This window comes from Corynebacterium sp. p3-SID1761 (genome assembly GCF_055862885.1).
Map to the genome: position 1 here is coordinate 57672 of NZ_JBSQBJ010000005.1, position 57671 is coordinate 115342.

At 59.3% G+C, this 57671-nt stretch carries 47 protein-coding genes and 1 tRNA gene (2 of these 48 cut by a window edge); 13 read left to right on the forward strand and 35 right to left on the reverse strand.

What is annotated here, in order from left to right; translation table 11 throughout:
• Positions 1 to 565, forward strand: partial view of an ATP-binding protein gene (locus tag ACWXWJ_RS04400; protein ID WP_473963672.1) — the 3' portion only. The gene continues 590 nt to the left of window position 1, outside the view; the window shows 565 of its 1155 coding nt (coding positions 591-1155); its start codon lies beyond the left edge, outside the window; it ends in the stop codon at positions 563 to 565.
• Between the two features lie 115 nt (positions 566 to 680).
• On the opposite strand, the gene ACWXWJ_RS04405 is transcribed toward ACWXWJ_RS04400, so the two are convergent.
• The 5 genes from ACWXWJ_RS04405 to ACWXWJ_RS04425 form a co-directional block, all read right to left on the reverse strand.
• On the reverse strand, positions 681 to 1634 hold the full coding sequence (locus tag ACWXWJ_RS04405; RefSeq protein WP_448307513.1) for an electron transfer flavoprotein subunit alpha/FixB family protein: 954 nt from the start codon (positions 1632 to 1634) through the stop codon (positions 681 to 683).
• Between the two features lie 21 nt (positions 1635 to 1655).
• A complete protein-coding gene (locus ACWXWJ_RS04410; protein ID WP_293789825.1) occupies positions 1656 to 2444 on the reverse strand; it encodes an electron transfer flavoprotein subunit beta/FixA family protein in 789 nt (262 codons plus the stop codon).
• A 92-nt stretch (positions 2445 to 2536) separates the two neighbouring features.
• Complete coding sequence (locus tag ACWXWJ_RS04415) at positions 2537 to 3709, reverse strand: THUMP-like domain-containing protein (RefSeq protein WP_473963673.1); 1173 nt, start codon at positions 3707 to 3709, stop codon at positions 2537 to 2539.
• Between the two features lie 13 nt (positions 3710 to 3722).
• On the reverse strand, positions 3723 to 4634 hold the full coding sequence (locus tag ACWXWJ_RS04420; protein ID WP_448307511.1) for an NUDIX hydrolase: 912 nt from the start codon (positions 4632 to 4634) through the stop codon (positions 3723 to 3725).
• Between the two features lie 10 nt (positions 4635 to 4644).
• Entirely contained in the window at positions 4645 to 5568 is a 924-nt protein-coding gene (locus ACWXWJ_RS04425; protein WP_473963674.1) for an ABC transporter ATP-binding protein, read from the reverse strand.
• 51 nt (positions 5569 to 5619) lie between these two features.
• Here ACWXWJ_RS04425 and ACWXWJ_RS04430 point away from each other — a divergent pair, with 51 nt between their 5' ends.
• Entirely contained in the window at positions 5620 to 7644 is a 2025-nt protein-coding gene (locus ACWXWJ_RS04430; protein WP_473963675.1) for an alpha-1,4-glucan--maltose-1-phosphate maltosyltransferase, read from the forward strand.
• A gap of 11 nt (positions 7645 to 7655) precedes the next feature.
• A complete protein-coding gene (gene glgB, locus ACWXWJ_RS04435; RefSeq protein ID WP_473963676.1) occupies positions 7656 to 9791 on the forward strand; it encodes a 1,4-alpha-glucan branching protein GlgB in 2136 nt (711 codons plus the stop codon).
• 49 nt (positions 9792 to 9840) lie between these two features.
• On the opposite strand, the gene ACWXWJ_RS04440 is transcribed toward glgB, so the two are convergent.
• The 17 genes from ACWXWJ_RS04440 to rho form a co-directional block, all read right to left on the reverse strand.
• Positions 9841 to 10860, reverse strand: coding sequence for a tetratricopeptide repeat protein (locus ACWXWJ_RS04440; RefSeq protein WP_473963677.1), 1020 nt, complete (start codon positions 10858 to 10860; stop codon positions 9841 to 9843).
• Positions 10861 to 10904: 44 nt separating this feature from the next.
• Positions 10905 to 11630: an endonuclease NucS gene (nucS, locus tag ACWXWJ_RS04445; protein ID WP_473963678.1), complete on the reverse strand. Its 726-nt coding sequence runs from the start codon at positions 11628 to 11630 to the stop codon at positions 10905 to 10907.
• Between the two features lie 59 nt (positions 11631 to 11689).
• On the reverse strand, positions 11690 to 12109 hold the full coding sequence (locus tag ACWXWJ_RS04450) for a DUF2550 domain-containing protein (RefSeq protein ID WP_293789804.1): 420 nt from the start codon (positions 12107 to 12109) through the stop codon (positions 11690 to 11692).
• Between the two features lie 101 nt (positions 12110 to 12210).
• Positions 12211 to 12585, reverse strand: coding sequence for a F0F1 ATP synthase subunit epsilon (locus ACWXWJ_RS04455; RefSeq protein ID WP_293789802.1), 375 nt, complete (start codon positions 12583 to 12585; stop codon positions 12211 to 12213).
• A 12-nt stretch (positions 12586 to 12597) separates the two neighbouring features.
• Complete coding sequence (gene atpD, locus ACWXWJ_RS04460; RefSeq protein ID WP_293789799.1) at positions 12598 to 14043, reverse strand: F0F1 ATP synthase subunit beta; 1446 nt, start codon at positions 14041 to 14043, stop codon at positions 12598 to 12600.
• A 2-nt stretch (positions 14044 to 14045) separates the two neighbouring features.
• Complete coding sequence (locus tag ACWXWJ_RS04465; protein ID WP_293789796.1) at positions 14046 to 15026, reverse strand: F0F1 ATP synthase subunit gamma; 981 nt, start codon at positions 15024 to 15026, stop codon at positions 14046 to 14048.
• A gap of 66 nt (positions 15027 to 15092) precedes the next feature.
• Entirely contained in the window at positions 15093 to 16730 is a 1638-nt protein-coding gene (atpA, locus tag ACWXWJ_RS04470; protein ID WP_434819986.1) for a F0F1 ATP synthase subunit alpha, read from the reverse strand.
• A gap of 92 nt (positions 16731 to 16822) precedes the next feature.
• Complete coding sequence (locus tag ACWXWJ_RS04475) at positions 16823 to 17641, reverse strand: F0F1 ATP synthase subunit delta (protein ID WP_293789793.1); 819 nt, start codon at positions 17639 to 17641, stop codon at positions 16823 to 16825.
• A gap of 5 nt (positions 17642 to 17646) precedes the next feature.
• Entirely contained in the window at positions 17647 to 18207 is a 561-nt protein-coding gene (locus ACWXWJ_RS04480) for a F0F1 ATP synthase subunit B (RefSeq protein WP_005292982.1), read from the reverse strand.
• A gap of 69 nt (positions 18208 to 18276) precedes the next feature.
• Entirely contained in the window at positions 18277 to 18519 is a 243-nt protein-coding gene (locus ACWXWJ_RS04485) for an ATP synthase F0 subunit C (RefSeq protein WP_005292984.1), read from the reverse strand.
• Between the two features lie 93 nt (positions 18520 to 18612).
• Positions 18613 to 19413, reverse strand: a complete 801-nt coding sequence (gene atpB / locus ACWXWJ_RS04490) for a F0F1 ATP synthase subunit A (RefSeq protein ID WP_293789779.1) — start codon at positions 19411 to 19413, stop codon at positions 18613 to 18615.
• 359 nt (positions 19414 to 19772) lie between these two features.
• Positions 19773 to 20279: a hypothetical protein gene (locus tag ACWXWJ_RS04495; protein ID WP_293789777.1), complete on the reverse strand. Its 507-nt coding sequence runs from the start codon at positions 20277 to 20279 to the stop codon at positions 19773 to 19775.
• Between the two features lie 5 nt (positions 20280 to 20284).
• Positions 20285 to 21457, reverse strand: coding sequence for an MraY family glycosyltransferase (locus tag ACWXWJ_RS04500; protein ID WP_473963679.1), 1173 nt, complete (start codon positions 21455 to 21457; stop codon positions 20285 to 20287).
• On the reverse strand, positions 21457 to 22116 hold the full coding sequence (locus ACWXWJ_RS04505) for an L-threonylcarbamoyladenylate synthase (RefSeq protein WP_293789771.1): 660 nt from the start codon (positions 22114 to 22116) through the stop codon (positions 21457 to 21459). The genes ACWXWJ_RS04500 and ACWXWJ_RS04505 overlap by 1 nt, the downstream gene beginning before the upstream one ends.
• Positions 22117 to 22171: 55 nt before the next feature.
• Complete coding sequence (locus ACWXWJ_RS04510; RefSeq protein ID WP_473963680.1) at positions 22172 to 23071, reverse strand: N5-glutamine methyltransferase family protein; 900 nt, start codon at positions 23069 to 23071, stop codon at positions 22172 to 22174.
• Positions 23072 to 23096: 25 nt separating this feature from the next.
• Positions 23097 to 24173 (reverse strand): peptide chain release factor 1, encoded by a 1077-nt coding sequence (gene prfA, locus ACWXWJ_RS04515; RefSeq protein ID WP_293789765.1) that lies wholly within the window; start codon positions 24171 to 24173, stop codon positions 23097 to 23099.
• Positions 24174 to 24176: 3 nt separating this feature from the next.
• Positions 24177 to 25895, reverse strand: a complete 1719-nt coding sequence (gene rho / locus ACWXWJ_RS04520; RefSeq protein WP_473963681.1) for a transcription termination factor Rho — start codon at positions 25893 to 25895, stop codon at positions 24177 to 24179.
• A 288-nt stretch (positions 25896 to 26183) separates the two neighbouring features.
• Between rho and ACWXWJ_RS04525 the strand changes: the two genes are divergently transcribed.
• On the forward strand, positions 26184 to 27854 hold the full coding sequence (locus tag ACWXWJ_RS04525; protein WP_293789760.1) for a long-chain fatty-acid--CoA ligase: 1671 nt from the start codon (positions 26184 to 26186) through the stop codon (positions 27852 to 27854).
• Between the two features lie 66 nt (positions 27855 to 27920).
• On the forward strand, positions 27921 to 28604 hold the full coding sequence (locus tag ACWXWJ_RS04530; protein WP_293789757.1) for a DedA family protein: 684 nt from the start codon (positions 27921 to 27923) through the stop codon (positions 28602 to 28604).
• Here ACWXWJ_RS04530 and thrB read toward each other — a convergent pair.
• The 5 genes from thrB to argS form a co-directional block, all read right to left on the reverse strand.
• Positions 28601 to 29527, reverse strand: coding sequence for a homoserine kinase (gene thrB / locus ACWXWJ_RS04535; RefSeq protein WP_293789754.1), 927 nt, complete (start codon positions 29525 to 29527; stop codon positions 28601 to 28603). The two genes, ACWXWJ_RS04530 and thrB, sit on opposite strands and share 4 nt — an antisense overlap.
• Positions 29527 to 30600 (reverse strand): threonine synthase, encoded by a 1074-nt coding sequence (gene thrC, locus ACWXWJ_RS04540; RefSeq protein WP_473963682.1) that lies wholly within the window; start codon positions 30598 to 30600, stop codon positions 29527 to 29529. The genes thrB and thrC overlap by 1 nt, the downstream gene beginning before the upstream one ends.
• A gap of 151 nt (positions 30601 to 30751) precedes the next feature.
• Complete coding sequence (locus ACWXWJ_RS04545) at positions 30752 to 32077, reverse strand: homoserine dehydrogenase (RefSeq protein WP_448307499.1); 1326 nt, start codon at positions 32075 to 32077, stop codon at positions 30752 to 30754.
• Between the two features lie 123 nt (positions 32078 to 32200).
• The gene (gene lysA, locus ACWXWJ_RS04550) at positions 32201 to 33616 is read right to left on the reverse strand and encodes a diaminopimelate decarboxylase (RefSeq protein ID WP_473963693.1); all 1416 of its coding nucleotides are present in this window, start codon (positions 33614 to 33616) and stop codon (positions 32201 to 32203) included.
• A 131-nt stretch (positions 33617 to 33747) separates the two neighbouring features.
• Entirely contained in the window at positions 33748 to 35418 is a 1671-nt protein-coding gene (gene argS, locus ACWXWJ_RS04555; RefSeq protein ID WP_448307498.1) for an arginine--tRNA ligase, read from the reverse strand.
• A 128-nt stretch (positions 35419 to 35546) separates the two neighbouring features.
• Here argS and ACWXWJ_RS04560 point away from each other — a divergent pair.
• Positions 35547 to 35619, forward strand: a tRNA-Arg gene (locus ACWXWJ_RS04560).
• A 197-nt stretch (positions 35620 to 35816) separates the two neighbouring features.
• Positions 35817 to 36305 (forward strand): hypothetical protein, encoded by a 489-nt coding sequence (locus ACWXWJ_RS04565; RefSeq protein ID WP_448307497.1) that lies wholly within the window; start codon positions 35817 to 35819, stop codon positions 36303 to 36305.
• Between the two features lie 5 nt (positions 36306 to 36310).
• Here the strand turns inward: ACWXWJ_RS04565 and ACWXWJ_RS04570 are convergent, their stop codons facing one another.
• From ACWXWJ_RS04570 to ACWXWJ_RS04585, 4 genes are read right to left on the reverse strand one after another with little or no spacing between them, the layout of a single operon-like run.
• The gene (locus ACWXWJ_RS04570) at positions 36311 to 39088 is read right to left on the reverse strand and encodes an ATP-binding protein (RefSeq protein ID WP_473963683.1); all 2778 of its coding nucleotides are present in this window, start codon (positions 39086 to 39088) and stop codon (positions 36311 to 36313) included.
• Positions 39089 to 39110: 22 nt separating this feature from the next.
• Positions 39111 to 40379 carry a metallophosphoesterase family protein gene (locus ACWXWJ_RS04575; RefSeq protein WP_473963684.1) on the reverse strand — a complete coding sequence of 423 codons (1269 nt, stop codon included), beginning with the start codon at positions 40377 to 40379 and terminating at the stop codon, positions 39111 to 39113.
• Positions 40380 to 40414: 35 nt separating this feature from the next.
• Positions 40415 to 41371 carry an SWIM zinc finger family protein gene (locus ACWXWJ_RS04580; RefSeq protein ID WP_473963685.1) on the reverse strand — a complete coding sequence of 319 codons (957 nt, stop codon included), beginning with the start codon at positions 41369 to 41371 and terminating at the stop codon, positions 40415 to 40417.
• A 52-nt stretch (positions 41372 to 41423) separates the two neighbouring features.
• On the reverse strand, positions 41424 to 44540 hold the full coding sequence (locus ACWXWJ_RS04585; RefSeq protein WP_473963686.1) for a DEAD/DEAH box helicase: 3117 nt from the start codon (positions 44538 to 44540) through the stop codon (positions 41424 to 41426).
• 173 nt (positions 44541 to 44713) lie between these two features.
• Between ACWXWJ_RS04585 and putP the strand changes: the two genes are divergently transcribed.
• The 3 genes from putP (at position 44714) to ACWXWJ_RS04600 (ending at position 47603) form a co-directional block, all read left to right on the forward strand.
• On the forward strand, positions 44714 to 46294 hold the full coding sequence (gene putP, locus ACWXWJ_RS04590; RefSeq protein ID WP_293789734.1) for a sodium/proline symporter PutP: 1581 nt from the start codon (positions 44714 to 44716) through the stop codon (positions 46292 to 46294).
• Positions 46295 to 46452: 158 nt separating this feature from the next.
• Positions 46453 to 47025: an HNH endonuclease family protein gene (locus ACWXWJ_RS04595; RefSeq protein ID WP_473963687.1), complete on the forward strand. Its 573-nt coding sequence runs from the start codon at positions 46453 to 46455 to the stop codon at positions 47023 to 47025.
• A 92-nt stretch (positions 47026 to 47117) separates the two neighbouring features.
• Positions 47118 to 47603: a hypothetical protein gene (locus ACWXWJ_RS04600; RefSeq protein ID WP_473963688.1), complete on the forward strand. Its 486-nt coding sequence runs from the start codon at positions 47118 to 47120 to the stop codon at positions 47601 to 47603.
• Positions 47604 to 47890: 287 nt separating this feature from the next.
• Here the strand turns inward: ACWXWJ_RS04600 and ACWXWJ_RS04605 are convergent, their stop codons facing one another.
• Positions 47891 to 50044, reverse strand: a complete 2154-nt coding sequence (locus ACWXWJ_RS04605; RefSeq protein WP_473963689.1) for a DEAD/DEAH box helicase — start codon at positions 50042 to 50044, stop codon at positions 47891 to 47893.
• A gap of 110 nt (positions 50045 to 50154) precedes the next feature.
• The gene (locus tag ACWXWJ_RS04610) at positions 50155 to 51669 is read right to left on the reverse strand and encodes an FAD-dependent oxidoreductase (RefSeq protein WP_473963690.1); all 1515 of its coding nucleotides are present in this window, start codon (positions 51667 to 51669) and stop codon (positions 50155 to 50157) included.
• A gap of 142 nt (positions 51670 to 51811) precedes the next feature.
• On the opposite strand from ACWXWJ_RS04610, the gene ACWXWJ_RS04615 reads away from it, so the two are divergent.
• Complete coding sequence (locus ACWXWJ_RS04615) at positions 51812 to 52300, forward strand: hypothetical protein (RefSeq protein WP_473963691.1); 489 nt, start codon at positions 51812 to 51814, stop codon at positions 52298 to 52300.
• 13 nt (positions 52301 to 52313) lie between these two features.
• On the opposite strand, the gene ACWXWJ_RS04620 is transcribed toward ACWXWJ_RS04615, so the two are convergent.
• Complete coding sequence (locus ACWXWJ_RS04620; protein WP_448307487.1) at positions 52314 to 53207, reverse strand: hypothetical protein; 894 nt, start codon at positions 53205 to 53207, stop codon at positions 52314 to 52316.
• Positions 53208 to 53333: 126 nt separating this feature from the next.
• The gene (locus tag ACWXWJ_RS04625) at positions 53334 to 54848 is read right to left on the reverse strand and encodes a carboxylesterase/lipase family protein (RefSeq protein ID WP_448307486.1); all 1515 of its coding nucleotides are present in this window, start codon (positions 54846 to 54848) and stop codon (positions 53334 to 53336) included.
• Between the two features lie 143 nt (positions 54849 to 54991).
• Between ACWXWJ_RS04625 and ACWXWJ_RS04630 the strand changes: the two genes are divergently transcribed.
• Positions 54992 to 55759, forward strand: coding sequence for a hypothetical protein (locus ACWXWJ_RS04630; protein WP_448307485.1), 768 nt, complete (start codon positions 54992 to 54994; stop codon positions 55757 to 55759).
• A 69-nt stretch (positions 55760 to 55828) separates the two neighbouring features.
• On the forward strand, positions 55829 to 57671 hold the 5' portion of the coding sequence (locus tag ACWXWJ_RS04635; RefSeq protein WP_473963692.1) for an ABC transporter ATP-binding protein. The gene runs 1631 nt beyond the window's last position; 1843 of the gene's 3474 nt are visible here — the first part of the coding sequence; the start codon lies at positions 55829 to 55831; its stop codon lies beyond the right edge, outside the window.

A 57671-nucleotide genomic window follows, 5' to 3' on the forward strand; every position in this document is an offset into this window, starting at 1 on the left:
CCCCCACGGCGTGGACACCCTGCTGCAGCACGAGGGCACCACGTTCTTGCGCCGCGCCTTCCGCGTGGATCTCCACGCTGTGCCGACCGAGGAGGTTTCCAAGACTCTCGCCATCACCGCTGCGGACTCTGGTCGCCCTTTTAGTGATGACGCCCTAGGCCGCGCCACTGACATTTGCCGCGGATACCCCTACCTCATTCAGGTGGTGGGCGCACTGTCGTGGGCTGCCGCGGGAATCGACGGGTCAAACACCATCGAGGCCGCACACGTGGAAACTGCCTCCCAGCGGGCGATCGACCGCATGACCAGCCACGTGCACCGACCCGCGCTGAGCCGCCTGCCGGAGGGCGAAATGAACTTCCTCCGCGCGATGGCTGCGATTTGTGCCGACGAAAGGGGCGTCAAGACCGGCGACATCGCCTCCCGCCTCGGCGTGGAACCGCGGGGACTTTCCACTTGGCGCAGCCGGCTCATTACCCGCGATCTCATTGAACCGGCCGGCTTTGGGCTCGTACGCTTCACGCTGCCATATATGCAGGACTACATCCGGCAGCAGGACATTTAGCCTGCACGACAAACAAAAAACCGGCGCCCTCCCCGCCAGCGTGAAAGCTTGGCGGAAGGGCGCCGGTTTGATGCAGCCGCCGAGGGGGGCGGCTTTCAACACCTAGGCCGAAGAACTACTTGCGGTTCTTCAGCTCCTCGGTAGCCTGCGGGGCAACGTTGAACAGGTCGCCCACAACACCGAAGTCTGCGATTTCGAAGATGGAAGCCTCTTCGTCCTTGTTCACAGCAACGATGGTCTTGGAGGTCTGCATACCAGCCTTGTGCTGGATAGCGCCGGAGATACCCAGTGCGATGTACAGGTTCGGGGAGACGGTAACACCGGTCTGGCCGACCTGGAACTTGCCCGGGTAGTAGTCGGCGTCCACAGCTGCACGGGAAGCACCAACAGCAGCGCCCATGACGTCGGCCAGTGGCTCGACAACGTCGGCGAAGCCCTCCGGGCCACCCACGCCACGACCACCGGAGACCACGATGTTGGCCTCGGTCAGGTCCGGGCGGTCACCCTGCTCTGCCGGAGCGAAGGAGGTGATGGTGACAGCGGTCGGGCCAGCGCCCGGCAGCTCTACCTGCTGGACGTTGCCAGCGGCAGCCTGCGGCTCCGGATCCAGGGAGCCCGGAGCCAGGGTGAAGACCGGGGATGCGCCAGCGGCGGAAGCGGTAACGGTGTAAGCGCCACCGAAGATGCTGATTTCAGCGGTCTTCTCCGCGGTGATGTTGTTGGTGTTGTACAGAACACCGGAAGCGACGCGAGCGCCGACGCGGCCAGCAACCTCGTTGCCGGTAGCGGTAGCGGAAACAAGAACCGGAACCTGCAGCTGGGCTGCCAGGCCGGACAGTGCGTCAACCTCAGGGGTGATCAGCAGGGACTCTGCCTGATCGGACTCAGCGGCGTAGATGTTCTCTGCGCCAGCCTCAGCCAGTGCGCCCTGCAGCTTCTCGGTGGTTCCGGGAGCGCCCACGACGACGGCGCCGACGGTGCCGAACACGCGTGCAGCGGTGATCAGCTCGACGGTGGAGTTCTTCAGCTGACCCTCACCGTGCTCAACCAGTACTAGTACGTTGGTCATGTCCTTAAATCCCTACTTCCCTTAAACCAGCTTTTCCTTGACCAGGAACTCGACCAGCTTCTTGCCGCCGTCGCCCTCGTCGTTGATGATCTCACCAGCCGACTTCGGCGGCTTCGGGGTGGAAGCAGAAACGGAGGTGGTGGCGTTTGCCAGACCAACGTTTGCAGCGTCCACGCCGATCTCTTCCAAAGACAGCTCTTCGATGGTCTTCTTCTTAGCAGCCATGATGCCCTTGAAGGCAGCGAAGCGCGGGGTGTTGGACTTCTCAGTCACAGAGACGATGGCCGGGGTCGGAGCCTCCAGACCGAAAACGCCCTCTTCGGTAACGCGCTTACCGGTGACCTTGCCACCCTCTACGTTTAGCTCCTCCATGTGAGTCAGAGCCGGGATCTGGCGGTACTCAGCCAGCAGACCCGGAACGGAGCCAGCGCCGCCATCGGTGGAGGCGTTACCGGTGATGATCAGCTCGATGTCCTCGATCTGGTTCAGAGCGTTGGACAGGGTCCATGCCGTGCCCAGTGCATCGGAGCCGGCCAGGTTGTCGTCGACAACCAGCTTGGCCTCGTCGCAGCCCAGGGACAGAGCCTTACGCAGCGCCTCGGTTGCGCGCTCCGGGCCGACAGACAGGACGATGACGTTGCGGGAGCTGTCAGCTTCCTTCAGCTGCAGCGCAGCCTCAACAGCGTTTTCGTTGATTTCGTCCAGGACAGCGTCTGCGCTGTCGCGGTCGAGGGTGAAGTCATCGTCGGTGAGCTTGCGCTCGGAGTAGGTGTCCGGCACCTGCTTAACCAGAACAACGATGTTCGACATTCGTTGACCTTCCTGCTTGGGTATTGTGATTTGGCACCATAGTATCTACCACTAGGTGATCACCGCCACAACTTTCCTATATTGTTTTAGAACTACCCCCGCGCCCCCTGACACGGGCGACACACATAGGCCATAGCCTTCGCGGCGGCACCCTCCCCCAGTCGCGTCACGATGACGGAATACATTTCATTACTCCCCTTTTTCAGCTTCCATTTTTTGCGCAGCTCATCCGGATCCACGTCCACACCCCGCACAAGAATCTCCACATTCTTTGCCCCCAGCCCCACCAATGCAGTGCGGGCCTTCTTCAGCGGAACTTCCTCTAGAACCTCAAAACCGCGCTCCCCGGCAGGCACCTGATCCCCGCTGAGATAAGCGATATGCGGGTCAAGCTGCCATAGGCCGTGCCGCGCAGCATAATGCCGTACCAACCCGGCGCGCACTATGGCTCCATCGGGATCCACAATGTAGCGCCCCGCCCCACTCACACAATCCGTTTCAGGCTCGTCACTGCTAATTGTCTCTTTAACTGTTGACGCCCGCATCACCACCGCGCGGCGTCCCCGCCCGACTATGCCGGGAGTATAAAGGCACGTTTCCTTTACTCCTCCATCGACTGACACGACCTCCACATGGCCGTCGAACTCAGAGTAATCAATTCCGGGCGCGCATTTGACCACTAAATTTTCGTACCGCTCCGTGAGCTCCGGCAGCGGTGGCTGTAGGTCTTCCAACTTCGTCACCCGTCCCGAAGAATTGCGTCGGGCCGGGTCGGCTACGACTACACCGGAGGTCACGACTCTCGTACAAGCTGGGCGTAGTGCATCCATTCGCACCACGGGAACCTCGGGCACATTGAAGCGAGCCATGCGGAGGCGTTGGTGGTCCAGATCTCCACCCAGTACCTGCAACCCGGCTTGGGCAAGCGCTTGCAACTCGGTGCCGATACTGCAAGTGACATCCACGGCATTGCCCACCCCGGCGTTCTTCAAGACCTCGGCGCGCCACGCGGCCACTACGGGCGGGGTGGCCTGCTGAGTGGATTCACTATCCATCAACCAGCTTTGCGGCAGCTTGTCGGCACGGCGAGCCTGCACGAGTTCGACGAGGGCGCGGGCGTGCTCCCCATATGTCTTGCGCAGGTGGGAAAGGTCCTGCACGAGGGATTTCTTGGTCAGCTGATACGTGGTGGCGTCATTAATAAAGAGCGAGCCAGCGGCAGAGTCGGCAAGTAAAAAGTCCAGTTCAGATGCAGTAAAGGCCATAGTTGTGCGGGGCCTACTGCTCGTAGGAGTCCGGGCGGCTAGCGAAGGGGTTAGCGGGAAGCTCGGCAGGATCCACGGCGAACTTCATACCCGGCGCGAATTGGCGGGCGGGCGCGCCGTACATCTGCTGCTCCATCAGGTAGTACTCGGCCATGTAGGGCTCATCGACAGGCTCAGCCAGTACGGGGTCGACAGAAAGATTCGAGGAGAAGTCCAATACTTCCTCGACAGTCCGGAAGGTATCCAGCAACTTGAGCTGCGCCCATGTCGGAGGCATCAGGGAAATCTTGCGGGAGCGCCAGCCGTCCAACAGCGTGGAGGGGCGGAACCATCCCGTAGAAGTGGCCTCAGGAGTGTCATCGCGAGTCTGCTGTCCCTCCGGCATGGCAGCGACAAAGAAGGCCGTGTCATAGCGAATGGGCTGTTCAACCGGGGTAACCCAGTTCGCCCAGGGGCGTAAAAGGTCGGAGCGGAGAACGAGGTTATTGTTGCTCATAAAGTCCGAAAAGCTCAGCTGGTGGTTCTCCAGCAGCTTGCGCTCCGCCTGAAATGGGGTGGTGTCAACCACAGGGGAACCATCGCGGTGCGTCGCCAGCAGAGTGCCGGACTCTTCAAAGGTTTCGCGCACCGCGGCACAGACGAGGGCGCGGGCCATGGATTCCGGCTTCTGCAGGCGCTTAGCCCACCACTTGACCTCCGCACCTTGCCAGTTAATCGCTGGCGATTCGTGACCATCGCCGTCTACGTCACCTGGCATGTCACGGGAATCCACGCCCCCGCCTGGGAAAACCGTCATCTCGGCGCAGAATTTCATGGTCGAGGCACGTTCCTGGACGTACACCTCGATCCCTGACAACGTATCGCGCAACAGAATCACCGTTGACGCGTGGCGTGGCTGCACTGGGCCCAAACGGTTTTCCAACATGAATCAGAGTCTACCGATCTTCCCGGGAGCGGTGGCTGCCGCGGCTTTGGCGACTGCGGCGGGCAAACCAGCGACCTTGTTCGTACTTGACCTCAATTGGTTGATGGAAGGTGCGGGTCAGGTTCTCGCTGGTCATCACGTCCTCCAGGATGCCCTGGGCGACGACTTCCCCCTCGTCCAACAGCAGCGCGTGGGTGAATCCCGGCGGGATTTCCTCCACATGGTGAGTGATCATCACGATTGCCGGGGAATCCGCGTCCGCCGCTAGTTCGGATAAAAGCGCCACCAGATCCTCCCGACCGCCCAGATCCAGGCCGGCACCTGGTTCGTCCAGCAGCAGCAGTTCCGGATCGTTCATCAATGCCCGGGCAATGAGCACGCGCTTGCGCTCACCTTCACTCAGCGTGGACCAGGTTTGCTCGGCGAGGTGATAGGCGCCGATGCTTTCCAAAATCTCGATAGCGCGGTCATAGTCCAACTCGTCATAAGCCTCGCGCCAGCGGCCGAGTACGTCGTAGCCGGCGGAGATGACGATATCCGCGACCTTCTCCTCACCCGGCACGCGTTGTGCCAATGCCGAGGAGCTCATACCGATGGCAGTGCGCAGCTCGCGCAGGTCGACTTTACCCACCTGCTCACCCACCAGCTTTACGGTGCCGGTGGTCGGAAACATCTGTGCCGAAGCCAGACGCATCAAAGTGGTCTTGCCTGCCCCGTTAGGGCCGACGATAATCCAGCGTTCGTCCAGCTCCACCTGCCAATCCATGGGCGCCAGAATGGCTCGGCCATCGCGCACAACGGATACGCCGCGCATGTTAACAATCAGGTCGTCCTCGTCGACCTGGGCGGTAGCCGGGGCAGAAATCAGGTTCGTCACGTTGTCGCTCACTCCCCCATGGTGCCTCAAGATCCGCGCGAAGTGTGCCAACAACATAGGCTTACGGTGTAACGCCACAACAAACGCCATGTGTAAGGAGTTTCCACCATGACCGGCCGCCTCGGCATCGACTGCATCTCCCCCGTCATTTCCCACGGAGCCACCCCCGCCAAGGCCATTGTCGGCCAGGTGTTCCCGGTCAGCGCCAGCGTCTGGCGTGAGGGCCATGACGCCATCTCCGCCACGCTCGTCGTTCGCCGCCCTGCCGGCGCCGAGGGCGGGCGTGCGAAGATCACAATGACTCCCGACCCCGAGGACGTCGACCGTCGCCACGCTGTGTTCGTTCCGGATGTGCCGGGTATGTGGACCTTTCGTGTTGACGCCTGGTCGGATCCAGCCGCGACCTGGTTCAACGCGATCACCAAGAAGGTAGCTGCAGGCCAGGATGCCCATGCCTTGGCCAACGATTTCGAGATCGGCGCGCGGCTGTTCGAGCGGGCGTCGGAAAAGGCGTCCCGCAAGCATCGCGAGCTGGTTTCCTCCGTACCTGGCCAGCTGCGCGATGAATCGCTGAGCATTGACGAGCGCTTGGCCACTGCACTCTCTCCGGAGATCAAAGAGGCACTGGACAAGCGCCCGCTGCGCGACCTGCTGACGCGCGGTCCGGAGTTCCACGTACTGGTGGAAGAAAAGACCGCTGGTGTGGGTTCCTGGTATGAGATGTTCCCGCGTTCCACCGGCGGCTGGGATGCCGAGGGCAACCCGGTACACGGGACCTTCGCCACCGCCGCAGCGGATCTTCCTCGCATCGCGGACATGGGATTCGACGTGGTCTATCTGCCACCAATCCACCCGATCGGGGAAATCAACCGAAAGGGCAAGAACAACACGCTGACCCCTACCCCGGAGGACGTTGGCTCTCCGTGGGCGATCGGTTCTAAGGACGGCGGCCACGAGGCTGTTCACCCACGCCTGGGCACTGTCGAGGACTTTGAGGCTTTCGTCGCCGCGGCCAGCGACCTCGGCCTGAAGGTCGCGCTGGATCTGGCTTTGCAATGTGCCCCCGACCATCCATGGGCGCAGCAGCATCCTGAGTGGTTCACCGTATTGCCAGATGGCACCATCGCCTATGCCGAGAACCCGCCGAAGAAGTACCAGGACATCTACCCGCTGAACTTCGACAACGATCCGGAGGGCCTGTACCACGAGGTGCTGCGGGTCGTACGCCTGTGGATTGGCCGTGGCGTGCGGATCTTCCGCGTGGATAACCCCCACACCAAACCCGCGAACTTCTGGGAGTGGCTGATCGCGGAGATCCACGCCACCGACCCGGATGTAGTCTTCCTCTCCGAGGCATTCACCCGCCCGCCGCGCCTCTATGGCCTGGCGAAGGCTGGATTTACTCAGTCCTACAGCTACTTCACGTGGAAAACCACAAAGGCAGAACTGGAGGAGTTCGCGGGAGATATCGCGAACTACGCCGATGTTTTCCGCCCGAATCTCTTCGTCAATACCCCGGATATTCTGCACGAGTCCCTGCAGACCGGTGGCAAGGCCATGTTCGCTATCCGCGCTGCGCTGGCTGCCACGATGTCTCCGCTGTGGGGTGTGTACTCCGGCTTCGAGATCTACGAATCCACCCCGGTCCACGCCGGTTCGGAGGAGTACCTAGATTCCGAGAAATACGAGCTACGCCCGCGCGACTATACGGCGGACAATTGCTCTGAATGGATCAGGGATCTGAACAAGTGGCGTCGCGAAAACCCGGCGCTACAGCAGCAGCGCACCCTGCGCCTCCACGAGACAACCAGCGACGACCTTCTGGCTTATTCGAAGGTCGACGGGGTAACCGGCAATACGGTGCTGGTCGTGGTGAACCTGAATCCGAACCAGATCGTCGAGGGTTCGGTGAACCTCGATACCGAGGCGCTCGGCCTGGGCGCCCCGCACGATGCACACTTCGAGGTGACTGACCTGCCGACGAACCAGACCTACACATGGGGCGCCAACAACTATGTGCGCTTGGATCCAGATTTCCAGGTTGCACACATCTTCACACTGCCCACCCTTGGTGAGGGTGAGCGCGAGCGGGTCTGCATGCGAGGTCAGGAAGAATACGATCCCCGCAGGTAGAATTGGCGGGTATGAACCACGATTACCACCGGCTCGCAGAACGCAGGCACCACGCCCCTCACGACGTCCTAGGGGCGCACGATAACGGCGACGGCACCACCACAATCCGCACGGTCCAGTGCGGGGCGGAGTCCGTCGCCGTCCGTATCAACGGTGGTGATCTCCTTCCGATGACACCAACCGACGAATACCCGGCGCTATTCACCGCAACCGTGGACTATTTCGTTGACACCTACATCTTCGAGGTCACGTGGATGGGTGGGGGCACCACCACCCTGGAAGATCCCTACAGCCATCTGCCAACCGTTGGCGACTTGGATCGCTACCTCATCGGCGAAGGCCGCCATGAGGAACTGTGGAAGGTTCTCGGCGCGCACATAGTCGACGGTGGTGTGGCCTTCTCCGTATGGGCTCCGCATGCGGCAGGCGTGTCCGTGATCGGCGATTTCAACGGCTGGAATGCTAACCAGCACCCTTTGCGTGCACTGGGCAGCAGTGGCATCTGGGAGCTGTGGATCCCCGGTATCGGGGCCGGCACCCGCTACAAGTTCTCCATCACCACCGGCGACGGCGTGCGTTTGGATAAGGCCGATCCCATGGCACGCCTAGCCGAACCTGCCCCTGCGACCGCCTCGATTGTTGTCGCGGATAGCGAGTTCCAGTGGAGCGACGACGAATGGTTGGCTCACCGCGCCGCCGTAGGCGTTGACGAGACGATGAGTATCTACGAGATGCACCTCGGTAGCTGGCGCAAGGGGTTGAGCTACCAGCAGCTGGCCGTGGAGCTCGTGGAGTATGTCAAGAAGATGGGCTACACCCACGTGGAGCTAATGGGAGTCTCCGAGCACCCGTTCGAGCCCTCGTGGGGTTACCAGGTCACCGGCTACTACGCGCCGAATAACCGCTATGGAACTCCGGACGATCTGCGCCTGCTGATCGATTCCCTTCACCGCGCGGGCATCGGCGTCATCATGGACTGGGTTCCCGGGCACTTCCCCAAGGACGGTTGGGCCCTGGGGCGCTTCGACGGTGAAGCCTGCTACGAGCACCCGGATCCCCGCCGTGGAGAGCAGCCGGACTGGGGAACGTACGTTTTCGACTTTGGACGTAACGAAGTCCGCAACTTCCTCGTAGCCAATGCACTGTATTGGTGCAAGGAATTCCACATCGACGGTCTGCGCGTGGATGCTGTAGCTTCCATGCTCTACCTGGACTACTCCCGTGATGACTGGCTACCCAACGAGCACGGCGGGCGGGAGAACCTGGATGCCGTCCGGTTCCTGCAGGAAATGAATGCCACGGTGCACCGCGAATGCCCGGGCTCGCTGACCATCGCAGAAGAGTCGACCTCCTGGCCGGGCGTGACCGCCCCCACCAGCGAGGGCGGGCTGGGCTTTAGCTTGAAATGGAACATGGGTTGGATGCACGACAGCCTCGAATACATCCAGCGAGATCCGGCCTACCGCAGCTACCACCACAACGAGATCACGTTCTCCATGGTTTATGCGTACTCCGAGAAGTACGTGTTGCCGATCAGCCACGATGAGGTTGTGCACGGCAAGGGCACGCTGTGGTCGCGTATGCCTGCAGGTTCTGCGTGGGATAGAGCCGCAATGGTGCGGAGTTACCTGGCCTTTATGTGGGCTCACCCCGGCAAGAAGCTATTGTTCCAGGGGCAGGAATGGGGCCAGACCGAGGAGTGGAACGAATCCCGCGGTCTCGATTGGCAGAACCTAGAGGGGTGGGAGGGCGAGTTCCACCGTGGCATTAGCGCCCTGACCAGCCAGCTCAACGAGCTCTATCATTCCGAGCCTGCACTCGGCCAGGATCACTCCCCCGAGGGCTTCCAATGGATCGCCAACGATGACTCGTCGAACAATGTTCTCTCTTTTATTCGACGCCACCACGGACGTGAGCTGGCGTGTGTGATTAACTTCTCGGGCATCACGCAGGAGGACTACCGCATCGGCCTGCCGCAGGCCGGAACATGGCGCGAGGTGCTCAATACCGACGACGTGCAGTACGAGGGTGCTGGGCGTGTCAGTGGTGATCTACACACCGAGCCAACCGGTTCGCACGGCATGGATTCCTCTGCCGTCCTGCAGATCCCGGCGCACAGCGCGCGCTGGTTCGTCCTGGAGGGCTAGACCCCGCCGGAGCCGTATGGCTCCAGCGGGGTCAAAGAGGCGAAAGCGCTTAGAACAGTGCCGAGGCCATGCGAGTGCGGCCTGCAATAACCTCGGGGTCTGCCGGGTCGAATAAACTGAACAGCTCAAGCAGGCGAGTCTTCGCCTGCTTTTTGTTTTCCTCGCTTCCCTCGGCAGAGGGACGCAGCTGTTCGATCAGCAGATCGAAAGCCTGGGGCTTATCGCCGGCCAGCAATAGGCGGTCGGATTCCGCAAACTCGTCTCCCCCGTCGGCAAGGCGTTGCATAAGCAGCGCATTCGCGCGTGCCGCCCGAGCTTCTGCCACAGTCTCCTCATCGGCCTGTCCTGGCGCTGCAAGAATCGCGTCATATTCCGCCACAGCACCCGCGTAGTCTTCCTGTTCCAGCTTCTCGGCGGCAGCCTGAAGTCGCGGGTCGCCAGCGTTGGGATCGGTGTCTCCTGCGCCGCCAACACCATCTGCGCCCTCTGCACCGGCAGCGCCATGAGCTGGATCCTCCTCCGCGGCCAGCCCGCGGAGTTTGCCGTCCACTGCCTGTACAACAGCATCGACCCAGCCCTTGAGCTGAGCTGCCGGCTGACCGCCTTCAAAGTTGGTCAAAGGGCGACCTGCTGCCAAAGCGATCACAGTGGGGATCGCTTGCACGCCAAAGGCCTGCGCGACTTCCGGGGTGGCATCCACATCCACGTAGCGGAAAAGCCACTTTGTTGGTGCCTGCTGAGATTCCACCATGTGGGTGAAATCCTGGCGCATCTGCTCCGAGGCCTCCGAGCGAACGGAGCCCAGCAGCGCGATCACCGGCACCTGAGTCGAACGCACAACCAGGTCAAGCTCGAAATTTTCTGGAGTAATCGTAGATACGAAGGTGGCAACACCACCGGCTGCACCGGCTGCAGCTCCCTGGGCGCCCGGTGTTCCCTGCCCGGCCTGAGCGCGCTGAGCCTGTGCCGCTTGGGCTTGCGCGCGTTGCTCCGCCTGCTGCTTCACCGCACCGAGATCCACCGCACCCGCAACGAACCGAGACGGAGGAGTATTGGAAGGATTCGTCACCTTAGAAAGGTCCTTTCTTCTGCTTCTGCTGGCTTCTCAATGTTTTAGAAGAGCCTGAACTCGGAGGAATCGGTTCCTCGCATTGCTTCGTAGTCCAGCGTAACGCACCGGAATCCCCGATCCTCTGCCAGAGTGCGCGCCTGTGGTTTGATCTCCTGCGCTGCTAACACGCCTGACACCGGCGCAAGCAGCTCATCGCGGTTCAGTAGCTCCACATAGCGCGTCAGCTGCTCCACGCCGTCGATGCCGCCGCGGCGTTTAATCTCCACCGCGACTGTCGCCCCGGTGGAGTCCTTGGACAGAATGTCTACCGGGCCGATGGCAGTTGGATATTCGCGGCGCACTAGTGTGTACCCCTCCCCCAGAATCTCGATCTGCTCGGCCAACAATTCCTGCAGGTGGGCTTCCACACCGTCCTTTACCAGGCCAGGATCCTCCCCCAGATCATGCTCGGTATCTGAATAGATTTCGAAGATCTGGATTCGCAGCTGCTCTCCCTTTGGATTCGCTACGATCCACAACTGTTCGACCCCCTCATTGTCTAGCTCCGAATACTCGGTGGGGGCGTCATCACCCTCGAAAGAAGAAGCATCGACGGCCTCCAAGGTGCAGGGCGGCATCATCCAGTTGAGGGGCTTGTAGGCTCGATCGTCTGCGTGGATGGAAACCGAACCATCGGCTTTGACCAGGATTAAGCGATCAGCGGGTGGCAGATGAGCCTCAAGACGGCCGACATAATCGACACAGCAGCGGGCAATGACTAAGCGCATGGTTGTTCAGCCTACGCTACGGTCGCGCGGGCCAACCAGTAAGGCGCGGAAGTGCTGTACTAATGGCGGGGTATACGGCGCTCCGACGGAGCCGACTCCAGCCATGCTACGAGCGCGGTATCACCCGAACTGTCCAAGGCAATTTCCCAATGCCTGCCCCGGTGAGAGACCTCTACAATATGAACGTGATCCTCCAGGAAGGCCGACTCGCGCTGCGTTATCTCGCGGCGAGAAACGATATGAGTGCCCAGGCGCGTTAGCACAACATCGGAGGCAGGGCGGAGGCTGCGCAGTTTATAGAATTGGGCGGAAAGGCCAGAATACTTCAAAATCCCGTGGCGCCAGTGCCTTCCATCGGAATTAGGCAGGCGCCGCAAAACCACGGGATAGCCCTGGGAACGTAAAGCGAAAAATCGCCACACGATAGCAACGATGACGAGCGCCACCAACGCCAGGATTAAGTACCACAACCACGCCATATATTTAACTTACAGCCCTGAAGGAAGTTTCGAAAAGCAAAGCGGGCTCCACCCTAAGAAATAGAGTGGAGCCCGCTTAAAAAGGGACGTATGGGCTAAAACTAGTTAGCGGTCATACGCTTCGCAGCGCGCAGCTCGGACTCGGCAACGGCCTTCTCGTGCTCAGTCTCAGCGGACTGTGCGCGAGCCTCGGCGTCCGCAACGTTGACCTCGTTGGCCCACGTCGCAGAATCCGCCAGAATGGTGATCTTCTCGGAAGATACGGACAGGAAACCGCCCTGCACCGCAGCGACCAGCTTCTCACCGGTGTTAGTCCGAATGGTGACGACGCCGTTCTCGACCAGCTGGCCGAGCAGAGGCTCGTGACCAGGGAGCACGCCGATCTCGCCCTCAGTGGTCTGCGCGGTAACGGACGTTGCGGTACCAACCCACAGCGGACGTTCCACGGAAACCAGTTGTGCGGCAATCTCAGCCATGTGCCTAACCCCTTACTTTTCGGTCATCTTCTTGTAAGCAGCCTCGACATCGTCGAGACCACCCAGACCGTTGAAGGCCTGCTCCGGGTAAGCGTCGAACTCGCCGTCGCAGATGCGCTCGAAGGCATCGATCGTGTCCTTCAGTGGCACGTAGGAGCCCGGCAGGCCGGTGAACTTCTCCGCAACGAAGAAGTTCTGGCCCAGGAAGCGCTCCAGGCGACGTGCGCGCTGAACGGTGATCTTGTCCTCTTCCGAGAGCTCGTCCATACCCAGGATGGCGATGATGTCCTGCAGTTCCTTGTTCTTCTGCAGGATGTGGATCACGCGCTGAGCAACCTCGTAGTGACGCTCGCCGACGATACCCGGCTCGAGGATACGAGAGGTAGAGGTCAGCGGGTTCACAGCAGGGTAGATACCCTTCGAGGCGATCGAACGATCCAGCTCGGTGGTCGCATCCAGGTGGGCGAAGGTCGTAGCCGGTGCCGGGTCGGTGTAGTCATCGGCCGGCACGTACACGGCCTGCAGGGAGGTAATGGAACGACCCTTGGTCGAGGTAATACGCTCCTGCAGCACACCCATCTCGTCAGCCAGGGTGGGCTGGTAGCCCACGGCGGAAGGCATACGACCCAGCAGGGTCGATACCTCAGAGCCGGCCTGGGTGAAACGGAAGATGTTGTCGATGAACAGCAGCACGTCCTGGTTCTGTACATCGCGGAAGTACTCCGCCATGGTCAGACCGGACAGAGCCACGCGCATACGGACTCCCGGCGGCTCGTCCATCTGGCCGAACACAAGCGCGGTATCCTGCAGCACGCCCATCTCTTCCATTTCCAGGAAGAGGTCGGTGCCCTCACGGGTACGCTCACCAACACCTGCGAACACGGAGGTACCGGAGAACTCGCGAGCAATACGGGTAATCATCTCCTGGATGAGCACCGTCTTACCCACACCTGCACCACCGAATAGGCCGATCTTGCCGCCCTTGACGTACGGGGTCAGCAGGTCGATGACCTTAATACCGGTCTCCAGGATCTCGGTCTTACCCTCGAGCTGGTCGAATGCCGGCGGCTCGCGGTGGATGCCCCACTGCTCGCCGTCGCGGCCTAGACCTGGCTCGTCCAGGCAGTCGCCCAGCGCGTTGAAGACGTGGCCCTTGACGACGTCGCCGACGGGCACGGAAATCGGCTTACCGGTGTCGGTAACCGCGGCGCCACGGATCAGACCGTCGGTCGGAGCCATGGACACGGCGCGAACGAGGTTGTCCCCGAGGTGCTGTGCGACCTCCAGGGTGATGGTCTTTGCCACTGCCTCGAGGTCAACCTCGACGGTCAGGGCGTTGAACAGTGCTGGCTGCTGGCCACGCGGAAACTCCACGTCGACGACCGGGCCGATAACTCGCACGACGCGGCCCGCAACAGCCGATTCAGCGGGCTGCTGAATCTTGTTTGCTGTAGTCATACTTAATCACTTTCTCCGCTATCGGCGAGCGCGGATGCGCCACCGACGATCTCTGTAATTTCCTGGGTAATCTGGGCCTGACGAGCCTGGTTAGCCACTCGCGAGAGCTGCTTGACCAGGTCGGTCGCGTTGTCGGTTGCGGCGCTCATCGCGGTACGACGCGCTGCGGATTCCGACGCCGCAGACTCCAGCATTGCTGCGAAGATGCCTCGGGAGACATACTGCGGCAGCAAAGCCTTCAACAGGGTGTCTGGGTCGGGTTCAAAGTCGTAGTCGGCAGCGACATGGTCGGCCTTGTCGGAGACCAAGTCCTCGCCGAGTTCCAGCTTTTCTTCCTCAACCACAGTCTCGATCGGCAACAGTCGGTGTGCCTCTGGGGTCTGGCTCAGCATGGAAACGAAACGGGTGTACACAATGTGCACCTCGTCGAATCCCTGAATGCCCTGTCCTTCTTCCACATTGAGGCCCTCACGCCACTTAGCGGTTCCCTCGGAACCGGCGACGAAGCCATCAATCAGGTGGCGACGAACATCGTGGGTGGCTGCGTAGTCGGGATCCTGGGAGTAACCCGACCAGGCGCCTGCGATGTCCTCACCGCGGAAGTTGTAGTAGGAGATGCCCTTGTTACCAGAGACGTACAGAACAACGTCCTTGCCTTCGTTCTCCAGGCGCTTGCGCAACTCTGCAGTCTTCTTGAAGACGTTGTTGTTGTAGCCACCGCACATGCCACGGTCACTTGAAACCACGAGGATCGCAGCACGGGAAGCCCCAGCAGGCTCCTGCAGGATCTTGTGATCCAGAGAGCTTGCGGATGCCAGACGCTGAACGACGCGGGTGATTTCCTCCGCGTAAGGCTCTGCCTCTTCAACGCGCGCCTGAGCCTTGGTGATCCTCGAGGTGGCGATGAGCTCCTGGGCCTTCGTGATCTTCTTCGTTGAGTTCACGGACTTGATGCGTGTCCTCAGCTCGCGAAGACTAGCCATAACTATCGCCTCCCTTCTGTTTCATTAATGTTCTTGGTGGTCACTGTGCTCACTTACCTTCCGCGGTTACTTTGCTTTGCGGGAGACAGTGATCTGAGACTTCGAGACCTCATCGTCGCCGAGCGGGCGAGCCTCAGGCTCGTTGATGACGGGGGTGCCGTCGGTGGTCTGGAAGCCCTGCTTGAAGTCGCGGACGGCACCGGCCAGTTCGGCCTTCGACTCGTCGTTGAACGGGGTGCCACCCTTGATCTGCTCGAACACGCCACCGTGGGAAGCGTGCAGGTTCTCCAGCAGCTCGGACTCGAAGCGGCGGACATCCTCAACCGGAACGTCGTCGAACTCGCCCTCGCCAGCCAGGTAGATGGAAACCATCTGATCCTCGACGGACTGCGGCTGAGTCTCCTTCTGCTTCAGCAGCTCAACCAGGCGCTTACCGCGCTCCAGCTGTGCCTTGGAAGCAGGGTCCAGGTCGGATGCGAAGGCTGCGAAGGCCTCCAGGTCGCGGTAAGCGGCCAGATCCAGACGCAGGGAACCGGACACCTTCTTCATGCCCTTGGTTTGTGCGGCACCACCCACACGGGAGACGGACACACCAACGTTAATAGCCGGTCGGACACCCTGGTTGAACAGATCGGACTCCAGGAAGACCTGACCGTCGGTAATGGAAATGACGTTGGTCGGAATGAAGGCAGATACGTCGTTTGCCTTCGTCTCAATGATCGGCAGTGCCGTCAGCGATCCGCCGCCCAGCTCGTCGTTGAGCTTCGCTGCACGCTCCAGCAGACGGGAGTGCAGGTAGAAAACGTCACCGGGGTATGCCTCGCGGCCCGGCGGGCGACGCAGCAGCAGGGAGATCGCACGGTAGGCCTCAGCCTGCTTGGTCAGATCATCGTAGATAACCAGGACGTGCTTGCCCTGGTACATCCAGTGCTGGCCCAGAGCTGCACCGGTGAACGGTGCCAGCCACTTAAAGCCGGCGGAGTCGGATGCCGGTGCTGCCACGATGGTGGTGTACTCCAGTGCGCCGTGGTCTTCCAGGGTCTTACGGATCGAAGCGATCGTAGAGCCCTTCTGACCGATGGCAACGTAGATGCAGCGAACCTGCTTCTTCGGGTCGCCGGATGCCCAGTTGTCGCGCTGGTTCAGGATGGTATCGATGCAGACCGAGGTCTTACCGGTCTTGCGGTCACCAATGATCAGCTGGCGCTGACCACGGCCAATCGGGGTCATTGCGTCGATAGCCTTGATGCCGGTCTGCATCGGCTCCTCGACGGGCTGACGCATCAGAACGGAGGGCGCCTGGAGTTCGAGGGCGCGTTCTTCCTCGGACTCAATGTCGCCCAGACCGTCGATGGCCTGACCCAGTGGGTTGATAACGCGGCCGAGGAACTTCTCCCCGACCGGGATGGACAGGACCTCGCCGGTCCTCTTGACCTCGTCGCCCTCCTTGAGGGACTCGAAGTTACCCAGGATTACGACGCCGACGGTGTCGGTGTCGAGGTTCTGTGCAACGCCAATAACGCCGCCTGGGAACTCGAGTAGCTCGTTAGCCATCACAGAAGGCATGCCGCTTACCTGGGCAATACCGTCTGCAGCCGCCGTGACCACGCCGACCTCCTCACGGGAGGCCTCCGGGGAGTAGCTCGAGGTGTAGTTCGCAATCGCGCTACGGATCTCATCGGAGGAGATCGTCAGCTCCGCCATGTTCTTCCTGCTCTCGGTTTCGTCTTCCAGCATTAATTCTCTTGCTTGGGTCGGTGTCGGTTACTTCTAAGGAGCGATTCTTTATGACGCCCTTAAGCAATCGACTGGCGCAGGCGCCGCAGCTGTCCTGCAGTGCTGCCGTCGATAACTTCGTGACCGACGCGGATTACGGCACCGCCGAGGAGGCTGGTATCAACCTCGGAGTGGACCGCAATCTTGCGACCGTAAATCTTTTCCAGCTTGTCCGACAGAGTCGACTTCTGCTGTTCACCCAGGGCAGCTGCAGAGCGGACACGCGCAACGGTGCGTCCTTCCAAAGCAGCTACCTCTTCAGTCAACGAGTCAAGCTCCTCGACTGGACGCTGGCGGAGGCGACCGATCGCCTGCAGTGCCAGAGCCTCCGTCGTGGAGGTGACTTTTCCGTACAGGACCTTAGCCAGCAGATCCCGGCGTGCATCCGAAGATGCGGCACGGTCGGCCAGCTTCAGCTCTAGCTCCGGCTCACGCTCGATGATTCGAGCCAGCTGGAACAGTTCGTCTTCAACGCGATCCTGTTGTCCCTGGGCGTCGGCGGCGCGCAGCAGGGCCAGGCGGCCCAGCTTCACAAGTCCGTCGCGCAGGTCACGGGTGTTGGACCACGACTGGGATACAGCAGCAGACACGATTTCTTCCGTCGAGGCGGATACCTTTCCACCGAGCAGGCGCTTGGCCAGCTCGACGCGGGTGTTGGCATCCCTCGCCGGGTCGATCAGCGCGACACGCAGGCCGCGGTCACTGTCGAGCAGTTCAACAACATCGAACAGCTCGGTGCCGGTGGTTACACCGGTGCCCACTTTGTCGGAGGTCTCGTTCAGACCCTGATCCAGGGTCTTCTCGAGGCGCTCAATTGCCTCTCGGCTCGCTGCGTGCATACCGATCACTTCCCGGATGCGCCGACGTTGTCCAGTCCGGCGAGGAAGTTATCGATGGTGCCCGAGCGCTTTACGTCGTCCGACAGCTGCTCGCCCAGCAGGCGCTCAGCCAAGTTGATGGAGTTCTCACCCATCTCCTTGCGCAGGTCGGTAACAACGGCGGAACGCTGTGCTTCGAGCTGCTTGTGGCCCGACTCGACGATACGGTTGGACTCTTCGGTTGCCTGAGCCTTCATGTCCGCGATGATCTTCTGGCCCTGAGAACGGGCGTCATCACGAATCTGTGCAGCCTCAGTGCGTGCCTCAGCGAGCTGAGCGTTGTACTTCTCCAAGGCAGCCTTAGCTTCTGCCTGAGCGGACTCGGCACGCCGAATGCCGCCCTCGATCTGATCCTCGCGCTGATTCAGCACTTCCTGGAACTTCGGAAGAACGAACTTCCAGAAGACAAACAGGATGACTGCAAAAGGAATGATGGACCAGACGATGTCGTACAGCGGAGGAATGAGCGGGTTAACCGACTCCTCCATTGGCAGCTTCTCAGCTGCTAACAAAAAGGTGTTCGTCATAGTCTCCAGCTTTCGATTCTGGTGCGGTGGTTAGAAAGTGCTCTTAACGAGCGGCCAATCGCACTGAAATTAGAACAGGAAGCCGGCGACGAAGCCGATCAGAGCCAGTGCCTCGGCGAAAGCGATACCCAGGAACATGGTGGTGCGCAGCTGGCCGGCCATCTCAGGCTGGCGAGCCATAGCCTCTGCGGTCTTACCTGCAACGTTGCCCACACCGATAGCGGAGCCGATAGCAGCCAGGCCGTAGCCGATGGTGCCGAAGCCCTGGAACTTGGTGGTGGTGTCCTGCGCGATGAGGAAGATGTCGTTCATTTGGTTTCCATTACCTTTCTGAGAACCGGCCGGTTGCAGCTTTTCTGTTTTTGTTGTCCGGCCTGGTCATTTTAGTACTTAAAAAGGGGCGAATTAGTGCTCGTCTGCATGGAGGGACAGCTCGATGTACACGGCGGTCAGCAGGGCAAAGATGTATGCCTGCAAGAAGATCACCATGAGCTCGAACAGGGTGAAGGCGATCGCGAAGAGGATCGTGCCGCCAGCAACCAAGCTCCAGCCGCTCATCTGCCAGAAGAAGAAGTTCGTAGCAGTGAACAGCATGACGAGGATGATGTGTCCAGCCAGCATATTCGCCATAAGACGAATGGTAAGCGTTACCGGACGGAGGACGAATGTGGAGAATGCCTCAATCGGCGCCACGATGAAGTGGAGCCATGTCGGCAAACCAGGAATGATCAGCGAGGACTTGACGTACTTGCCGAAGCCGTAGCGCTTCACACCCGCGTAGATGAAGGCAATGTATGCGACAACAGCCAGCACCAGGGGTAGACCCACGCGAGCGCTGGCTGAAACATTCATGAACGGGATGATCGTCGACATGTTGACGGCAAGAACGGTGAAGAAGATAGAGGCGATGATCGGCAGGAACCGGCGCCCTTCCTTCTTGCCCAAGATATCCTCCGCGATGTGAATTCGAACGAAGTCCAAGAAGAGCTCAGCAACGTTCTGAACGCCACTCGGAATCAGCTTCGGCTTCCGCATTGCAAAGAAGAAGAATGCAGAAACCAGCAGAATCATCACAATACGGATGACCATGAGGCGGTCGAGCGCGAACGCTCCACCGGCAAACTCACTGAACCACAGGTGGTTGCTATCCACTTGCCCCGGGAAGAATTCGTGCTCCAATGAAGGCGGGTGGAATTCGCCCTTCATGGCCAAGGTTGTTACGCTCAGCGTTCTCTCCCGTGATTGGGCCGCAAGATTGCATGGAATCACTGCGGTGCGATGGAGGTCTCTTTTCGAAGAGTTAGGCCGATAATTAAGGGACTCCGTCGCACGTCCCTACAGAATCAGCCGGTGCCGTATCTACTGTTCACACATACGTGTGCCAATAAAAGGCCCGCTAAGACAATATCAGTATTGCTTCGCGAATCGCTAAGTGAAACGCAGCGCGGGTCCCCCCACTTGGTCGTGCTTTTCAACGTTTTTGGAGCAAGAATCATTTACGGCCAACTCCCACACTCCCCCTCTCCAGCTTTTTAGCTGAAGGGGCGCATTGAGCGCCCTACCCCTTAGCTAATGTACAGCTTTTGAGTGCGGGTAACTGCCAGCGTCTCAATGACTAGCACGGCAATCATGCTGAGCATAACGGTCACGGCCAGTGCTGGCGTGTCGTAGAAAGTCTTGTCTTTAAGGAAGAACAGGATTCCCAGCAGTGCCGCGGCCTTGACCAACCAGCTTCCCAAGATCAACCCCATCGTGGCAGAGGGCGACGTATTGGAACTCACCAACACAATTACAACGGTCATCAGCATAAACCCGCCGCCGACCAACCAACCGATGCCGGCTCCCCACAAGCCTGCTGTACCGCTAATCAGCCCCCACACCAGGAGGGACACCACACCCAGAGCCAGGAGAACCAGCACTCCAGCACGCATCGCAGCTTTCAGCGGCGCGACGTGGTCTTCCACTTGGGATACATCATTTAGTTCGGGTAGCTCTTTGGCACCGTTGTGCCCAGCGTTCTCAGCGTCCCCAGCGTTCCCAGCGTTCCCAGTTTTCTCAGTCGCATCACTCATGGCGATTAGCTTACCTGAGCAGTGTTTGACTTCCGATTTGCTCGCCGCAGTGGAACGACCGTTGCCGAAATGGCGATAATCACCAGCATGCTAAAAGAAATCGCCATGACAGGCAGAGGTAGAACGGTCAACCCCACGGCACCGAATGCCACTACCCCAACCCAGGTGTACAAAACCAACACCACACGCTTTTGAGTGTGGCCAATACTAAGAAGTCGATGGTGTAGGTGCTTCTTGTCCGGGGAGAAAGGACTCTTGCCCTTCGACACGCGGCGCACCACCGCCATTACCAAGTCCAGCAATGGAATGGATAGTGCTGCCAGCACCACAATCATGGGCGACAGTAGCGCCATCATATCCGCGGGTCCATAGAGCGCAGCGTTGATCCGCCCAGATGCGGAAGTGCAGGCCGCGGACAGCAACAAACCAATCAACATTGCACCGCTATCTCCCATAAAAATGCGAGCGGGTGAGAAATTGTGTGGCAAAAAGCCTATGCAGATACCGACTAACGCCGCAGAAATAATCGCCGGTGGGTATGCCGCCACTGTGCCACTCTGGTCATGCAGAATGGTCAACGAGTAAATCAGAATAGTACCCGCTGCAATTGCTCCCAGTCCGGCGGCTAATCCGTCCAGCCCATCGACGAAGTTCATCGCGTTCACAATTGTCACGGTCAACAGTGCCGTCAGAATCGTAGACTGCACTTGATCCAGAATCAGCGTGGTGCCGTCGCCAAAGGGCACGTAGAACAGGTACCAACTGAGCCCCATCAAGCTCATCACCACGGCACCCACGATTTGTCCGCCCAGCTTCAAGACCCAAGAGATGTCATAGAGGTCATCGACCACACCAACCACAACGATCACAAATGCGGCCATCAACACCGCCGTCATATCGGGTGTCACGGGTGGAAATCCGCGCGTCAACGCAGGTAGCTGATTGGCCACAATCACTGCCACAACCAGGCCCGTAAACATCGCCACACCACCTAACCGGGGCATGGGGACTGTGTGCACATCACGCTGGCGCGGGGCGGCCATGCGTCCATATCGCAAGATCAACGACCGCACTGCACCGGTTACTAAGTAAGTAACTGTGCAGGCAACGAGAAGCACCAGCACCAACTCGCGCAGGGGAATTCCTGCGCCGATGGCCGGCTGGGCGAGCAATTGCATTAAATCTCTCCCCGCAGCTCCATACTGCTCATCCCCAGCACCTCTGCTACGCGCTCGGTGGTGGCAGCTCCTTCGCGCAGAATACGCGGTCGGCCAGAGGAAAGATCCACAATAGTGGATGCCACACCGTGGTGCGCTTCCCCACCGTCGATGTAGGTGGTCACGTCCGCACCCAGCTGATCTTCCGCCATCTGCACATTCGTAGCCGGCGGCTGACCCGAAATATTGGCACTGGAGACGGCCATGGGGCCAGTTCGCTCCAATAGTTCAAGTGCGATCGGCTGGTTGGGCATGCGCAACATGACTGTGCCGCGTGTGTCGCCCAGGTTCCACGGGAGGCTCGGAGCCTGGTGCACAACCATGGATAGCCCGCCCGGCCAGAAGGCCTCCACGAGCTTGCGCATGTTATAGGTGTATTCGCGCACGAGCCCCTCGATGGTGGTCCAGCTGGGCACCAGCACGGGAACTGGCATGTCGGGGCCGCGTCCTTTGGCTCGCAGGAGTGCGGATACAGCCTCGTTGTCGAAAGCGTCGCAGCCAATTCCGTACACAGTGTCGGTCGGCAATACGACCAGGCGCCCGCCCTTGACCGCATTCGCCGCGGTTTCGATCGCGGCCTCTCGGTTCTGCGGATCGGTTGCGTCTACGGTTCTCGACATTGCAGCCCTTTCTTGCTTATGAATTACGTGCTCTACCTTAGCCCCATCGTCCGAACTATTGCGGCAGCAGGGCGGTTACGAAGCGTGGCCGACCTGCCAAGTCGCGGTGTTGAGTAACTTCTTGCCACCCACGGCGCTGCATCATCTCTGCTACTTGTTCGCCGTTGGAGTCATCGTGTTCGATGCCGACGCCCCCACCTCGCCGTCCCAGCGCCTCAGCCCACAACAGCACCCGGGGCATGAGGTCCAGCCCGTCTGGTCCGGAGAACACGGCTGCGTGCGGATCGGCAGCGACTTCTGGAGTGACGTGTGTAGATTCCGGCACATAGGGCGGATTGCACACCACAACATCGGCAGGTGCGTTGGCACCCCGCCCGAGCTCACAGGCTTTTGCAAACGCCTCGGGATCGTCGGCTGCCAGATCTGCTTTAACAAAAGTAGCGTTTACCTGCGGGATCAACCGTGCATTCTTTTCAGCCAAGCGCAGAGCGCGATCCGAGATATCTACGCCCAAAAGGGAGATGGGGGCGTCATAAAGAAAAGAAGCCCCAAGCCCCAGCGTGCCAGGCCCGCAGCAAAGATCAACCACGCGCGGCGCGGGGTGGTTCGCAAGGGAGCGCGCGGCCCATTCGGCCAGCAGCTCGGTTTCGGGGCGGGGTATAAAGCAGCCCGGCTCGGCAAAAAGATCCACCCCGCAAAAGGGAGCGGAGCCGACGATGTGTTGCAACGGCTCGCGGGAGGCGCGACGAGCAACCCACCCCGCATAGGCAACGGGTGCTGGTTCATCGGAGCGGAGGAAGAGGGTGCCCGGATCCACTGCGGTGCGGGGGCTATTGTCCGAAGCGGGCTCGGCCAGCAGATAGCGCATCAACAGGCGCGCGTCGACCACGGCAGAATCGATCCCCGCGGCGTGGAGCTGCGCGGTGGCCTCGCGGATTGCCTCGTTGATATTCACAAGCTACCTGCGCTGAGGACGGAAGCTAGTCTTCCGCCTCGAGGCGGCGTGCGCGGTCGGCTTCCTTCAAAGCCGCAAACAGTGCTTCCAGGTCTCCGCCCAAAACGGCGTCCAGGTTGTTGGCTTTGTAGCCAATCCGGTGATCGGACACGCGCGACTCTGGGAAGTTATAGGTGCGGATGCGCTCGGAACGATCCATAGTGCGGATCTGTGCAGCGCGACCCTCAGCTGCCTCTGCCTCAGCTTCTTCTTCCCTCATCTGCTGCAGACGCGCAGCAAGCACCTGCATCGCACGAGCGCGGTTCTGGATCTGAGAGCGTTCCTTCTGACAGGTCACCACAATATTGGTCGGCAGGTGGGTGATACGCACGGCGGAGTCCGTGGTGTTCACGCCCTGGCCGCCCTTACCGGAGGAGCGGTAGACGTCTACGCGGATGTCCTTCTCGTCGATCTCCACGTCCTCCACCTCGTCGGGTTCCGGGTATACCAGCACGCCCGCAGCGGAGGTCTGAATGCGACCCTGCGACTCTGTGACGGGGATACGCTGCACGCGGTGCACGCCGCCTTCGAACTTGAACTCGGACCAGGCACCGTCGCGGGACGGCTGCTTGGAGCGGATCGACAAGGTCATATCCTTCACACCACCCAGGTCGGTCTCATTGAGTCCAAGAATCTCGGTGCTAAAGCCATGGCGCTCTGCGTAGCGCTGGTACATACGCGCAAGCTCACCGGCGAATAGTGCGGCCTCTTCGCCGCCGGCACCGGACTTGATTTCCATGACGATGTCGTCGCCATCGTGCGGGTCACGCGGCGCCAGCAGGTCAGTCAGCTGTTCCTCCAGCTGTCCGATTTCCTGTTCCAGGCGCTTAGCTTCCTCCGCGAATTCCTTATCCTCGGACGCCATCTCGGAGGCTGCTTCATGATCTTCTCGTGCCTGTTCGAGCTTTTGGTGCGTCTGGATGATCGGCTGCAGCTCGGAGAAACGCTTGCCTACCTTGCGAGCTGCCGCCGGATCGTTGTGCAGCTCGGGGTCGCCCAGCTGCATCTCTAGCCCCTGGTACTCAGCCAGGATGTCATCGATGACTGATGGTGATTGGCTCATGGTTTAATCCTCCTCGTCCTCGCCCGCCAGAGGCGCGGAGCTAGCAACCTGCAGCATGAACTCCCGGTTGGTCTTGTTCTTACGCAGCTGCTTGATCAGCAGGTCGATGGCTGCTTGCGGGTCCAGCGCCGAAAGAATGCGGCGCAGCTTGTGCATAATGCGCGCCTCCTCCGGGCTGAGCAGCAACTGGTCCTTGCGGGTACCCGACGGGTTGACGTCCACAGCCGGGAAAACTCGACGCTCGGCGATCTTGCGGTCCAGCTTTAGCTCGGCATTGCCGGTGCCCTTGAATTCCTCGAAGATCACCGTGTCGCCAGCAGAGCCGGTCTCCACCATTGCCGTGGCAATGATGGTCAGGGAACCGCCGTTTTCGATGTTTCGAGCCGCTCCCAGGAAGCGCTTCGGTGGGTACAGTGCATTGGAATCCACACCACCGGACAGGATGCGTCCGGAAGCTGGCGAGGAGTTGTTGTACGCACGACCCAAACGGGTGATGGAATCCAGCAAAAGAACAACGTCCTTGCCCTGCTCGACGAGACGCTTTGCGCGCTCAACAGCTAGCTCCGCAACGTTGGTGTGCTCTCCCGGCGGGCGGTCGAACGTCGAGGCGATGACCTCGCCCTTGACGGATCGCTGCATGTCCGTGACTTCCTCGGGACGCTCATCGACCAGCACAACCATCAGGTAGCACTCGGGGTTGTTTGTAGAGATCGCGTTCGCGATGTCCTGCAGGATCGTCGTCTTACCAGCCTTCGGTGGGGACACGATCAATGCACGCTGGCCCTTACCGATCGGCATGATCAGGTCAATCACGCGAGTCGTCAGGATCTTCGGATCGGTCTCCAAACGCAGTCGCTGGTTCGGATACAGCGGAGTGAGCTTCGCGAAGTGCGGGCGTGCCGCCGCCTGCTCCGGGGTGAGTCCGTTAACGGTCTCCACCTGGTAGATCGGCGTGTACTTCTGACGGTTTCGACCGCGGCCGCCACCGTTATTGTTGTTGTTCTTCGGACGAATAGTGCCGGTAATCGCATCACCGTGGCGCATTCCGTACTTGCGCACCGTGTTAATCGGCACGTACACATCGGTCGAGCCTGCGTGGTAGCCGGTGGTGCGGATAAAGGCAGTATTAGCATCAACGAAATCGAGGATGCCGGCGACCGGCGTCAGCTCTTCCGGCTTCTGCTCACGGTTGTTGCCGCCGTTCCCATTGTTATTGCCGTTACCGTCGCCACCGTTATCACGGCTATCACGGTTATCCCGGTTATCTCGGTTATCACCGTTGCGGTTGTTATCCCGCCCACGGTTGCGGCGATTACGGCGATTACGGCGGTTTCCGCGATTGTCCTCACGGCCACCGTCGCGCCCACCGTCACGGTCGCGGGAACGAGCTTCGCGCTGCTCCGAACCCTGCTGATCACTTTGCTGATCGTTCTGCTTAGTTTTCTCTTCGGCGTTCTCGTTGGCCTGGTTGTCTTCTTTGTGACGCCCTTCCGACGCCTCCACAACCGGCTCTTCCTTGGGCTCGCGCACCTTCGTCGGTCGAGATGCTGACGCAGCTCCCCCACCGCTGCCAGCGGATTCAATAGCGGCAATGAGATCGCCCTTGCGGAGACCAGAGGTACCCTTCAGCCCCTGTGCCGCCGCGACCTGGCGCAGCTCCGGCAACTTCAACGAGGCGAGGCCATTGGCTTGGCCACGAGCCAAAATATCGGACAGGCTCACAAAAGTCCTTTCACGTCTGGTGCCTTCCATGACCCTTCAAAAGCCTGCGAAGCCCCAGGATCGGCCAGACATGCGTGTTCGACAACAGTTTTAAATTTAACCCAAAGATTGCGGGAATCTTCTAGAAAGATTGCCGCCTCAAAGTCCCAAGATGTGACTGGCGGCGGGTGTAGCGCGGGGTGGCGTCGTAAAGAAAGAAAAGTGGAGAAAACGAGCCTCGCATCCGGCTTCCGTTGCTTACAATAGCACCTCCCCCACGCCCTGCACCTAACGGCTAGGCTGAAACGCATGAAGTCGACAATGCAGGAGATCCCGCTTTCCGTAGCCAGGATTCTGGAGTACGGCGCCAGTGTTCACCGAAATACGACTGTGACCACGTATTTTGATGAAACTGCGGAACAAACCAGCTTCCTGCATATCGGCATCCGCGCCGCTGCCATGGCCAACATGTTCCGTGACGAATTTGGCATCCAGCAAGGCGAGCGTGTGGGAACCGTCCTACCCAATTGCACCGAACATCTTGAGATCATGCTGTCGGTCGCGTCTATGGGAGCGGTTTTTAGCCCCATTAACCGGCACCTTATGGGCAGCCAGATCACGAGCATCATCAATAAATCCGCTCCGCGCGTCCTGGTGATCGACGTCACTTGCAGCGAACAGATCGTGCCCCTCCTCGCAGACTGCCCTTGTGTGGAAGCTGTACTTGTCATCGGCGCCGACCAAGCCCCTACTACTACGGTGCAACAACTCATAGAGGAACTGGGTCTGCGCAACGAACGCCATCTGCGCGTCCTCAATCTGGAAGCCACCTTGGACGGACGCAGCGCCGACTTCGACTGGCCAGCTATCGAAGAGACCGACCCCGCGGCGATCTGCTTCTCCACCGGCACTGAAGGTCCGCCGAAAGGTGTGGTGTACTCCCACCGAGCACTGTGGTTACACTCGATGCAACTGCGCGCCGCCGATAGCTTCAGTATCCGCAACGGCACCAGTTTCCTGTGCGGCGTACCGATCTACCATGTGCTCAGCTGGGGTGTGCCGCTGGCTGCGTTTATGGCAGGCGCCCCCATTGTGTTTACCGGCCATCGTGCCGACCCGGAGCACATCGCGCACGTTGTTGAAGACGCGATGCCACGCCAGGCACACGGTTCCCCCGCCGTTTGGACTGGCCTGCTGGTGCACTACACCAAACACCAGCCGAAGAAGATGAGTCTGCAGGAGATCTACGTCGGTGGGTCGCAGGTTCCCCCGGCTCTCATCGACGCATGGGAGGAACGCTTCGGTGTGGACATCGTCCACGCCTGGGGCATGACCGAAACAGGCCCTGTGGGCACGGTCGCCCACCCTCCGGCAGGCGTAGCCGGCGCCGCACGTGCCAAATATCGCGAAAGCCAGGGTCGCTTCCATGCAGGTATGCGCTACCGCATCGTCGACGATGACGGCAACGAGCTCGAAGCCCATGACCGTAACTCCGGCGAGCTACAGGTGCGTGGCAACACCGTGACGGGATCCTACTATGAGGACGATAGCCCGCGTTTCACTCCCGATGGCTGGCTCCGCACCGGAGACATCGCCACGGTAAACAAGGATGGTTACCTGACGATCCACGACCGCAAAACCGACATCATCCGTTCCGGCGGTGAGTGGATCTACTCTGCGGCACTCGAAACCTACCTCATGGAACCGGCCGCTGTTATCGAGGCGGCGATCATTGGCATCCCCTCCGAAAAGTGGGGGCAGCGTCCGCTGGCGGTGGTGGTACTGGCCGACGGCACCCCCTGGAGCGTTGACACTGCTCAAGAGCTAGCCGACGAACTGCGACAACGTGTTCCAGGTTGGATGGTGCCGGAGAACTGGACCTTTGTTGAGCACATCGATAAAACCAGCGTGGATAAGTTCGACAAAAAAGATTTGCGCCGCCACTTCCGCGAAGGGAAGTTCGACGTCATCACGATTTAGGCGGAGCATAAACCTCACAGCTCGCCTTTAACTATTGCAGATAAAAATAGAGTAGCGTCTTTTTGCATGACCGATGTAACTGTGATGGCTCTAGGGCCACAGTGGCTCGACCCGATGCACTTGCTATCGGGTTCCGGCCCCTTCGGCGCGGCAATCCTGCCCGCTATTTTTGTGATTATCTTCATCGAATCTGGCTTGTTTTTCCCATTCCTGCCGGGCGATTCTCTGCTTTTCACCGCTGGGTTGCTGGCCAGCCAGCCCGATGGTTTTGCACCACTTTGGCAGGTGCTGCTTATCACCCCAATTGCAGCAATTTTAGGTGATCAGGTGGGCTATTGGATCGGCCACCGCTTCCACCCCGCACTGCGCAAGCGCAAGGATGGACGCTTCTTTAAGCAGGAGCACCTACACCGCTCCGAGGAATTCTTCGCCAAGTACGGTTCGATCACAATCATCCTGTGCCGCTTTGTCCCCTTTGTGCGAACCTATGCCCCGTTGGTCGCTGGAATGTCGGGTATGCGCTACCGGACGTTCATTGTCTTCAACATCATCGGCGGTGTGCTGTGGGCCAGCGGCATCGTCTACCTGGGATCCCTGCTTGGCGGCGTGGAGTTCGTGCGGAACAACATTGAGGCCATTTTCCTCGGTATCGTTGCGTTCTCCATCGTTCCGGCGCTGTTTGGCGTCGTGCAAAAGAGCCGTAGCGACAAGAAGCAGGCTGCCCTCGCCCCGGCGCCGGCTAATGACTAGCCGGTAACGTCCACCTCAACTGGGCCAGCGACATCTAGCTCTAGAACCTTCATTCCACGCCCCCGGGCTTCCTCCACAAGTGCGTTATCCACCCGCTCGGTACTGAGCACCAGAATCGTCGGGCCTGCACCGGAAAGAAATGCCGGGTACCCCAGGTTTCGCAGGCGGTTCACCCACTCTGCGGTCACTGGTAGCACTTCGGCGCGGTACGTCTGATGCATACGGTCACGGGTGCCCTCCCACAGCAATTCCGGATCGTCGCGCAGCGCGACCGTCATAACTGCAGTGCGAGAAACATTGAAGCGAGCATCCACGTGGCTGATATCGGACGGCAGGACGCGACGAATCGCCTCCGTCGACGCATGGAAATCCGGGATGAACGCAGTGGCCTTGATATCCGGGTGTACGTCGATTCGGCGGGCGTGATACTCCGGCGCAGAAACCCCGTCGATGGGAGTATTCGTCCACGAGACGACACCGGCACCCAGCACGGAAGCACCCGCGTTATCGGGGTGCCCTTCAAAAGTCGAAGCGATCTGCACCTGTGCTTTGTCGTCCAGGGTAAAGCCAGCCAAACCGTTGGCTGCGGCCACACCAGCTGTCGCGGCAGCGGCCGAGGAGCCCAAGCCGCGAGACTGTGGGATGGAGTTAGTGCAGCTCACACGTAGCCCCGGAACCGTCACGTCCGCTTCCTTCAATGCCGCCCTGAGCGCACGAACGACCAGGTGGCGCTCATCTAAAGGCACCTCGCCTTCGCCTTCGCCGGTAACCTCAACGACCAGGCCGGACTCAATGACCTCGGCGGTCACATAGTCGTATAGTCCAAGAGCTAAGCCCAGCGTGTCAAAGCCTGGCCCCAGATTCGCGGTAGAGGCGGGAACCTTAACGGTGGCCTTGCGGCCAACCGGGATTTCGACGCCCATTACTTCAGCCCCAGCGCATCTGCAACGGCATGCGGATCTACGTCGGCGACGGTGGGATCCGGCATCTGGGACAGAGCAGTCGTCGGATCCTTCAGGCCATGGCCGGTGACGGTACACACGATGCGCTGGCCAGCAGTCAATTCACCATTGGCATGTGCATCCAACAGTCCCGCTACGGACGAAGCGGAAGCCGGCTCAACGAAAATGCCCTCACGGCCTGCGATCAGGCGATATGCCTCGAGAATCTGCTCATCGGTCTGGGCGCGGAAATCGCCGCCCGATTCTTCCTTGGCTGCCACTGCTTGCTGCCAGGAAGCCGGGTTACCGATGCGGATCGCGGTTGCGATCGTCTCCGGCTCCAGCACTGGCTCGCCCTTCACCAGCGGGGCGGCTCCTGCGGCCTGCACGCCCTTCATCACGGGGCGTTGGGTGGAAACGCCGTCCTCGGCATACTCGGTGTAGCCCTTCCAATATGCGGTGATGTTGCCCGCGTTGCCGACCGGCAGGAAGTGGACATCGGGGGCGTCACCAAGGCAATCGACGATTTCAAACGAGGCGGTCTTCTGTCCCTCGATGCGCATCGGGTTCACAGAGTTGACCAGAGCGATCTCTGGGAACTCGGTGGTCGTCTTGCGAACTAGCTCCAGGCAATCATCGAAGTTGCCGCGGATCTGGATGATCTGCGCGCCGTGCATCACGGCCTGCGCCAGCTTGCCCTGGGCAATCTTGCCCTCGGGGATCAGCACGGCGGACTTGAGGCCAGCGCGGGCAGCGTATGCGGCTGCGGAGGCGGAAGTGTTGCCTGTCGAGGCGCACATCAGGACCTTCTGCCCCTTGTGATAAGCATCGGTCACGGCAACGGTCATGCCACGATCCTTGAAAGAACCCGTTGGGTTGGCACCTTCGATCTTCAGGTACACTTCACAGCCGGTCAGTTCCGACAGGTGGTTCGCCCGCAGTAGCGGGGTGCCGCCTTCGTTGAGGGTCACCGGCTCCCAGTCCTTCGCGAAAGGCATCCGATCGCGATACATGTTGATCAGGCCGGTCCAATGGTTCAGAACCTTGTTAGTCATGAGTTCCCTGTCGTCTCTTCCCAGTTGTTGCTACTTTTAGAAGCTCTACTTTATTGCCACTGTAGTGCCACAAAGGCGTGCGCAAGCACACCTTTGGTTTTTGACACTGCGTTTGGGGTTAGCGCTAGGGGCTAGCGCTTCAGACTTGTGGTTAGCCTTCCATGCGAATAACAGAATCGATGGCCTTGACCGCTTCCAACTTCTTCAGCTTGGCAACGGTCTCCTCCAGGTCGCGCTCCTTTGCGCTGTGGGTGATCACAACGAGACGCGCACCATTATTGAGCCCTTCTTGACGCACCGTCTTCAGCGATACGCCCTTGTCAGAGAACACGGAGGCCACCTCAGCCAGCACACCCAGACGATCATCGACCTGCATATCAACGTGGTAACGGGTGCGAACTTCACCGAAATCAGCGATGGGCAGGGAGGCATAGGTGGACTCCCCTGGGCCACGACCACCGAGCACGATGTTGCGAGCCACGGCCACAACGTCACCCAATACAGCCGAGGCAGTCGGACCACCGCCGGCACCGTTGCCATAGAACATCAGCCGTCCAGCGGACTCGGCCTCGACGAAGACTGCGTTGTAGGACTCAGCAACGCTGGACAGTGGGTGCGAAATGGGGATAAGCGCGGGGTACACGCGCGCGGAAACAGATTCCTGGTTTTGATCGTCCACGAGGCGCTCACAGATGGCGAGTAGTTTGATGGTGGAGTTCGCAGCCTTTGCGGCTTCGATGTCGGCAACGGTGATGTTGCGGATACCTTCCGTATGCACGTCCTCACCGGAGACGCGGGTGTGGAACGCCAGGGAAGCCAGGATAGCGGCCTTGCTGGCGGCATCGAAGCCGTCGACATCCGCAGTCGGGTCGGCTTCTGCATATCCCAGCTCCGTGGCTTCCGCCAACATCTCGTCGTAGCTGGCGCCGCGGCTGTACATTGCGTCCAAGATGAAGTTGGTGGTGCCGTTGACGATGCCCATGACCTGGTTAACCTTGTCGCCAGCCAGGGAGCGGCGCAGCGGGCCGACCACTGGGATGGCTGCGGCGACGGCAGCTTCAAAGAACAGATCCACACCGGACTCGTCTGCGGCGGCAGAGAGCTCATCGGCGTGAGCGGCGATGAGAGCCTTGTTTGCGGTGACCACGGACTTACCGGCGCGCAGCGCTGCCAGCACTACCTTGCGCGGATATTCAATGCCGCCAATTACCTCGATGACGAGATCGATGTCCTCACGGTCAACGAGGGAGAGTGCATCATCGGTTAGCTTTTCCGGATCTACACCCGGGCGCGGCTTGGCTAGGTCGCTGACAGCGATGCCACGTACTTCCAGCTTTCCACCAATGCGTTCGGCGAACTCATCAGCGCGCTCCTCCAAGAGACGTAGTACCTCGGCGCCGACGGTGCCCATGCCCAGCAGAGCCACACCAACGGTCTCGCCAATTCCCTTGCCTGGCTTGAATTTCTGCTCGGTCATGTCGCTCCTTTGCGGGGTCTCAATCGAGTTCTGTCGGTAATTTTCCTTAGGTTATCGCACCAATCTACCGCGCGACTAGACAAAGCTGTCCATTACCCCTATTTTACCTCTCTTAGAGGGGGTCTACTCCTCCAAAGACAGCACGTCATCAATGGTTTCACGACGAATCATCAAACGCGCTTCACCGTCTGCAACCCGTACCACCGGGGGCCGGGTCATCATGTTGTAGCGGGAGGCCATCGCATAACAATAAGCTCCCGTTGCACCGATCATCAGCAGGTCACCGGGGCGCACATCCTCTGGCACCAAAGCGTCATTGACCAACACATCGCCGGATTCACAGTGAGAGCCCACGATACGCGTCGGCAACAACTCCCCCGCGACCTCCCGGTTCGCCACGCGGCAATCATATTCGGCCTGGTACAGGGCCGGACGGATGTTATCGCTCATGCCACCGTCGACGGAGATATAACGACGAGAAATCCCGTCCGCCACCTCAACATCCTTCACCGTGCCCACGCGGTAAAGGGTAATCATCGACGGTCCGGCGATCGCGCGTCCCGGCTCCACGTTAAGGGTCGGTTCGGGCACACCGGCCGACTTCGCCGCTTCGCGCACCTTGCTCTTAAGCTCGGACGCCACCTCTTCAACGTCGAGAGCCTCATGATCCGGCATATAGGCGATACCGTAGCCACCACCGAGATCAAGGGTATCCAGCACCGTTGGGGCGTCCGACCCCACGACCCCCACACCGCGCGACGGGTCGACAGCATGATCGTCGTGCAAGGTCTTAATGGAATCCAAAAGCTGCTTCCACAGCCCCAAAAGGCGCTCGGCGGCCAGAGCGAAACCAGCGGCTTCAAAAACCTGAGAGCCTACATGGCAGTGCAGGCCGCGCAGGCGCACGCCGTCGGCGGTATGGCAGGCCATGGCCGCATGGTGAGCCGCGCCGGAGGCAAGAGAGAACCCGAACTTCTGATCCTCGTGACTAGTGGCGATGAACTCGTGGGTATCGACGTGCACACCCGGAGTTACGCGTACTAGTACGTCCTGGGCCTTGCCCAGTTCGCCTGCAACGGCGGACAAGGACTCGATTTCTTGTAGTGAGTCTACGACGATCAGCTCCGCACCTTCGGAAACCGCAAGTCGCAGAAACTCCGGGGACTTGTTGTTGCCGTGGACAGTGATGCGTTCAGCTGGGAAGCCCGCAGCCAGTGCCACCTGGAGCTCGCCTAAAGAGGCGACGTCGAGGGACAGCCCCTCATCCATCACCCAGCGGGCGACCGTCTTCGACAGGAACGCCTTGGACGCGTAGTGGACGAAGCGCCCTCCGCCGAATGCCTTGGCCAAGCGGCGACAGCGGGTGCGGAAGTCTTCCTCGTCCATCACGAAAGCCGGAGTACCGAAGGTTTCCGCGATATCGGTAATCGGCACGCCACCGATGGTGACCTCGCCTGCCCGCTCCCCCGCCGTCTCGCGGCGAAGGGTCTGCGGGTAGACGTGCGCTGGGATCGCGTTGAACTCCGCGGTGTTGGCGATGCGACGGCGCAGTCGTGTGGAGTTCAGGTGAGTCTCCGGATCCAAAGGATTCTCCTAGGTGAGTTGAGTGTGTGTTGGGTGCTGACGTGAGGGCGTCAAAAAGGAGGCAGCCGTCCTCAGTGCGCTCTGGTCTACATGCGCTCCGGGGCAGACACACCGAGCAGCTCCAGCGCGTTGGCGAGAGTCTGGCGAGCCGCAGAGGCCAGGGAGAGGCGAGCGGCGAACAACGCCTTGTTCTCTGCAACGGTCTGCTCGTCGTCGCTGGGTTTCGGCAAGATCTGGCAAGCGTCGTAGAAGCGGTGGAATGCTCCGGCCAGCGCCTCCGCGTAGCGGGCCACACGGTGGGGTTCGCGCAGTTCCGCAGCGGTCTTCACGACGGCCGGGAACTCACCCAAGGTACGGATGAGGTCGCCCTCGCGGTCGTGCGTTAGTAGGGCTAGATCGGCGCCTTCACGGGTGACGCCGAGATCCGCTGCCTTGCGTCCCAGGGAGCACAAGCGAGCGTGTGCATACTGGACATAGAACACCGGGTTGTCGTTGGACTGCGAAGCCCACAGATCCATATCGATATCCAAAGAAGAATCGACGGAGCTGCGGATCAGCGCATAGCGGGCGGCATCCACGCCGATGGCCTCCACAAGGTCGTCCAAGGTGATGACAGTGCCAGCACGCTTCGACATACGCACTGCCTTTCCATCCTTGACGAGGTTTACCAGCTGACCGATGAGCACCTCGACCTGCTCCGGGTCGTAGCCCATGGCGGCAGCTGCTGCGCGGAGACGGGCGATATAACCGTGGTGGTCGGCGCCGAGCATGTAGATGCATAGATTATGGCCACGGTCGAACTTGTCGGCCACGTAAGCGATATCACCGGCGATGTAGGCCGCGTTGCCGTCGGACTTGATGACCACGCGATCCTTGTCGTCGCCGAAGTTGGTGGAGCGCAGCCACCAGGCACCGTCGGCTTCATAAAGGTTGCCGTTGTCCTTGATCTTCTGGATCGCCGCTTCGACGGCGCCGGACTCGAACAGGGAGTTTTCGTGGAAGTACACGTCGAACTCCGTACCGAACTCCGCCAGGGTGCGCTTGATATGGGCAAACATCAGGTCCACGCCCTGGGAGCGGAATAGCTCCTGTGCGTCCTCTGCGCTGAGCTGCTGCCAGTCGGGGTTTTTCTCCACGATCTGCGAGGCAATGTCCTGAATGTAGTCGCCGCCGTATCCGTCTTCCGGGGTAGGTTCGCCCTTGGCGGCGGCCAGCAGGGAGCGGGCAAAGCGGTCGATCTGTGCGCCGTGGTCGTTGAAGTAGTACTCGCGGGTAACTTTCGCGCCGCGGGCGGTTAGCACTCGTCCCAGCGCATCGCCCACGGCGGCCCAACGTGTGCCACCCAGGTGGATGGGGCCAGTTGGGTTTGCAGAGACGAATTCAAGGTTGATGGCGGTTCCGGCGAACTCATCGCCGTGGCCGAAATCTGCACCGCTAGCGAGGATCTGCTCGACAATCTTGCCTTGTGCAGCAGCGGCCAGGCGAATGTTGATAAAGCCTGGGCCTGCAACGGTGGCCTCGTCGATACCGTCGTGGCCGGCGAGGGATTCCGCGAGCCAGGTACCGAGCTCACGAGGGTTCGTACCGGCCTTTTTGGCGACCTGCATAGCGATGTTCGTTGCGTAGTCGCCGTGCTCCGGGTTGCGTGGGCGTTCCACGGTAGCGCCTTCCGGCACCACGGAAGAATCCAGGCCGTGGGCATCCAGGGTCGTGCGGGCAGTTTCGGTAATCAGTTCAGACAATTCAGCAGGAGTCACAGCATTAAACACTAGCAGTGGAGTCGAGCCGCTCACGCAGTGGTGGAGGTGATTAAACTACTGCCCTATTGCAGTGCTAGACTTTCAACCCGTATTGACGTGAACTTAAAGTGAACCGCCAATACGACGCCTTCGTAGCTCAGGGGATAGAGCACTGGTTTCCGGTACCAGGGGTCGTGAGTTCGAATCTCGCCGAGGGCACGTTGTAAAGCCTCGGGACATCGCTTTTGATTTTGTTCCGAGGCTTTTGCTTTTGGATTGCCCTAGTGGAGGAAGTTACGTTTTCCGCTTTAACCGGGGCAGCGTCATGGCTTTAACTCCGGCGAGGATATGGCCACGATGATCCGCATGCTGGGTATTCTTAAGAAAATTCTTTTTATTTCTCAAGGAGATCGACCATGCGCCGCGCGAGTACTTTCGCTCTGGTTTTAACATCCGTCCTTGCCCTGTGTGGTTGTGGTTCCGGCGGGGATGACTCAGGGGATGTGCAGACCACTACCGTAACTGCGTCCCCAGAAACCACGACAAGTACGTCCAAAACGAAGAGCTCAGAAGCTAAATCCCCCACCCCCACTCCGGGCGGTCCACAGCAAAAGACGACCACGAACGGTGAGGCTGTCATTGGGCACACTGAAGCTCCAGGTCAGGCTGCCCCTTCAGTAATGAACAAGACAATCGCATCCTGTGGCGATCCCTCACTTCACGAAACTGGCACAACATTCTTTACCGATGGGACGTCAGGTTGGACTCAGACCTGTGCCAACAAAATGATGGCCGCTCGTCCCGCCGAGCCGGCTCCCGCCCCAGGCGATTCCTATTACGAGGGCTACAACGATGGCTATAGCGACGCACAGGACTACGACTACGGGTACGAGGAAGGCTACTGAGAGAATTAAGCTTCAGAAGCTCCCGATCCTGAGTTCTTTACGCTCTCGATACTCTGAAAATTCACGTTTGGAATCCGCGAGAATCGATCCTCGTCACAAGTCAGCACGATGATCTGATTGTCCCTACCCAGCGCACCGAGCACCTTGTTCATACTCTTCGACCGATCAGTATCGCTGAACCCCAGAACGTCGTCCAGGAAGATCGGCACACCGCTGCCATCGTGACCCACCAGCCGGGCAATCGCGAGGAGCTGCAGAATCTCCACCTGCTCCTGTGCACCTCCAGAGAGCTGTTCTTTGTCCAGACGCACACTGCCGATTGCGCGGCTTGAAACTTGGAACTTCTCGTCCACATCCAGATCCACATCGCTGCCGAAGACCATCCCAGAAAGCTTATTCAGAGCCTTTCGATAAGGCTCGGAGTACTTCTCCTGCATCCGCTTCCGCGATGCCTGAACCACCTCGTGCAACAGCTCCGCAGCATCCGCTTGCCTGCGCAATCTAGTAACCACACCCTTAAGGCGCTTCACCTCCGTTTCTGCTCGCTCCTTCGTATCTGCAGAGCCCCGAGCCTGTCCAAGCTTCGCATTCATTGCAGCGATATTCACACGGCATTCCTGCATTTGCTGACTGAGCATATTCAGCCGGCTTTGTGCCCCGTCGAGGCTTGCCTGCGCATCCGTAACGTCCCCAAGCTCTCCCACTTCTCGGCGCTTTGATTCCAATTCCGAGCGCGCCACTTCCACGGCCGCAATTGCCTGCGTTCGTTTCGTGCGTAGGTCTTCATCGGAGTGACGTTGACGAGCCGCCTCCAGATTCTTCGATGTCGCATCCAACTGCTGCTGCAGGCTCTCAACCTTCGCCTCATGTTGGATTTTCCGCTCGATTGCGTCACTGTTTTGCAGTGAAAGTAGCCGCTCACTGGCCGCATCGCGATCCCGGGTCGCTACCTCCAAGGCAGCGGTGGCTTCCGCATCGTCGATAGTCCCATCAGGCTCCGCATTGGCGTCACTTCGCAAGCTACCGCAGCTCTTCCGTAGGTCTTCCAGTTCGGCAGTAAGGCTACTTACCAGACTGTTGAGGTCAGACATCGAGCGCTTGCCAAGAGTGGCCTTGAGACTGGCTCGCAGGTCACGCAGGTTCTCCTCCTCCTCGTTACGTGCTCGCACAGCGCGTCCGAATTCCTCCAAAACTTCAGCGCGGGAGTCCTCCAGATCGATGTGCTCGCGCCCAACTGATGAAAGCTCCGCATTGACCTTCTGTAGCGCCTCGGTGACCTTCAAGTCGAGGTTGCTGGAATCCTGCGCTGGAGTCACACATACTTGGTATTCACCCAGCCCCACCGTCCATTCGGTGGTGACTTTCTTTTCCAGACCACCGTCCCCCAGTACCCTTTCCACCCCATCATCCACGACCGTGCCTCCGATCGGCCCGGTAATGTGCACGGCAGTCGCTCCGACATCGCGAATCTTGATCTGTGCTTCTAGATCCGAGATCGCTTCACGAATCCTCTGCTCCGCCTTGGGCGTTGCGGGGTCGCGATCTACCTTCTGTGCCAGCTCCGTGACCTTGGAGTCCAGCTCGATGGCATCATCGCGTTCCTCTGCAGCGCCATCCAGCTGCTCCTGCACCTCCGCTTCTTTCTTCAGCGCAGCAGCCAGCTTGGCACGCTTATCCGCCAATGCATAGGCAACATGGGCACTATCGAAGGCCTTCTGGGCTTCATTGCGCTCAGCCTGTTGTTCGTCGGCTTTCTTTTGGACGCCGCCAAGTTCCTCGGTCGCCGTCTTCAGTGACTGCTCCTGCTTCTCCAGCGCTGACTTCAGATTTTCCCGAGCTTCGAAGGCGTCGTCCCAACGCCCGACCTGATCGTGTTTCAGATCCAACTCGTTTTCCAAGGTGCGGAGAGTCTCCGCAACCTTCTTGGCGGCTTCCAGCCGCTGGACGCACTCGTCGTACTCCTTCTGTGCATCCGGTAGGTCGGCCTCCGCCTCCGCCCGCTGGGTCTGCAGGGATTCAATGTTGCGAATTGTCCCTTGAGCGTTGTTGTAATCACTCTCCGCAGTTGCCAGAGCTTCTTCCGCACTAGCAAGTTCCGCCTCGGCCTTCGCCAGTTCTCCCCTGGAGTTTCGATTGCTTCGCCGATCCCGTAACTTCCTGTCCTCTTCGTCGATCAGGCGAACCAGTCTCTCTGCTGCTCCCTGATCGTCTTCACGGATGCCACCAACGGCGCCTACTGTGGCGTCATGAGCCTCACTCCCTTCCCCCACAGCGCGATCACCGGCAGTTCGAAGAGCTGAAGAAAGGGCGGGAATTGCAGTGAAATCTAGGGCATCCAAGCGTTCGCCCTGACTGACGAACAGCGCCTCGCGCAGCGCAGAATCTATGTTCTCGTTTAGTAGCGCGTTGAACTTTTCCATCGCAGCGACACCGTCGTAGTTACGTACGGAAGGACGCAGCACATCCAGCTTCGTTTTCTTTTTCTCGAAGTCCTTGGTGTACTCCACCTGGTACTCGCCAAGGCGCATGCGGGCGGTGATTTTCGGTTTTGAGCCTCCACCTACGGGGAAAAAGACACTAACCTTCCTGGAACCTGTCGAAACCTTCCAATCGGAAAGCAGCAACCCAAAGGCATTCATCAAACTGGATTTGCCGGCCTCGTTACTGCCGTAAACAACGGTCACTCCCGTCGCTTTAGGAGTGAAATGGGCAGAGCTGATACCTGCAAAGTTGTAGACTTCCAGGCTTTCCAAGACAAAGCTGGCCTGGTTAGAAGTTGTCATCTTCCTAAACCGTTCCTCTCCCCTAGTTGCCCTTCTCCGCGTGCTTGGCCAGCCGCACCAGCAAGCGCAGTGCATCCTGTGCACACTGGGATTTCCGCACCTGCTCTGGATCCTTACTCTTGATTTCGGCTATTGCCTTGAGTTCATGTGCTGCCTCACCAATAAAGCCCTGACCCAGCAGCCCTTCAGATAGCTCATCCTCATCGGGAATAACGTGCACATCCATTAACCGATCGCGTTCATATAGAGCTGCGAAGGTCGGCTTAAGTTTGGCTACTCGTTCATCCAAGTAAGCAGCATCGTGAACGGATAGCATCCCCTCCAGCGAGTATTTGATAACGGTGGTGCGCTTGGCCTCGATAGCTTCCAACCGCCCCAGGAATTCATCGATATCCTCCGTTGAGTTCACTGTCGCGGCCACAGCCCTCAACGTCCACCCTCCCACCGGAATCTCTTCAACCTGCACCTGTGCCTGCTGCTCGGGGCGCGCCGGATCCACTGCAATGTCCACCACCAGCACGTTGCCAGAGTTCGATTCACCTCGGCCGTCCTCATCAACGAAAGCCGTGGCCTCGTGCGCACCGGAGTACCACACTCGTGCCTGGGTGCCGTCTGCATCTAGCGGCATCGTCGAGTGCGTATCTCCTAGCGCCACATAATCCACTTTGCGATCACGGCAGGCCTGGGCTGCATTGTCCACGTCGATGCAGTCGAGATCGTCTTTTTCACCAAAAGAGCTCACCCCACCATGCCCGACCAGTACTCGAATGCCTGCCCCCTCTATCGGCTCTAGCCCGCTCAGAGCGGCTGCAACCAGATCCTGTTCTGCGCTTTTCCCCTGCAGCGGCGCTCCCACGATTTCTAAGGTCGCACTCCCCTCGCGGGCTCCGTCGGAGTTCGGCACCGCAATTGGCTGTGTGTCCTTGAGGACGAAAACGTTCGTCAACTCGTCGAATTCCTCCCTGTGGTACACGCTCGCCGCGTCCAGCGGATCGTGGTTACCAGGCAGTAGAAAAACGGGTACCGCTGAGCCTTTCAACACGTCGATGGCTCGACCGTAGATTTCTGGTTTCAGCAAGTTATTGTCAAAAACATCGCCTGCTACCACTACTGCGTCGCATTCCTTTTCCCGTGCGAGCTCTAGCAGCTTCTCAATCGTAGATAGCCGCGATTCATCAAAACGCGACTGCGCCTCAGCACTTAAGTAATGCCTCTGCATCCCCAGTTGCCAGTCCGACGTGTGCATAATCCGCGCCCGGTGCGCGGACATTGCCGTCATTGGTTGTGCCATGTCTTCCGCTACCTGTTCTTCCCGATCTCGTCGCTTTAATCGCGATCTATTTCGCCGTTTGTTCGTTCCGCTGCGTGATCCGTCGCTCTGTCACTTGCCTCGCCCGTAGTTCTATCAGCCATGTCGGACAACCTAGTTTTATAATAGAACATAGGTTCGGATTTCTCGAGAGTTTCAAAACAAACTTCCAGCTCATGCGTCGCTTTGAGCTGATCCACCGCATGCCACGCGACCGAACGCATAGCCTCATTCAGCGCCTTCTGGTCCCCCTGTTCCAACCCGGATTCCCAACTCAACGGCTCCCAATCGACCGGCTCTGCCGCGGTGCCCCAAAACTCTGCCGAGTCCACCTGTTCTGACTGTTGTTCCCGCACCGTTCCGGCATTGCGCGCCTGAGGCTGCTTTCGTGGCGACGCCCCCACACCCCCGTTGCTCCAGCCCTGCACCGGGCGCAGCAGCTCCTGCGCATTCAGCCCCCGCCATCGCAGCAGAATACTGGGGTCCTTTTCCAGTCGCTCCGCAGCAGAATAAGCCAATGCCACCACGTGCTTGCAGATCGCGGACTTATCCGGGCATGTACAGCTCACTCGATTGACATGCCCGGGATGCAATAGCACTGAAGCCACATCCATACCCGGCGCGCCACCGTCCAGGATGGAACGAATATGCGAGCTATCGGAAAGCATCTCATCGTATACGAAGTCCCGCTGCCGATCCGTGAGTTTGCGCAGGTGAATCGAAGTTTCAAAAGGCTCCAGCTGAGAACCGTCAACAAGGCCGGCAACCACGTTCTCGGCAAACTCCACGCTCAGTACCTTGCCACCCCGGAAGTATTCCCGGCCACGCGCCAAGCGCCCCGAGTCCGTAGCTTTCGATACAGCCTCCATTAACTGCGAGCTTGCCCAGCTATCTTCCCCACGAATATGCGTGCCATGGGCATCCCGCAGCCGGTCCATCTCCTGGCGTCGCTTAGCCCCAAAATCGGCGAGCACCACATTTTCGCCCCATGTCGCGTCTGTGCGTGAGCGCCTTCTCGGTGGTTTGCTAACCATCGTTTTCCTCCAGCTGGGTGGACTCGCGCAGCTGAAGCAGTTCGCTCAGCTCGGCATCGCCAAGATTGGCGATCCAGCCCTCGCCTGCGCCGACGATATCGCCCGCCAGCTCGCGTTTGCTCATAATAATGTCGTGGATTCTCTCGTCGATGGTGCCCTGTACCACCAGCTTATAAACCTCCACGGACTTGTTCTGTCCAATTCGGTAGGCACGGTCGGTGGCCTGATCCTCAACGGCTGGGTTCCACCAGCGATCGATATGGATCACCACCGACGCCTCGGTCAGCGTGATGCCGGTGCCGCCTGCCCGCACCGAAAGGATCATAATCGGCGGTCCGTCCGCACTCTGGAAATCGTGAACCATCCGCGTGCGCTGTGTGCGCGACAGCCCGCCGTGCAGCACGGGTACCTCCACACCAAAGGTGGCCTCCAGCTCTGGTGCTAGCATCTTTCCAAACGTCGGGAACTGCGTGAACATCAGCACCTTTTTGCCTTCTTCTAGGGCATTGTCGGTGATTTCAAAGATGCGCTCGATCTTCGCCGAGCGATGTTTCCCCTCGGCCAGGATCCCCGACCCGTCGCCTGCGTAGTGTGCCGGATGGTTACAAATCTGTTTGATCTTCACCAGCGCCCCCAGGATATTCGCGCGCCGTTTGCCACCGGGTAGCTGCAGGCGCATCTCCATATCCTTAATGAACGACTCGTATAGCGCAGCCTGCTCCCTGGAAAGGGGAACGCGCTCCACAATGTCTTGCTTCTCCGGCAAATCCAGCCCAATCGCCGCATCGTCCTTCAACCGACGCAAGATAAACGGCTGAACCAAGCCTCGTAGCCTGCGCTTCGCTTCGTCATCTCCATAGCGCTCGATGGGTATAGCCAGGCGATTTTGAAATGCCGCTGCGGATCCGAAGATTCCGGGATTCGCGAAATCCATGATCGCGTACAGATCACTCAACCGGTTCTCCACCGGCGTACCCGTTAGCGCAATATGCGTGGCCGCTGGCAGGGAGCGCACTGCCCGGGACTGTTTTGTCGCCGGGTTCTTGATCGATTGTGCCTCGTCGGCTACCACCCTGCCCCACTGAACCTGCTGGTATCGGGCGGTATTGCGCGCCACTCGACCGTAAGTTGTCACCACCAGATCCGGTCGCTTCATTCCGCCTTCCAGCCCTTGGATTGTGGCGTCACCAAATTCTTTATCGTCCAACAACCCCGAACCGTGATCGACTAAGACCTCCAGACCCGGCACATGCAATGCAGCCTCCGCACGCCAGGCTTCCACAACTGTGGTGGGTGCCACGACTAAGGTGGGGCCTTCACAATCGCCAGCCTCGCGCTCCCATGCCAGTAGTGCCAGCACCTGCAGAGTCTTTCCCAAGCCCATATCATCGGCCAGAATCGCGCCGATGCGGTGGCGGTGCATCCAAGCCAACCAGTTCAAGCCCCGTCGTTGATGGTCGCGCAGTGTGGTCTTTACAGCGGCAGGCACGTCTACGGGCTCAGGCGGATCCAACTGCGCTTCACCGTCCAGCAGCCTTGCGACCCATCCGTCGGCTTCCACGCGAAACTCGTGGTCAGCATCCACTATCTCAGCGGCGCTCAGCAGATCGGCTTCTAGGATGTCACGCACGCTCACAGTGACATCTCCAACAGCTTTTTCCTTTTTATCCTGCTGTTTCGTAACCTGTGCAAACCACTTGCGCGCAGCCACGAGGGATTCCTGATCTAGGAATACGTACTCGCCGTTGATGCGCACAATCGCCTCAGCCGCGTTCAGCAGCTCTTGGCGCGTCGCCTCGTCGAGCCCCTCGCCGGCACCGTCAGCGCCATCAGCGTTACCCAGGCTGACCTCCCACGAGAAGTTCATCAGCTGATCCATGCCTAGCTTGCCAGCACCCGGCCCCTGGCCAACCGGCGTGGCTTTAGCCTTGACCCGCGGTCGCACTTTGCCCCACCCGCGTGGAATCATCACCCCGAACCCAGCCTTACGCAGCGCCGCCGCCCCGTGCTCCAGGAAGCTTGCCAGCTCGGAGATCTCCAGACTCGTCCCCAAGGTCGGCTGTTCGCTCGGCAGCTCTTCTGGACGCCACCATCTCCGCCCCTGCGGATTCGCGCCCATGTTGAGCCATGCCAGGAGACTGCGCAGATGCGGTTCGAAATCCGGCCATACATCTCCGGCACGATTGAGACCGCGGATGATCCTTACTTTTAACTCTTCGCCCACAGTGGCAGGGTTGATTGGCTCAGCAGGGCCACCATTCATCGAATGGGCTATTTGCAACCACCACGACGGTGCTACGGTCACATCGTCCTCACCCGCACCCTTTTGCTCGTCGGTTTGTTCCACTTCGGAGGGGGTCGACAACAAGAACAGCAATTGTCCAGCCTCCGCCTCCGCTTCCCGCCGCCACTGTCCCAGGCTGGCTACGGTGCTGGCTCCGCCTCTTCGAGTTGCCGTTCCCGTAGCGAGGGCGCGCACGAAAACCGACGTGAACTCCATGGGCTCGCGGCGCAAATGTGCCACGGCAATCCAGTGGGCGAACTCATCGGCCAGGCGCTCCACCACATCTTCTCCCCCGTTGCGCGTCAACACCCCGGGCACGCGTTCGCGGAACTGCTGCAACACACGCATGTGATCACCGGCGGGCGAAAGAGTCCAGCGTGGGAACCACTGATCGTCTACGCGCTCCATGCGCATCATCACACGCCCGGCAAGCACTGCTTCTTCAACGAAAGCACAGAGTTTCATAAGGAATTTAAGCTCCGGGGCAAACCCATCAATCAGTCCGACCTTAGAGGCAGTTTCTTCGATTGCATTTTTATGCGCATATTCACATAACTGCCCCATTAGAGCGACCGATTCTTCGGGGGTCAAAGCTACCGCGGGTACCGGCAATTCCTTCACCCTTCCCCGTGGCGTAGAAAGCCAGATTCCTCCCCGATTACGCCAGGGGTGCATCCCCAGAATATCCATACAAACCGCTGGTAGATCCCCCATTTCCAGCTCGTCAATATCCATTACCACCCCATGCCCCTCGACACGCTCCACCCACAACCACAGCCCGCCTGAAGTTGGTGCAACTACGTGCATTTGATGCGTGAATCCCATGCTGGAAGTTTTACCATGTACGCCGGACACCCCTCGAAGCGCGACTACGTCCGCTAACGTGGATGTCGAGTTGTGCGCGTCACACTTGCGCGCGCCTTCTACACTTCGGAGCACAGAGAGCCCGAAAGCTGACGTATAGAACTTATACATTCAACTTGAGGAGATGACTGTTCGTGGCTGACCAAACATGGTTTGTCATAGCCATGGTGATCTATCTGATCGTCATGCTGCTGATTGGACTTTATAGTTTCAACCAGACCGACGAGTACGAGGACTACATGCTCGGCGGACGAAACCTACACCCCTTCGTTGCCGCCTTGTCCGCTGGCGCCTCCGACATGTCCGGCTGGCTCCTTATGGGCCTGCCTGGCGCGCTGTACATGCTCGGATTCTCCGAGATGTGGATGGCCATCGGCCTCCTCGTCGGCGCTGCGGTCAACTGGATCATTACCGCACCTCGCCTGCGCTCCTACACGGAAGTGGCGAATAACTCGATCACTATCCCCTCCTTCTTGGAGAACCGCTTCCACGATCGCAGCCACTTCCTGCGTATCGCTGCGGGCATCATCATCCTGGTGTTCTTCACCTTCTACGTGTCCTCCGGCATGGTTGCCGGTGGCCGCTACTTCGAGTCCACCTTTGAGGGCGACTACTTGACCGGCATGATCATCATCGCCGCCGTCACCGTTGGCTACACCTTCGTCGGCGGCTTCCTGGCTGTGTCCTTCACTGATACCGTCCAGGGCTGCATCATGTTCGTCTCTCTGCTGCTGGTGCCCATTATGGCGCTGCTGCACATGGATGACCCGGGCGCTATCTGGACTTACCAGCTTGAGAACGCATATGGTCTCGAGTCCATCGAACCCAACCCCGACTGGTTCTCCCTGTTCACCGGCGTATCCTTCGTCACCATCATCTCCAACCTGGCATGGGGCCTGGGCTACTTCGGCCAGCCACACATCATCGTGCGCTTCATGGCACTGCGTGGCCCGTCCGATGCTCGCGCAGGTATGCGTTACGGCGTTGGCTGGATGTTCCTCTGCCTGGTCGGCACCGTCATGGTTGCCATCATCGGCCCGGCTTTCTTCGGCATGGATCCTTCCATCGCAATCACTGACCAGGAGAACTTCGAGACGATCTTCCTGGACATGGGTCGCATCCTGTTCCACCCACTGCTCGCAGGCCTGATCCTGACCGCCGTGCTGGCCGCGATCATGTCCACGATTTCCTCCCAGCTGCTGGTTGTGTCCTCCGCTCTGATCGAGGACATCTACAACGGCCTTATCAACAAGAACGCCTCCGACCAGTCCCTGAAGAACCTCTCCCGCATCGCCGTGCTGGTTGTTGCCCTGCTGGCTGCATTGATTGCACTGAGCCCGGACTCCGGAATTTTGGGTCTCGTCGAGTTCGCCTGGGCTGGCTTCGGCGCTTCCTTCGGCCCGGTCATCCTGGGTGCACTGTTCTGGCGTCGCCTGAACGCCGCAGGTGCAGCCGCTGGCCTGGTCACTGGTGCAATCGTCGCCTTCCTCTGGGGTGGCCTGCCACAGTTCGGCGTCATCGACAAGCCATTCGACCTGTACGAGATGATTCCGGGCGTTATCCTGAACGTGATCGTCATGGTCGCCGTAACCCTGATGACCAAGGCTCCGTCCAAGGAAATCACCGATACCTTCGACCAAGCAATCAAGCTGTCCAAGGTTGCTGCCAAGAAGGATATCGACTTCGAGGAAGCCGCAGAGGTTGCCGCCAAGTAGCCTTCGCAGGCTAACCGCCCAAAATAGGGGCGAACCTTTCTAGCGTCGCTGCAGTATAAAGCTGCATGCGGCGCTTTTTCTTTTACTCCCTCCACCCTTCCCCTTTCACCTCCTACTGCTTATTTCTGGTTGTACTGCTATTTGGGGTTTATTGGGTGGTGACGCCACATTCTTCCCGCCCGCAGGATCAGCGCACCGTCGCAGAGTACCTACAACACATTCACCAGATCCCCGCCCGACCACGGGTACTGGGATATTCTCGCGATCGCTTCGGCGATGGCTGGGGGATGCAGGTCACCGAACTTGGCACTTGCGATACGCGGCACCTGTTGCTGGTGCAAGCATTCGGGGGCTCTACTGGAGGGTGTGCGAGTACTCGCGGAAGAGACGGGGCAATGGAGCAAGGGGGCGTCGATCCCTATACGCACCGCACGATGAACCGCCATAACGTCGATGTCGACCATATCGTTCCGCTGGCTGCTGCATGGGATCTGGGCGCTTATGCATGGCCGGACGCACGTCGCCGAGAATTTGCGAACGATACGTTGCGCAACCTGGTACTCACAGCGTCCGAGGTCAACCGGGAAAAGTCAGACTCGACCTTGAGCGAATGGCTGCCTCCGGTGAATCAATGTGGCTACTGTGCACGCTTTATTCGGGTGATCGGTGAATATGGTCTTGCGATGACTGTGGCGGATTTGCAAGCCGCCCGAGATGCCTGTGACTTGTAGTCCACATCAGCGAACAAAGATTTTAGGCTAAGGCACTTTCAAAAGGCCCGTCAAAGTGACAAGTCACCAATCAATCTGCCAGAGTAGGAGGCATGTCTACCCTTATTGTTGCACTTCACGTTCTGACAGCGATCCTGCTGATCGGCCCCGTAGCGATTGCTTCCTCCATGTACGCGCCCCAGTTCCGCAAGGCACAATCCGGTGATCCCGCGGCCGTCGGCGCGCTGCGCCTGGTGCACCGCATCACCCGCTCTTATGGCTTTGTTTCCTTGCTGGTCCCGGTGCTGGGCTTGGTCGCATTCTTCACTGTCGATGGTGCGATGAAGAACCATGCACTGCACTTCGCCCTACTTTTGGCCATTATCGCCTGGGGTGTGCTGATTACCCTGGTTATCCCCCGCCAGCGCCAGGGTTTGGTGGTCTTGAACGCTGTGGAGGCTGGCGACGCCCCTGCCTCCGAGGCTGAGACTGCCAAGGCAACTAAGGCAGACGCCTCTAAGATCCCAGGACAGGCTGCTATGTTCGCCGGCATCTTCAACCTGCTGTGGCTAATCACAGCGATCCTGATGTTCTTCTAAACCCCAAGGGTTTCAAAAAATCCCGCGCAGATGCTTTTCAGGCAACCTGCGCGGGATTTTTGTATAGCTATCCGGCGCTGTAGACAGACTGCGCAGACACGAATCGCGCGTCGATGTCGCTGGATCAGGAATCTGTTAAAAGCAATAATTCCCATTACGGAAAACGTCCAGGTCAGAGCGTCGCCAAAATTCTCTTCTTCGCGAGAGGCTCGGCAGATTCACGATATAACGACATTTCTGCCCCGGACCCCGGACACCCCCGATGCCCTGACGCTACAACCTCCGCCTTAGCGGCGTCCGCCGCGGTGGCCGCGCTCTCCCTTGAAACCGCGTCCGCCGCGATCATCACGGTCATTACGTCCACGACCGCCATTGCCACGGTGGTCACCACGGCCGTTCCGCTCGTTTCGGTCATTCCAATCATCCCTGCGATTGCGGCCTCCACGTCCACCGCGATCATCACGGTCACCACGGTGGCCGCCACGTCCACCGCGATCGCCGAAGTCATTGCGATGCTGACGCTTGTGGCTCCCCGGACGACCAGTCGGAGCACCGGGATCCGGCTCAATATTGATCAGCTGGCCAGAGACGCGGGTTTGGTCCAGTGCGTGGAACACTTCCATCGGTAGATCCGCCGGCAACTCCACCAGGGAGTGCTCGGCAAAAATGCTAATTCGACCGAAGTCGCGGGAACTCATGCCGCCCTCATTTGCCAGTGCACCAACGATCGCACCGGGGCGCACACGCTGCCGGTGCCCCACCGACAGGCGGTATACAGCAAGCTCCTTACCATTGCGATCCTTAATGCGCGGAGCTTCCTTATTGAAGCGCTCGTCGAAAGGCTTATATGCTCCGCCTCCGCTACGGGAATCGTCACCGTAGCGATCGTCGCGACGGCGACGCGGACGCTCCTCCTTCGGCTTCTCCTTCATTAAGAAGTCCTCACCAGCCTGCAACTGCGCAGCCAAGGCAGCGGCGATATTCGCCAACTCCACCTCGTTAGACTCCGAGAATTCCTTCACCAGATCACGGAAAATACTGATCTGTGGGTCGGCCAGCGACTCAGTCAGGCTATCGCGGAACTTCTCCTTGCGAGCCTCATTCACCGCGTCCACAGTCGGCAGCTCAATCTCATTCAACCGAGACTTCGTTGCCCGTTCGATGGCCTTCAACAAACGACGCTCACGGGGCGTCACAAACAAAATTGCGCGGCCCTTACGGCCTGCACGTCCCGTACGGCCAATGCGGTGCACGTAGGATTCCGTGTCGTGCGGAATGTCGTAGTTGAACACGTGTGTGATGCGGTCGACGTCCAGGCCACGAGCAGCAACGTCCGTCGCTACGAGAATATCCAGACGACCGTCCTTCAGCTGATCCACAGTGCGCTCGCGCAGATTCTGCGGAATATCACCATTAATTGCCGCAGCGTTAAAGCCGCGAGCACGCAAACGCTCGGCCAGCTCCTCGGTCTCGTTCTTGGTGCGCACGAACATGATCATGGCCTCGAACTCAGTGACTTCGAGAATCCGGGTCAGCGCGTCCAGCTTGTCCCGGTGGCTAACCAACAGGTAATCCTGCTCGATGTTTTCACTCGTCCGCTGGGCGGCCTTCACCGTGATTTCCTGCGGATCATTCAGGTACTGCTTCGACAGACGGCGGATGCCAGAAGGCATCGTCGCGGAGAACAAAGCCACCTGCTTTTCGCTGGGGGTATCTTCCAGGATGCGCTCAACATCCTCCTGGAAGCCCATGTTCAGCATCTCGTCTGCCTCATCAAGCACCATGAAGCGGAGCTCGGAAATATCCAAGCTGCCCTTCTCCAAGTGATCAATCACACGACCCGGGGTGCCCACCACAATGTGCGCACCGCGTCGCAGACCAGAAAGCTGCACTCCATAAGCTTGCCCACCGTAAATCGGCAGCACGTGAATACCACCCAGGTGCTCAGCAAAAGACTGGAAACTCTCTGCGACCTGCAGAGCAAGCTCGCGGGTCGGTGCCAGCACTAGAGCCTGGGGATGACGCTTCGACACGTCAATGCGCGACAGAATCGGCAGCGCGAATGCCGCGGTCTTTCCGGTGCCGGTCTGCGCAAGGCCAACCACGTCGTGGCCTTCCATCAGCACTGGAATCGTTTCTGCCTGAATTGGGGAAGGTACTTCGAAGCCGACCTTCTTGACTGCAGCTAGTACGTTATCGGGCAATCCCAGCCCGTTGAAAGAGCGCTGCTGCTCTTGGTTGTCCTCTGGAACTTTCACTTCAGCGTTCTCAGACTCCACTGCTTTATCAGTCGCACCTTGTGGCTCTTGTGGCTTTTGATTATCCACGGCAGAATCCTGGGAAGGATTCTCCGAGATGCCACCCTGCAGTTCATTCTGAGATACCCGCTCGTCATTGACCGGCTGGTTTACGTCGCCGGTGACGTTTTCAGTATCACTCATCGCTGTCCAAGCCTACGCCCACTTGAGCGATAAAGCGATTCACTGCGCACAGTCACTCCCCTGGCCTTTATCGCAGGTCTTCCCACAGTTCTGTAGCACTCCCGCGGTACTTATTCCGTTAGCTTGGAAAGTACGAAATTTGCAGCTCGCTGGCCGCTGCGCAATACGCCGTCGATGCTCGGCGTGGCATGCTGAGCGCCCGCCAAAGCAATGCGACTTCCCTGGAGCTCGCGGTCGCCCAGATTCTTACCTATGCGTTGCAAACCTTTTGGTCGGATCAGCGGGATGGCGTCGATAAACGATTGTTCGGCAACTAGCTCCCAACTGGAGGAATCGACGCCGAATAGCGAACCCAAACCGCGCTGCACTTCTGCAACCGACGGCACCTGCGAGGGATTTCCGCCCTGTGGATGCACATGATTGCAGGCCACCAAGTGCTGTCCCGGCGCATAACCGGGTGCAACTGCTGTAACTTCCGTAGCGGAGGTAATGGGTGTCTTACGCGTGCCGTCGACAGTCATTAGTCCTTCGGCGATCACGGGTTCTTCGGAAATAAACCACCAAGAAGACACGCTGGTGGTGGGCACCTTCGGCGACCCCAACAATGCAGTTTCGTGCCGTGGATCGACGGCGACGATCACACGGGAAAAGTGCTCGGTTACCTCTCGATCAGTCACTGCACGAGAGGTCTCAGGGTGGTTACCCCCTGCCCCATTTGTGCCATCTTCTGCGGATTCCCCGACCGTGATCAGCACCCCATCGCCAGTTTCTTCGATGCTTGTCACCGGCGAGTTAAGGCGGAAATCCGCACTAGGCACTCGGGCCAGCGTTGTCGCCAGATCCCCCATCCCATTTTCCAATACGGCTAGGTTGCCTCGCAGCATCGTGCCGATCATCCATTTAGCGAAGATCGCAGAGGACTCACCCTCGGAGTCAAAGAGGAATGCCCGCAGCAGCGGATCAATCGCCACACACCGAGTGCGTCGGTGCACACCTCGCTGGTCAAGAGACTCACAAACTTTTACATCTTCATCGATGTGGCGCTGTTTGATCTTTCTAAGTTCCAGACTGGAGCGATGCGAAAGCTCAGACTTCAGCCATCGACGCAGCGCCACAAGGTCGCGGAATGATAGCGCACTACGCACATTGGAGCGCATCAGGCTGGGGATCAGGTGGGGAGCGCGGATGGGATCGCAGATCAGGGCCAATCCGTCCTCAGTCAGAGTTTGAATAGCCGGTTGAAAATTGCGGATCCCCAAGGATGAGTACTCTCCCGGCTGCAGAATCTCTTTTATTGAGGGGTACCAAGAATTGAGGGTTTGCAGGCCGTGGTCAACGGTTATCCCGTCAATCTTTTCGGAACGTACACGCCCACCCAGCCGATCACTGGCCTCGAAGACAGTGCATTTCACGCCACCCTTATGCAGGGTTCGTGCAGCCGCTAGCCCAGCCAGCCCACCGCCTACGATCGCCACGCTACCCGGTGCGCTGTGTGTCGCCTCCGCCATGTCGCTGCTCCCGAAAACCGTCGTTTCTTTATCGCTGTTGCCAGCTAATTCTTCGCCCATGCTATCGCACAAAACGTCGCGGACTATCGCGTGCCACACCTTCCTAGTTTGGTACATGTGTTCTATTCTTGTTCTAGGTGACGCCACCCTGTCCACCTCACTACCTAAAGTGCACCCATGAACAAAGACCACCGCTGACGGGTATCCATCACGAATGTCCCCCCACTACCCGTCCCCGACTACAAGGAAGTGAGTCAACATGAAGTCCCGTATCACCACTCAGCGCGCCCCCATGAGCACCTCCAATATTCGGCGCTTCAACCTGAGCGAACCTCATAGAGCCGCCAACGAAGCTCGCGGAATGCTGCGGCATCCGCGCAGTCTCATCCGCATTACACCTGGTTGGCGCGCTCCCCGCTTTGCGTTGCGAGCGGGTGGCTCCACTGCGCTGGTCCATGTTTCACGGCGCAGAATGTCGCCGTTGATGTGGCGCCGACTGAGTCAGCAGCAGCCGCCAGAAGGAGAAGATCTGTTCCTGGTCACGGTCTCCGTGGAATGTCCGAAGTGGATGACTAGCGAATCAACTCGGCTACTGGAGCTCACGCTCGGCCGAGCATGGATCGTGCGGGAAGATCCGCAGGAGACCCGTGATCGCCACAATCAAGCGCAAGTTAGCTTGACGTGGCATGGGTTGATGACTCAGCGGGATCTGCTTTCAAAGGAAGGCTCTACCCCACGAGCTGCCTAACGGCACTCACCCTTTAACGCTTTTCTTCAGCGTCGTCCTCTTCAGCGACAGTGTCTTCGTCGTCTTCGTCGTCTTCGTCATTGCCATCGTCGAAGTAGTCATCATCGAAGTCGTCGTCCAGCTCGTCTTCGAGGTCTTCAGGGAAGTCCTCAGCGAAATCCTCGTCGTCCGCCTCGAAAAGGGGGCGCATTCCGATCTCGTCGTCGAAAGGAACCAGCAGTTCCTCCCACTCAGTTGCCTGTACCTGCGCCACTGCCAACGCATCGAAGAGCTGATCGAAGTCCTTGAACGTTCCCAGTTCAAGGACTTCCTGGGTCATCTCAGCGGCATCTTCCAACACGTTTCGGTACATGACTTCACGCTCGAAATCAGTCAGGCTTTCATCGCCTTCCAGCTCCGCAACTGCCTGATCAACCAGTTCGTCGTAATCCTCACCGAAGGTCACAAAAGAGACTGTTGCCTCTGGCTCATCAGTACCGGAACCCAATAGCACCGTGAGCAGAGACCCATTGCCCACTTCCGCACGAACCATCATTGGTTCGATTAGATCCTGCTCAAACTCCAGGTCAGAGATCCGATCATCTGTCCCCTCAAGAAGGTCGTGCAGCACGGTAATGCACTGGTCGGTCGCAATATACTGTGCGACTACCGCAACCGCCGCCTCGACAGAAAACACCACGCCAACAAGGCTGGCTTCGAACTCCTCGATGCCCGCTTCCTCGTCCAACTCCCCCTTAGCCATAAACACATTCGCCGAGTCAATCCCCGCCGTCGTGCCGGTTTGCTCAATCTGCTGGAACTGAATTTCCAGTTCCGGGGCGATGGGCACGAACAACATTCCGTCATTTACTCGCGACTCAATGCCCTCAGTATCCAGCGCTTTAGCAATATCCTCGTAGAAACCCACAGCCAACGTCTCCTAGTGTTTTAGAGGTGTTTGAGAGGTGTTTTAGCCCAGAGCGACACGTGCATTCCGTGACTTGGGCACCATAGTAACCCGATCCGCTCCACCGCGTGACCTGTGCGCGCTTCCCTAGCGCCCCGGGCGCGGCATGGCCACTGAACTCTCGTCGCCATCCCACCCCCGCATATCGAATTTCTCCCACACTCGGCGGAACTGTGCCCGCGGGTCCTCCTCCATCCGCATCTCCCGCTCAAATACTTGGGTTGCACGGCACTCCAACGAATAAGGTTCCCACCCGGGATGTGCATCCCAAATAAACTTCTTCCAGGCCCTTTGCATATGCCCTGAAACCACGGCCATCTCATCGCCCAGCACGAAACTGGCTTTCGAAGACTTTGCGTCACCAAAAAGAGCCGATAGTTCCATCGAATGCATCGCCCCAACCCCCAAACGCCGCAGCATTGCCGGCGCATAGTCAAAGCGGTACATCCACACCGGCGCACCAGCGCTGTGGTGTAGCTCCGCAAGGCGAACGGACTGCGCCCAGAACACAGCGTCAGTAAGCATCTGCGCGAAAACACCGCGGCGCCCTACGTCCCCATAAGCCGCTTCAATTTCCGCAGCTAAAGCAGGGTCGTGTGCACGTAGCATCGTCCGAGCGGCTCGCAGCCGCGCAGATTTTGAAAAGAACAGGATCTGGGCGGCAGACAACTCATCGTTATTCGTTCCAACCAGTAGCGGAAGCTGTTGCTGTTCAGCTTGCTCAAAAATGTCCAAAGGGTGCCGCACCAAGAGCTCACCATCAATGCCGATACCGAATGCAGCATTGAGCTCTCGCAGCCCACGCCCCTTCCACAGCATCTGCTGCCCGGCGCGCACCACATCAGCAAAGGCCAATGTGCGTAGCTCAGCGATCGAGGTAGTGCGTGGCACCAACCCGGAATACTGCGCCAATTTGCGCGCCCACAGGTTCGACTGTGCGTTTGTGTGCACACTCATCACCGGAGCGGATTGCAAAATTACCCGATGGAATAGCCCTCGTGCAGCAGGAATTGCCATGAGAGCTGCTGCGGACGTACCGCCGGCGGATTCTCCCATCAGCACTACATTGTCGGGGTCGCCACCAAAATTCGCAATGTTTGTTTGCACCCACTGCAGCGCCAGAATCTGGTCGCGGGTTGCCGGATTGGCCTCGCAGGTCGCAGCATCCGGCACGTCCAGGGAGCTCATGTCCACGTACCCCAACGCACCGAGCCGGAAATTCAATGCCACATAAACGACGTCCAATTCCTTAGCGAAGTTATGCCCGCGCAGCACCGCGGTGTGGGAAGCCCCTGCGAAGAACCCACCGCCGTGTAGGAACACGACGACCGGCAGTGTGTCGTTCGTGTCTGGCCGAACTATGTCCAGATTCAGGCAGTCCTCGTCGCCTACAACCTCGTCTTTCCAGTTGTAGCCCGTCTGCGGCGCAACGTTTCCATACTCGTGTGCGGACCATTCCCCCTGCCAGCGAACGGGGCGTGGCGCTGCCCAGCGTTCTGCGGCACCGAAGGGAATGCCTCTCCAGGTCCGCACCCCATCGACCTTTACGCCGTGGACGGTTCCACCGGTGGTTTCTACCCGCACGTCGTTTTTAGTCGTCATCTTCCGTTGTCATTTGTCTGCCCTGCTGTCTTTTGTTGTCCTTAAAAAAGGTTTCCCACCATACTATGCGGGTTCCTATGCCGGTTCCCTTTCAACCATTGGAGTTCAACCAGCAGAGAATTTCTCCCCTAGTCTTGGGTGCCATGGGAATTTTTAATTTCGGCAAGTCCAGCGGTCACCGCGACGAAGCCACCGCCACGTCAGAGCTCCTTCACCAGGCTCGGCAGGCGCCTTACCCCTCGGGCCCTATCGCGCGCCGTTTTTTCGGTGCGATCGATCGCACGGTTGCGGTACAAGAGCCGCTCATTCGGTCGTATGTGGCCAAGATCGAAAAGAAGCATGGTGACGCCACGCTTCAACACCGTCAGGAAGTCCTCGACGCGCACTTTAAGAACTTCGCCACGGGTTCGGGAGCGGGCACCGGTGGCGTAGCGGCCGTACCGGGAGTCGGTACGTTGCTTTCACTGGCAGGAATCGCTGCGGAATCCGCACTGCTCGTCGAAGTTTGTGCACTATATGCCCTGGCCTCCGCAGAACTAAACGGCATCGACATCTCCAAGGAGGAGACTCGCCGCGCTGTTGTGTACCTGGCGATCTCCGGTGCCACGGCAAAGGAACTGGTGCAAGCACTGGCCGAGGACAGAACCTTCGGATCCCTAAAGGCAGCCAATAATCTGCGCGGTGCGCGCAAACTCCGCAACAGCAGCTCTGTTGAGTTGAAGCAAGCGAACAACGTCCTTGGACGCTTTGCCTTCCGCCAGGTACGCAAGCGCTTCGGCGGAGCGATGTTTAAGAAGGTTCTACCGTTCGGCGTCGGTGCCTACCTGGGCGCGAAGGCTAACCGCAAGATCGCAGAACAGATGATCGACAACGTTCATGTTTTTATTCGCGAGGCAGACGAGTTTTTCTAGCTGACTCTTCACTGACTTCAGCACTTCTGCACTAGGGTGCTGTCCCGAGCCCGCGTTAAAATCATCGGCGTGTTCAGAGTCATCCGAGAATCCGCCCGTCACCACCCTGGGCTGTTTACTGCCGTGGTCGTGTTCTCGGTGTTGTTGCCAGCCATAGAACTGCTTCTGCCGTTAATTGCAGGCGCTTCTGTGGATGGCAACACTCGCGCGATTGGCCTGCTGGTGGCTGTCGCTTGTGCGCGTTTCGTGGCGCAAGCTCTGCGCCGTTTCCTCTCTGGGACTTTTAGTGTGCGCACCCAACACAGTCTGCGCATCCGGATGTTTGAGGCAATCCAGTCCGTGGATGCCCAAGCGGCGCGCTCTTTCGGCACGGGGCAGGTCATTTCGCGCACGATTTCGGATCTCACGAAGGTGCAGGGCACTCTAGCGATGCTGCCGCTGATGGCGGCGAGCATGCTCGAGCTGGTGCTGATTTTCGCCGTCGTGCTGTGGATTTCCCCGCCAATTGCTGGCATTGTGGCGGTGCAGATCCCGCTCCTTTTCGCCGTCGCTTATGCCTCACGCACGCGCCTGTATGGGCCTTCTCTGGCATCCCAGCGACAAGCTGCGGTTATTGCGGAGCAGGTTGATCGCACTGTGTCGGGTGTGCAGGTAGTGAAGAGTTTCGCCCAGGAGCCACGTGAGGTCGCGCGCTATAGGTGGGAATCTGCACGGCAGTACGGCATTAATATGCGGGTGGGCAGGCTCAGCGCTATTTTCCAGCCTGCGCTGTCTGCTCTGCCGAACGTCGCTTTGGTAGCTGCAATCGGACTCGGTGGTTGGCTGGCCATGCGCGGAGCAATCAGCGTAGGCGATTTTCTCGCGGTATCAACTTTCATCACGATGCTTGCACGACTCGCTCGCATGGCGGCGGGGATGCTCGTGAACGTTCACGTCACCCAACCGTGTGCCGATCGTATCTTTGAAATTATTGACGCCCCGCCGCGTCCCATCGGCACGACTGCCATTCGGGAACCAATGGGGTTTGTGGGCAGTGTTCCCGTCACCGCCGGGCAGCCCCCGATACACCTGAATATTTCACCGTCCAGCACCGTTATCGTGGAGGGGCCTGTGGCCTCAGGAAAGACCCGTCTGGCACACGCTTTGGCGGGTTTGAGTACTGCCGATGCGGGGAATATTGAGGTCACAGTCTCCGGGAGGACAGGTTCAGTTCCGCTGCTGGATGTGCAGGAATCCGATCGCCCCGCGCTAATCATGGACGAGGCATTCCTCTATTCGGGAACGATCCGAGAGAATATTCTGCTCGGCTACTCAGCCACGGATGAGGAGGTCTGGGATGCAGCTCGCCTAGCCTGTGCCGATGCTTTCATCCGCGAGGCCGGTGGTCTGGATACCGTCGTCGGAGAACGGGGAATCACACTATCCGGCGGGCAAAGACAGCGCATCGCCATCGCCCGCGCGCTACTTCGCGAACCTCATTCCATCATCTTTGATGATGCCACCTCGGCCATAGACCAGGCCACCGAGGCGCAGATTTTGGCTAATCTGCGCGCCAGCATTTTCCGGCCTACCGTGATCTACATCAGCCACCGAGCCGATGGTGGTTTCCGGAATCCGGAACAGATCATCACCCTGCCCACTGCACAGCCAGATCAGACTGTGCAGCCCGTCGAGGCTGTGTCGACGACTGCTTCTACGGCGAACGTGGCTTTTTCTTCACCCGAGGCAGATGCGGATCCCTCCTCCTACACAGTGGACACCCCACGTATTGCTGAGATCCAGGACGAGGCTGGGAGATTCCGGCTGCGCACTCTGTTTGCGATGGTGCCAGGGCTCGTCGCTGCAGTGGTTGTCACATTGCTGCTGTCCTCGGCAGCTGACATCGCGCTCCCTTCTTTTATTCGCCACGCCA

Excerpts from the sequence above, each read along its gene's own strand:
- ACWXWJ_RS04405 (WP_448307513.1), bottom strand. The coding sequence starts at position 1,634 with ATGACCAACGTACTAGTACTGGTTGAGCACGGTGAGGGTCAGCTGAAG.
- ACWXWJ_RS04410 (WP_293789825.1), bottom strand. The coding sequence starts at position 2,444 with ATGTCGAACATCGTTGTTCTGGTTAAGCAGGTGCCGGACACCTACTCC.
- ACWXWJ_RS04415 (WP_473963673.1), bottom strand. The coding sequence starts at position 3,709 with ATGGCCTTTACTGCATCTGAACTGGACTTTTTACTTGCCGACTCTGCC.
- ACWXWJ_RS04420 (WP_448307511.1), bottom strand. The coding sequence starts at position 4,634 with ATGTTGGAAAACCGTTTGGGCCCAGTGCAGCCACGCCACGCGTCAACG.
- ACWXWJ_RS04425 (WP_473963674.1), bottom strand. The coding sequence starts at position 5,568 with ATGTTGTTGGCACACTTCGCGCGGATCTTGAGGCACCATGGGGGAGTG.
- ACWXWJ_RS04430 (WP_473963675.1), top strand. The coding sequence starts at position 5,620 with ATGACCGGCCGCCTCGGCATCGACTGCATCTCCCCCGTCATTTCCCAC.
- glgB (WP_473963676.1), top strand. The coding sequence starts at position 7,656 with ATGAACCACGATTACCACCGGCTCGCAGAACGCAGGCACCACGCCCCT.
- nucS (WP_473963678.1), bottom strand. The coding sequence starts at position 11,630 with ATGCGCTTAGTCATTGCCCGCTGCTGTGTCGATTATGTCGGCCGTCTT.
- ACWXWJ_RS04450 (WP_293789804.1), bottom strand. The coding sequence starts at position 12,109 with ATGGCGTGGTTGTGGTACTTAATCCTGGCGTTGGTGGCGCTCGTCATC.
- ACWXWJ_RS04455 (WP_293789802.1), bottom strand. The coding sequence starts at position 12,585 with ATGGCTGAGATTGCCGCACAACTGGTTTCCGTGGAACGTCCGCTGTGG.
- atpD (WP_293789799.1), bottom strand. The coding sequence starts at position 14,043 with ATGACTACAGCAAACAAGATTCAGCAGCCCGCTGAATCGGCTGTTGCG.
- ACWXWJ_RS04465 (WP_293789796.1), bottom strand. The coding sequence starts at position 15,026 with ATGGCTAGTCTTCGCGAGCTGAGGACACGCATCAAGTCCGTGAACTCA.
- atpA (WP_434819986.1), bottom strand. The coding sequence starts at position 16,730 with ATGGCGGAGCTGACGATCTCCTCCGATGAGATCCGTAGCGCGATTGCG.
- ACWXWJ_RS04475 (WP_293789793.1), bottom strand. The coding sequence starts at position 17,641 with ATGCACGCAGCGAGCCGAGAGGCAATTGAGCGCCTCGAGAAGACCCTG.
- ACWXWJ_RS04480 (WP_005292982.1), bottom strand. The coding sequence starts at position 18,207 with ATGACGAACACCTTTTTGTTAGCAGCTGAGAAGCTGCCAATGGAGGAG.
- ACWXWJ_RS04485 (WP_005292984.1), bottom strand. The coding sequence starts at position 18,519 with ATGAACGACATCTTCCTCATCGCGCAGGACACCACCACCAAGTTCCAG.
- atpB (WP_293789779.1), bottom strand. The coding sequence starts at position 19,413 with ATGAAGGGCGAATTCCACCCGCCTTCATTGGAGCACGAATTCTTCCCG.
- ACWXWJ_RS04495 (WP_293789777.1), bottom strand. The coding sequence starts at position 20,279 with ATGAGTGATGCGACTGAGAAAACTGGGAACGCTGGGAACGCTGGGGAC.
- ACWXWJ_RS04500 (WP_473963679.1), bottom strand. The coding sequence starts at position 21,457 with ATGCAATTGCTCGCCCAGCCGGCCATCGGCGCAGGAATTCCCCTGCGC.
- ACWXWJ_RS04505 (WP_293789771.1), bottom strand. The coding sequence starts at position 22,116 with ATGTCGAGAACCGTAGACGCAACCGATCCGCAGAACCGAGAGGCCGCG.
- prfA (WP_293789765.1), bottom strand. The coding sequence starts at position 24,173 with ATGAGCCAATCACCATCAGTCATCGATGACATCCTGGCTGAGTACCAG.
- ACWXWJ_RS04525 (WP_293789760.1), top strand. The coding sequence starts at position 26,184 with ATGAAGTCGACAATGCAGGAGATCCCGCTTTCCGTAGCCAGGATTCTG.
- ACWXWJ_RS04530 (WP_293789757.1), top strand. The coding sequence starts at position 27,921 with ATGACCGATGTAACTGTGATGGCTCTAGGGCCACAGTGGCTCGACCCG.
- thrB (WP_293789754.1), bottom strand. The coding sequence starts at position 29,527 with ATGGGCGTCGAAATCCCGGTTGGCCGCAAGGCCACCGTTAAGGTTCCC.
- thrC (WP_473963682.1), bottom strand. The coding sequence starts at position 30,600 with ATGACTAACAAGGTTCTGAACCATTGGACCGGCCTGATCAACATGTAT.
- ACWXWJ_RS04545 (WP_448307499.1), bottom strand. The coding sequence starts at position 32,077 with ATGACCGAGCAGAAATTCAAGCCAGGCAAGGGAATTGGCGAGACCGTT.
- ACWXWJ_RS04565 (WP_448307497.1), top strand. The coding sequence starts at position 35,817 with ATGCGCCGCGCGAGTACTTTCGCTCTGGTTTTAACATCCGTCCTTGCC.
- ACWXWJ_RS04570 (WP_473963683.1), bottom strand. The coding sequence starts at position 39,088 with ATGACAACTTCTAACCAGGCCAGCTTTGTCTTGGAAAGCCTGGAAGTC.
- ACWXWJ_RS04575 (WP_473963684.1), bottom strand. The coding sequence starts at position 40,379 with ATGGCACAACCAATGACGGCAATGTCCGCGCACCGGGCGCGGATTATG.
- ACWXWJ_RS04585 (WP_473963686.1), bottom strand. The coding sequence starts at position 44,540 with ATGGGATTCACGCATCAAATGCACGTAGTTGCACCAACTTCAGGCGGG.
- ACWXWJ_RS04600 (WP_473963688.1), top strand. The coding sequence starts at position 47,118 with ATGTCTACCCTTATTGTTGCACTTCACGTTCTGACAGCGATCCTGCTG.
- ACWXWJ_RS04605 (WP_473963689.1), bottom strand. The coding sequence starts at position 50,044 with ATGAGTGATACTGAAAACGTCACCGGCGACGTAAACCAGCCGGTCAAT.
- ACWXWJ_RS04610 (WP_473963690.1), bottom strand. The coding sequence starts at position 51,669 with ATGTACCAAACTAGGAAGGTGTGGCACGCGATAGTCCGCGACGTTTTG.
- ACWXWJ_RS04615 (WP_473963691.1), top strand. The coding sequence starts at position 51,812 with ATGAAGTCCCGTATCACCACTCAGCGCGCCCCCATGAGCACCTCCAAT.
- ACWXWJ_RS04625 (WP_448307486.1), bottom strand. The coding sequence starts at position 54,848 with ATGACGACTAAAAACGACGTGCGGGTAGAAACCACCGGTGGAACCGTC.
- ACWXWJ_RS04630 (WP_448307485.1), top strand. The coding sequence starts at position 54,992 with ATGGGAATTTTTAATTTCGGCAAGTCCAGCGGTCACCGCGACGAAGCC.